Source organism: Fructobacillus sp. ChS1-6f1-1-27, from assembly GCF_059579415.1.
This window is the reverse complement of sequence record NZ_JCAOER010000003.1, coordinates 1-46,410: the sequence shown is the minus strand read 5'-3', so window position 1 is coordinate 46,410 and position 46,410 is coordinate 1. Positions and strand designations below refer to the sequence as shown.

Genomic DNA, 46,410 nt, shown 5'->3' with positions numbered 1-46,410 from the left:
GTAGCGACTTGGTTATCAACGTTTTGCTTTTGAGCATTCTTTTCAGCAGTCGTTAGCGAATTATCAGCGTCAATCTTGGCCTTAGTAGCGTTAGCTTCGTCATCGATTGACTTATTAGCGTTAGTTTGTTGGTCAGTAAACGAAGAAGTATTCGTCACGTACTGACCGTCAATGTTGGTCTTTCCAGCAGAAACAGCGTTATTCAAACTATCCGCATCGGTGGCTTTGCTAACAGCTGCCTTAGCTGTAGCGACTTGGTTATCAACGTTTTGCTTTTGCGCATTCTTTTCAGCAGTCGTTAACGAATTATCAGCATCAATTTTTGCCTTAACTGCGGTTGCTTCATCATCGATTGACTTATTCGCATTAGTTTGTTGGTCAGTAAACGAAGTTGTGTTTGTCACGTACTGACCGTCAATGTTGGTCTTTCCAGTCGAAACAGCAGCGTTCACACTGTCGGCATCGGTGGCTTTGTTAACAGCTGCCTTAGCCGTAGCGACTTGGTTATCAACGTTAGCCTTTTGAGCATTCTTTTCAGCAGTCGTTAACGAATTATCAGCGTCAATCTTGGCCTTAGTAGCGTTAGCTTCGTCATCGATTGACTTATTAGCGGCCGTCTTTTGATCAGCCAACGAGGTCACATTTGAGAAGTTAGTAGCATCTGCAATAGCAGTTGCTAACTGACTAGTATTACTCGTTTCGTTATTCACCGTAGTAGTATCAGTGGCGTTATCGACGACATCATGGGCCTTATTATAAGCGCTAGTCACTTCCTGAACCCGGGCAGCCTTTTCGGCAGCGGTCAAGTCATTGTCACCGTTAATGGTATTAATGGCGTCCTGAGCATTCTTAGCTAACGTCTGCAGAGCAGATGTTTTAGTTGATTGCAATTCTGAAATTGCATTCTCACCAGCCGTCTTAGCATTCTGGATGTCGTCAGCCGTAGTGGCCTTATCAACGTTAGCTTGAGCATTTTTAACCACTTGGTCGATGGCGGCCTTTTGGGCCGTCTTTTGAGCATCCGTTAAGTTACCGTCTTGGTCAATGGCATTTTCCGCTGCAGTTTTGGCATCATCCAAACTAGTCTTAGCTTTTGAACCAGCTTGTGACAATTCGTCGTTCGCATTGCTTTGTTGGTCAGATATCTTAGATCCCGGTACGTATTGACCGTCAACGTTCGTTTTACCAGATGAGACGGCACCATCAACTTGATCAGCGGTTGTTGCCGAAGAAATGGCATTCTTAGCGGCAGCTACTTGGTCATCAACGTTTTGCTTTTGGGCCGTCTTCTGGGCCGTTGTTAAAGTATTGTCGGCGTCGATTTTTGCCTTGGTAGCAGTAGCTTCATCATCAATGGCTTTATCAGCCGTCGCCTTTTGGTCATCAATTGAAGTTCCAGCTGTATATTGGCCGTCAACTGACGACTTACCAGTAGACAAGGCCGTGGCAACATCGTCAGCATCAGTAGCTGTTGAAATTGCGCTTTTGGCAGCAGCGGCAGCAGCCGTAACTTTGGCCTTTTGTGTAGCCTTTTGATTAGCAGATAGGTTTGTGTCGGCATCAATCTTGCCATCTGTTGCGGTTACCTCATCATCGATAGCCTTTTCAGCGGCAGTCTTTTGATCAGCCAGCGAGGTCACGCCGGAAAAGTTGGTGGCATCTGCAATAGCAGTTGCTAACTGACCAGTATTACTCGTTTCGTTATTCACCGTAGTAGTATCAGTGGCGTTATCGACGGCATCATGAGCCTTATTATAAGCGTTAGTCACTTCCTGAACCCGGGCAGCCTTTTCGGCAGCGGTCAAGTCATTATCGTTGTTAATAGTATTAATGGCGTCCTGAGCGTTCTTAGCTAACGTCTGAAGAGCAGATGTTTTAGTTGATTGCAATTCTGAAATTGCATTTTCACCAGCCGTCTTAGCATCTTCAATACCCTGAGCATCCTTCGCATTGTCAATGTTAGCCTCCGCCTGGGCAACCACCTTATCAATGGCAGCTTTTTGGGCAGTCTTTTGCTCAGTGGTCAGACTTCCGTCTTCATCAATGCTGTTTTCAGCAGCAGTTTTAGCATTATCCAAGTTGGTTTTAGCCGCTGCACCACTATTGGCAACCTCGCCTTTGGCATCAGATTGCTGGTCAGCAAGTGACTTCGAGTTAGTCACATAAGCGGCTTGAATAGCCGTGTTAGCAGTATTTTGAGCGCTTTGAATGCTATCAGCAGTCGTGGCACCGTTAACGTTTGATTCACCGTCTTGCAAGGCCTTATCAACAGCAGCTTTTTGCGTATTTTTTTGAGCGTCTGTCAAAGTTGAGTCTGCATCAATTTTAGACTTCGTGTCACTAGCGGTTTTCTCCAGGGCCGAAACCGCATTCTTTTGCTGGTCAGAAAGTGAAATTGGGTTTGTCACATACTGCTGATCAATGGCAGTCTTACCAGATGACAAAGCACTAGCAACACTATCAGCAGTTGTAGCAGAGCTAATAGCCTGCTTAGCAGCAGTCACTTGGCTGTCGACATTGGCTTCTTGACTCTTCTTTTCATCCGAAGTCAAGGTGTTATCGTTGTCAATCTTTGCCTTAGTAGCAGTAGCTTCATCGGCGATGGCTTTATTAGCTGCTGTTTGTTGGTCGGCAACAGCAGTTCCCGATTGGTGAGCATTGGCGATTGTTGAGTCCTGCGATGTATCGGCAATTGCAGCTGCAACATCATCAGAATCTTGGGCATTATTCAAGTTATTGGCAATTACTTGGACAGCGTCGTCAATAATCTTCTTCTGGGCAGCCTTTTGGTCAGCTGTCAAAGTTGGATCGGCATCAATAGCGGCCTCTTGGCCAGCAACATCGTGGGCCTGCTTATATTGAGCTAAGGCGTTAGCCCGTTGAGTAGCGATTGGGACAGAATTGGCACTATTTGCAGCTGCAACTTCCTTATCAATTTCTTGTAACTTATTAACAAAGTCATCATTGGTTGTTGTGCCATTAACTTCGTTTTGGAACTTGGTAACCTGCTTTGCACTCAATGAAGTTGAATTAGCAATGTTTGCCAATGAATTCTGTTTCATTTGGGCAAGCAAAGTGTCGTTGAACTGTTTTCCAAAGTCATTATACCCCAACGTCCGCACAACCGAATAAATTGGGTGAACACCAGTAGTCTTCGTATCAGAGGAATACATAACAGTAATCTGGTCACCTTGCTGAATCTTAACAGGATCAATTGCAATCTTCACAGTTGAAGTTCCACCGACTGTACTACCGGCGTTGAAGGAGTTACTATAAACACCATCAACAGCGTTCAATTCGGCAACAGAACCGTTAGCAGCAGTTAATTCTGGAGCACTGGTTTTTGAAGCCATCGAAGGCGAAAAAGCCATATCAAAGTATGATGAACGACCTGCACCGCTACTTTGGTAAACGCTCAAAGTCACGGTCATCGTATACTTTCCAGTGGAAGAATCATAAGTCAAGTCTTGGTATGTGGCCTTGGATTGCTTCAACTGAGCAATTTCATTACCGGCCTTAACACTCGGCCAAGTTTGTTGTGTTGATTCAGGAATGGTCGAAGTATCGGGTGTTTCATTATAGTGCTTATAGTATTCAGTACTCTGACCAAACCAATATGGTAGTGAACTATCATCAGCAACGGCCTTAAAAATGCCAGGCATAGATGGCATCACCAAGCCATGTTGGGCAACTTGTGAACCACCTGCTAGTACAAGACCAAGAACTCCGGCCATTACCCAAAGTTTTCCAGCCTTATACATTTTTGTACGGTAAACTACTTTGTTCCCCTTCTTCATAACTTTGCGCTCCTTACTTCCGTTTCAATTCAAGGTTAGTTTACAACTAAATATATTATATTGCAATACCGTTACTTATATTTCTTAAAATGTAACGAAAGTCCAAACAGAATTGAGCACAAAAAAAGCACCAACCGAACGGTTGGTGCTTTTGATATTCCAAAAGATAAAATTTGTAATTTTAGCGTTTTGAAAATTGTGAAGCCTTACGGGCCTTCTTCAAACCTGGCTTCTTACGTTCCTTCATACGTGAATCACGGGTCAAAAGACCAGCTTGCTTCAACGCAGAACGGAAGTCTGGGTCAACAGTGAGCAAGGCACGGGCAATACCGTGACGAGTGGCTCCGGCTTGACCAGAGAATCCACCACCATTAACGTTAACCATAACGTCATAGTTACCCAAAGTATCAGTAGCATTAAATGGTTGCAAAACCACTTCACGCAAGTTAGGGAAAGGAATGTAGTCTTCGATAGTCTTACCATTCATCATGATGGTACCGTTACCAGGGACCAAACGGACCCGAGCAACTGAGTTCTTACGACGACCAGTTCCGGCATATTGTACTGCTGCAGTCATATTATCGGCACTCCTTTCTTTAAACTAACTTGTTGATGTCAAGTACTTCAGGCTTCTGGGCAGCGTGATCATGATCAGCTCCAGCATAGACATGCAAGTTCAAGCCTTGCTTGCGTCCCAAAGATGTCTTAGGCAACATACCCTTGATTGACAATTCCAACAACTTTTCTGGATCATATTGACGGTAGTTACCGGCAGTACGTTCCTTCAAGCCACCTGGGTGGTTTGAGTGGTGGTAGTAAATCTTGTCAGTTGCTTTCTTACCAGTCAACTTAACTTCACCAGCGTTGATGATGATGACGTTGTCACCCATATCAACGTTAGGCGTGAAAGTTGGCTTGTTCTTACCGCGCAAAATTGAAGCAACTACAGTTGACAAACGTCCCAAAACGACGTCCTTGGCATCAATGATGTACCACTTCTTTTCGATTTCACTTGGCTTTGCTAAAAATGTTGTACGCATGGCGCGCTCCTTTGATTAGTTGTTTACATGTTAGGTCGTTCCTTACCTAACTTTTACAATAAGTTTCCGGGGCTTATCGTGAGGTAAACAATACCGAATTACATTATATAAGATTCAGGGGTCAGTGTCAACGACTTCCCTGGATGTTTTCGGCCTACTTTTTAGGGTTTATTTGCTCAAATCTAAACTAAAAATTAACAAGCAACTTCTATTTTAACCGCTAAATATTAATAAAATGTAACGATTATGACTTTTAACTGTGTCAATCTATTCTAATTAGAAATATATATGTTATAATCGTATCGGAGGTGTAACTATGACTATTAGTAAGAAGCAAACAGCAGCATTCATTTTCTGCCTACTTCTCATGCCCGTCCTTTTTTTCAGTTTCACTAAAAACAAGATGGCATCAGCCAGCACTGATAACCAATACGTTACCAGCGTTTCTTTAACTGATAAAACGAACCCCACGGCCACAAGCTACGGGCCACTGGATGACATGGAAGTAAAATACAATTTCAAAGTACCAGCTCAATCTCAGTTGACCAATGGTAAACAATTCACCATTAAGGTTCCAGAAGAATTTACAGTAAAAACATCGTTCTCGTTTGATATCACTGATAACGATGGTACCAAAATTGGAACTGCCAGTGTCGACTCTTCTACTAAATTAGTGACCGTCACATTAAACGATTCTGCTGTTGCAAAACTAGCCAGTCAAGATTTGTCTGGCACCATTACACTGGATTTGTCATGGGACTTTAACCACTTAACCACCGGTAAAGCAACAACAATCAACTGGAACTTGACGAATCCTGATGGAACGACCCCCAATTCTACAAGTGTAACAGTTAATCCTGCAGCTGGAATTGACCCAAATGAAAAGTTAGCTAAGTGGGGTTGGATTGACCCAGATGATTCAACGATTATGCACTGGGCTATCCGGGTTAACTTCCAAAGGGCCTCAATTTCAAATGCGGTCTTACAAGATACCGTTGGTGCTGGACAAACCTTAGTAAATACCATTGATGCCTACCCTGTTACTTATAATGATGATTTTAGTAACTTTACTAGGGGCTCTGATATTGATTCAAGTCTAATTGTGAAGGATTCCAACACGTCCTTCCACATTAATTTGGGTAATATCACTAGTACCTACTTGGTTTATTATGAGACCAAAGTTGATAGTACTGCTGGCGGATCAAAGTACGATAACACCGTCAACTTAACTGGGCAAAATATCACCGAACAAACGAAGACAGTCTGGTCACCAAGTTATTCGGGTAATGGAAATGGTGATTATTCAGGTGGTGGGTCATCAAGCTCAAGTTCTAGCAGCTCGTCTAGCTCAAGTTTTTCATCAAGCTCAAGTTCTAGCAGTTCATCTAGCTTAAGCTCGGCTAAGTCTAGTTCATCTAGTTCTTCGAGCCAGCCCAGTTCAAACAATTCAACTAGCTCGGCTAACGACAATTCTTCATCAATGGACGCCGCTACCAACAGTAGCTCCGTCGCAGCTGCTAAGCAAACTGACCAAGACAACCAAATCATCTTGCCTAAAACAGCTAAGATGGTTGGAGCCGTTTCATTAACTGGTTTAGGCTTCGCAACAGTTGCCGCGGTTGCCGCTTGGATTATTAGCAAGAAGCATTAAATCATAGCTGCTAAGCTAGAATTACAAAATGGTTACAAAATTAATTAAGGACCCAGCGGTCGAATAAAACCGTCTGAGGCCCTTTTTTAATGGACTTTTCTAAGAATCCCTGTTTTCGTTTTGACTCTAATTTGAAACATTTTCGTGTTTTATAGACATATTTATGTTATATTAGTCATATAGGAGGAACCGGAATGCACTGGCATGACTTTTTCAAAAACAAAATGTTCTGGATGCTAGTTGTACTTCTAGGAGCGTTAGTAATACTAACCAACTTCTGTTCTAGCTCCTTTCTAAATCACTTGTTTTAACATGTGGCTGGCAGGTCGATCGCTGCCCAGCTTGCTGGTTTTCTTGCATCCCCCCGTTTTGCAAGAAACAAACCAACAATGTCTGTCGGCCTGCCACCGCCCTTCTTCTCTTAAATATTAAACGCAATGACCAACTGGCAGCGTCATACATAAAAAGGAGTTAGCCCTAAATAGTCAGGACTAACTCCTTTTTTATTGGTCTAAATTTTAAAAGCTAACTTGGTCTTCACCAGCATAAGCAGCTAAGCGAGCTGATTGCAAGTGGAGTTCCAACAGGACTTCTTTTTCAGGATGAGGGTGGTTCTTAAAGAAGACCGGCGCCTTGAAGTTATCCTTGACCTCGTCCCACGACTTAATCGAGCGGACCATCGTCGCCTGGTTGGACTCAATCCGAGCCCCGTTTTCATTGAGTGGGGTCATGATTGAAACCTTTTCATTAGTCTCCAGGTCAGCTAGTTTAGCAGTGTCCGGCTGGGTTACCAGGTACCAAATATTGGGCTGGTTAGCATCAGCACCAAAGCCCATAATTCGTAGGCTGGGCTGGTTATCCTTAGCAGTGGCCACAAAGACCAAGCCCTTAGCAGCTTGAATATATTCTTCAAATAACGTCATCGTCTTACCTCCAACAATTTGAAAATTAATAACAGAATGAACTTTAAACCAAGCGTTCTAGTGAACTAGGGCAGCTTAGACTTCACAGTTCTGCTCCTTTTGCTATCATCCATTATACGCTGGATAATCAATTTCGTCCAAATACAAGCCAGCGGCTGGAGCCGTATACCGGGCCTGTTCTCGGTCTTTTGCAGCAATCAGCTTGGGAATGCAATCGACTTCGCGCCGACCGGTACCAATCTCAAGTAAGACGCCAACCATAATTCGAATCTGATTATACAAGAAGGCATTACCCTCAAAGATAAAGACTAATTCGTGTTCGTCTTCTTTAACGACCATGTCGGCCCGAGTAATCGTGCGAACGTTGGTCGTGGTCTGGTTACCGGAGGCTGCAAAAGTAGTAAAATCCTGCTCACCAATTAGGTCAGGCAGGGCTTTTTCAATCCGGTCTGGGTCAAGCTTCCAGTGAAAGTGACCGGTATACCGCCGTTTGAAGGGGTCGATATAGTCTTGGGTTGAGACCCGGTAATAATAGCGCTTGGAATGCGATGAAAACCGAGCATGAAAGTCTTCATCAACCTGGTCAACTCGCTTAATTAAGATATCGCGGGGCAGAATGGTATTAAGGCCCTTGCGGACCCCTTCACCGGCAATATCGAAGGGTAAGTCAAAGTGAACGACTTGGCCGTTGGCATGGACACCTGTGTCGGTGCGGGAGGCACCAACAACTTTGATCAGGTCAGCCGGATTTTTCCCCATCTGGTTAACAGCCTTAATTAGCTCACCCTGGACGGTCCGGTGGCGCTCCACCCCATTTTTACTTTGTACTTGAAAGCCCAAGAAGTCAGCACCATCATAAGCGACGACCGCGCGGTAACGTGGCATAGGCGACCACCTTTCTATTTATTTAATCAATAACAATCCAATGAACCCTGCCAAATACAAGACCAAGCCGATTGCAGCCAGGGCGTCGGCCCGGTGATAAGCCAGGACCCGGTACCGGGTCCGGTCATCGGCATTTTGAAAGCCACGGACTTCCATGGCGTTGGCTAGGTCCAAAGCCCGTTGCAAAGCGCCAATAAAGAGCGGAATCAAGAGTGGCAAAACGGCCTTTGACCGTTTCCAGACTGATCCGGTTGACAGTGACATCCCCCGCGACTTCTGGGCCTTCATCACCTTATCAGTTTCAGCCATCAACAAGGGCACAAACCGCAGGGCGATTGAAAGCATCAAGGCCAGCTCAGCGACTGGAACTTTAATCCATTTGAGCGGCTTTAGTAATGACTCAATTGCGCCGGCAATTGAAGTTGGCGCGGTTGTCAGTGTCAAAGTCGTTGACATCAAGACAATCAAAACAAAGCGGACAATTACATACAAGGCATTGACCACACCCGGTTGCGTCAGCTTAAAAAAGCCCCAGTGCAAGATCACCGGCGTTCCACCAGTAAAGAAGATTTGCAAGCAGACGGTAAAAACAATCAGCCATAAGATGGGCTTTAACCCTCGCCAGTATAAGGCCAGTCGTTGGCCGGTTAAGGCCAGGACTAGTGCTAAAAAGGCTGCCGACCAGGCATAGGTTTCCCAATTATTGGCAAAAATCAACACGAAAACGTAGACGACCGTTGCCAAGATTTTTGTCCGAGGGTCAACTTTGTAGAGCCAGGCCTTACCTGGGATAAATTGACCAATCACGAGGTTATTCATGACGGGCACCTCCTGACTGGGCTGACTCGGATTGACCGGTCGAAGTGATGTTTGAGGCCTGAGCTGCCTTTTCCCAATCAACCTGACCTTGAATTTGCCCAGCTAAATCATCAACTGACTTTGGCAAATGGTCAAAGTGGTAACCAGCCTTTTCCAAGGTCTTAGAAAATGCAACTGGGGCTGGTAAGTCGAGTGAGTTTTCCAAAAACCAGTCCTGGTTGCGTTGGAAGAGCTCGGTTGTTGATTTTGCTGCTACTACTTGGCCGTGGCGTAAGACAACCGTTTGGTCGGCCAGGGCTAGGACCTGGTCCATTTGGTGGGAAATTAAGACAATCGTCTTTCCTGCTTGCCGTAAGTCTGTTAATAGATTTAACAAGTCTGCTTGCCCCTGTGGGTCGAGCCCAGCGGCCGGTTCGTCAAAGACCATTGCTTCGGGGTCCATCGCTAAAACACCGGCGATGGCGACCCGGCGCATTTGCCCGCCCGATAGGTCAAAGGGTGATTTTTGCCAGAACTCTTCGGCTAAGCCAACCTGCTGGAGGGCAGCTTTAGCAGACTGCTCTGCCTCTTCTTTACTTTGACCAAAGTTGGTTGGACCGTACATAACGTCTTCTAAGACCGTGGCAGCAAAGAGCTGGTTTTCTGGGAACTGAAAAACCATCCCGACCTTGGCCCGGATTGGTGGTAGTTCTTTTTCCTTGGTCTTTTCGGTGATAACTTGGTCGCCCACCACCACTTGTCCCCCGGTTGGAAGCAAAAGGGCATTTAGGTGCTGGACCAAAGTTGATTTTCCTGACCCAGTTTGGCCAATAATCGCACTGATTTTGCCAGCGGGAATAGTCAAATTAATGTTATCTAAAATTGTGCTGGCGTCTTTCCCGACACCGTAGTGGAAGCTTAGGCCTTCAATGTTGATAACCATGAAGCTAACTCCTCTGTGTTTTGGTATTTATCAGGACTAACAGGCAGCTTAGCGGCCAATTCAGCTGCAAAGGGCTGGTTAAGACCGAGGTGTTCCAGTTGCTTTCCTTGAGTGAAAATCTCTTCAGGTTGCCCTGCTAAGGCCAGTTGACCGTCGTTGACAACAACCACCCGGTCAGCCATGGCTGCTTCTTCCATATCGTGGGTGATCATGATGAGGGTCAACTCGTGTTGGAAGCGGTCTTTTAATTCTTGAAGGGTTGCTAGGACTGCAGCCTTACCTGCGGGATCAAGCATCGCGGTTGCTTCATCAAGGATGATGACCTTTGGCTTTAAAGCAAGGATTGAAGCTAGGGCCACCCGCTGCTTTTGTCCCCCTGATAAGGTGTGAGGTTCACGGTCAGCATAGTCTTCCATGCCAACTTGGCTAAGTGCCGCCTGGATTTGTGCTGGCATTTCTTTGGGGTCAACCTTCCGATTTTCCAGGCCAAAGGCGACATCGTCGGCGACAGTTGCCCCGACAAATTGGTTATCAGGGTTTTGGAAGACCATGCCGACTTGACCACGGACCTCTGCCAAAGTTTCTAGGGTCAACTGGTCACCAAAAACAGTGATGTTCCCGGTGGTAGCTTCGAGCAATCCCAGGATTAATTTGGCCAGCGTCGACTTACCGGACCCATTGTGACCAACAATCGAGAGCCACTCCCCCTCTTGAATGTCCAGGTTAAAGTCCTGGAACAGGGGGGCTTGGTCGGGGTAGCCATAGGTTAAATTGTGAATTGAAATTGCATTAGTCATTAGGACTTATTTTACCATATTTTAGGGTTGGGAAACCGTAAGCAACCGCCTTACCAACAGTTTGACCTAGGATTTGGTATAATCAAAGTAATTATGAAAAGGAGCTTTTAAATGACAAAACAACGAATTGCCGTTATCGGTGCTGGTTTTGCCGGAGTCTACTTCAGTATCCGCTTGGCCAAGAAACTCAAGAAAACCGACCATGAAATTTTGGTTTTTAGCCCGCAAAAGGGCCTTGTCTTTCAGACTGTTTTGCCTGAAGTGGCTGCTGGCCGCTTGTCTGCTGATCAAGTTTCATACTCACTGGATGATTTGTTTGCAAAGCATCCAAACATCAAGGTCTCTGACCAAGCTGTGGAACAAATTGACCAAGACAAGCAAGAAGTGGTCACAGCCATTAGCTCTTACCACTACGACCAGTTAGTCATCACAACTGGCAATATTGGTTCTGATTTTGGCATTCCTGGCATCAAGGATAACACCACATTGCTCGATTCCTTGGCTAGTGCCGAGGCTATCCAAAAGAAGTTGGTAGCAGCAGTTGAAAGCCAGGAAAAGCAGTCCTTTGCTATTGTTGGTGGTGGACCAACCGGCGTTGAATTGACTGCTCAATTTGCCGCTACTCGAAGCCGACTAATTACAGAAGGTAAGCTTAAAGACGGTCAGTTGGACTTGACGATTGTTCAATCTGGTCCAAGCCTTTTGCCTGCCTTAGGTCTTGATGCCTTGAGCCAAGATGCCCAGGCTCATTTAGAAGAACAAGGTGTCAAGGTTTTGACCAATGCCCGCGTCTTGGGTGCCCATCATGGTCGTCTGACCTTATTAGATGGTCAAGACCTAGAAGCCAACGAAATCTTCTGGACAGCTGGCTTGCAGGGCCAACCAATTTTGAAGGACTGGGGTTTTGCCACTAACAAGGCTGGCCGGGTTTCTGTTAACAACCACTTCCAAGTTTTGACAGAAGACGGGGCTGCCTTTGATAATATCTTTGCTGCTGGTAACACGGTTGCTTATCAAAAGCCCGATGGCGAAGTCCTACCACAGTCTGCTGAAGGAGCCGAAAATGGGGCCGAAGCAATTATTGCTCAAGTGCTAGTAAACCTTGGTATGGCTGAATCTGCTAAAACTTACGACGAAACAGCCAAGTACCACGGTTCATACGTTGTCTTGGACCCTAAGTACGCAGTTTCGAACTCAAAGGCGCCAAAGCTTTCAGCTGGTAAGGGTGTGCGGACAATGAAGCACATCATCAACCTCGCCTTCTTTATGCAAATTGGTTCATGGTATGGTTACAAGCACTACCGGCAATCAATGAAGAAGCCTCAAGGACCATTGGTTTAAGGCTTAGTCACCAGCTTCGAGCTGGTTCTTAATCAATGCAATTAAAATCAATTTATGTAAATCCAGGTCCACGAATTTCATTTTGGTCGGGCTTTTATTTACCAAAAAATATGTACTAAAAAATCCCAAGCCGATTGACTTGGGATTTTAAGTTACATCGAAATTAGTCAACTAACTCCAAGATAACCATTTGTGCAGCATCACCACGACGCTGAACAGTCTTCAAGATGCGAGTGTAACCACCGTTACGTTCTGAGAAACGTGGTGCCACTTCTTCAAACAACTTTTGCAAAGCAGTTTGAACGCGGATGTTATCGCCATCTTCCTTGACGTCAGCAACTTCGTTGCGGACAAACTTAGCAGCCTTACGACGGGCAGCCAAGTCACCATGCTTACCGAGAGTGATCATTTGATCAGTCGTCTTACGAACTTCTTTGGCACGAGCTTCAGTAGTTTCGATGCGACCGTTGATCAACAAGTCAGTAGTCAAGTCACGCAACATAGCACGACGCTGTGAAGATGTACGGCCTAACTTACGGTATGACATCAGTCAATCCTCCTTTTTCTAGACTTTTTTGCTGAATTAATCTTCTTGACGGAATCCAAGTCCCATCTCAGTTAACTTTTCTTGAATTTCATCCAATGACTTCCGGCCCAAGTTACGAACCTTCATCATGTCGGCTTCAGAACGGTCGGTCAATTCTTCGATAGTATTGATACCGGCACGCTTCAAGCAGTTATATGAGCGAACAGACAAGTCCAAGTCTTCGATTGGGGCTGCGTCAGCTGCTGTAGTAGCAACGTTTTCAGTTTCAACCATGACCTTGGTGTCTTGTGCGACTGGGGAAATGTCCGTGAACAAGTTCAAGTGTTCTGTTAAAATCTTTGATCCAAGACTCAAAGCATCGCTTGGCTTGATTGAACCATTCGTCCAAACTTCCATGGTCAACTTATCATAATCATCGCGGGCACCAACACGCTTATTTTCAACGTGGTAGTTTACTCGTTCGATTGGAGTGTAAATTGAATCAACTGTTAAAACACCAATTGGCATTTCATCACGTAATTGCTTGTTTTCTTCAGCTGAAGAATAACCCCGACCCTTAACAGCAGTAACAGTCATGTGTAATGACTTTCCGGCTGCCAAAGTTGCAATATGCAAGTCTGGATTCAACACTTCGATGTCAGCTGAACCAGCCAAATCGGCTGCAGTGACATCCTTTGGTCCTTGAACATCAATTTCCAAAGCGTGCTCTTCTTCTGAGTCCGTAGCGAAAACAACTTTTTTCAGGTTCAAAATCAACTGTGTCACGTCTTCTGTTACACCGTCAACGGTTGAGAATTCGTGAACAACACCGTCGATTTGAACCGTGTTAACTGCTACGCCAGGAAGCGATGATAGCAAGACACGACGGAGGGAATTACCCAAAGTCGTACCATAGCCACGCTCCAGAGGTTCTACGATGAACTTACCGTAGTTGGCATCCTCTTCGATGTTATGAATATCTGGTTTTTCAAATTCAATCATCTGTTAACTCCTACCCCCTCTTTCAAAGCAAGCGCAATGAAAATCAATTAGACACGACGACGCTTTGGTGGGCGTGATCCGTTATGGGGAACTGGGGTAACATCCTTAATTGAAGTTACTTCAAGACCAGCTGCGGCCAATGCACGAATTGCTGATTCACGACCTGAACCAGGGCCCTTAACCGTTACAGCAACAGTACGCATGTTAACATCTAGTGCTGACTTTGCGGCTGCTTCCGCTGCTTGTTGAGCGGCGAACGGTGTTGACTTACGGGATCCCTTGAATCCAAGGGCACCAGCTGATGACCAGGCAACGGCGTTACCTTGGGCATCAGTAATCATGACAATGGTGTTGTTGAAAGTTGCGTGGATATGAGCCACACCAGTTTCAACGTTCTTCTTTGCGCGACGCTTGCGCGTAGTACGAACTGCCATAATTTGCCTCCTTTTTTTATTCTTATAATTTCTCGGGTTAACGGCAAGTTAACCAACATTACACAACTTTGGTTGTGATAATCATTTCCCACAAAAGTGAGGCTCTAAACTCAATCAGGCAGCTGCCTGATTATTCATAAAGAGATTGGTAAGAAAAGTCTTACTTCTTCTTACCTGCAATTGCCGTAGCTGGGCCTTTGCGAGTACGGGCGTTGTTCTTCGTGTGTTGTCCACGAACGGGCAATCCCTTACGGTGACGAATACCACGGTATGATGCGATTTCTTGTAATCCCTTGATATCAAGTGATACCTTACGACGCAAGTCACCTTCCAACTGTAAGTTCAAAGCTGCGATTGCTTCACGAATTTGATCTTCTTGATCAACCGTCAAGTCGCGAACTCGAACGTCTTCTGAAACCTTAGCAGTAGCCAAGATCTTTTCAGCAGTTGCACTACCGATTCCGTAGATGTATGTTAAGCCAATGACAATTCGCTTGTCACGTGGCAAATCGATACCTTCAATACGAGCCATAACAATTTACCTCCTTTTAATATTTTGAAAGAACTTCTAAGTTCATTTTCAAGCTGTTTTAATGTGGTAAGTTTTACTTACCTGCGCGTTGCTTGTGCTTAGGGTTAGCTGGGCAAATGATCATTGTCCGGCCGTTACGCTTAATCACACGGCATGATTCGCACATCTTCTTTACTGATGGACGTACCTTCATAATCTATTCCTCCTATTCGGTTAACTGATTATTGTAGACCGCTTCTTTTAACGGAAACGGTAAGTAATACGACCCTTAGTCAAGTCGTAGGGTGACATCTCAACTGTGACACGGTCCCCAGGCAAGATCCGAATATAATTCTTACGAATCTTACCGGAAACATGCGCCAAGATTACCGCCCCATTTTCAAGTTCGACTTGAAACATTGCGTTTGGCATCGTTTCTTTAACTTTGCCTTCAATTTCAATGACATCGTTGGCCACGCAGATTACCTCCTATGCAACCATGCTTCAACATAATCAGATAAGTGCTTAACCTGTCTAATTATACCAGAATTACCTTGCTATATCAAGGGCTAAACTTAGTCCAGAGCATCCAAAACCGACTTTACATCAGCGTATATTCGGTCCAAATCACCTTCACCATCAATCGTGTGCAAGACACCATGGTTTTGGTAATAGTCTACTAAGGGCAAGTTGGCAGCCTTGTTAACTTCTAAGCGGTGAGCGATGACTTCTTTTGTGTCATCAGCTCGGCCACGACCCAAGAGTCGTTCAACCAAGATTTGGTCAGCCACTTCAAAGTACAAGGTTGCCGAAACTTTATCTTCACGTTCGGCCAAGAATTGGTCCAAGAACTTGGCTTGGTCTTCGTTACGTGGATAACCATCCAACATAAAGCCATTTTCCACTACATCTGCCTGAGTCAACCGGTCGGCGACCATTGCATTTGTAATTTCATCTGGCACCAAATTACCAGCATCCATGAATGACTTTGCCTTTTGTCCCAAGGCAGTCTCTTCTTTCATGTTGGCCCGGAAGATATCACCAGTACTGATGTGAACCATCGGATAATCGGCGATAATCTTGTCGGCCTGGGTTCCTTTACCTGCACCAGGCAAGCCTAAGAGAATTAAGTTTTTAGTCATGTGTACTTCCTTTACCAGCTTATTGGATAAAGCCAACGTAGTTCTTCTTTTGCAACAAACCATCAATTTGCCGAAGCAAATCCAGGGTAACCCCAATGATGATCAGCAAAGAAGTTCCACCAAGGCCGATTTTTTCGTTTAGTCCCCACACATCGGAGGCAATCAATGGTACCAAGGCCACAAAGCCAAGGTACAAAGCACCAACAAATGAGAGGTGCAAAAGCATCTTTGTGATGAACTTTTGCGTTTCCGTACCTGGACGAACATCAACGATGTAAGCCCCTTGCTTTTGCAAGTTTTCAGCCAACTTTTCAGGGTTAACCTGAACAAAGGCATAGAAGTACGTAAACAAAATAATCATAACGGTGTAGAAGACAGCACCAGTCGTTGTTTGCATCGAGAAAATCTGTTGCAAAATCTTAAACCAGCCCTGACCACTATATTTGCTTTGGAAGGCAAACAAAATTGTTTGAGGTGTTGATATCAATGACGAAGCAAAGATAACAGGAATAACCCCAGACACGTTCAACTTCAATGGCAAGTAAGCTTCAGCACCGTAAGATGAGGCAGACCGAGTATATTGGATTTGAAGACGACGACTAGCTTCATAGAACCAAGTCGTAATCCCAACAACCAAAATAATCGCAGCAATCAAAACAGCCATAAAGATCCAACCAGTAGTCTGTTGGCTACCGCTTGTTTCCAAGACGTTTTGCTTGAAAATCTCCCACATTCCACTTGGCATTTGTGAAATGATACCAGAGAAGATGATCATGGAAACACCGTTTCCAAGACCCTTTTCGGTCACCATCTCACCAAGCCACATGGCAAAGAAAGTACCAATCGTCATGACCGACCCAATCAATAGGAAAGAGGCCAAGTTATTGGTCTGCTTAACCAAACCATAGGCGGCTAAGGAGTTAAAACCAGCCGTAATTCCGACTGATTGCAAAAAGGCAAAGATAATCGTTAAATATCTAGTAGCTTGATTAAGCTTCCGACGACCAACTTCACCTTGTTTACTCCATTCAACAAAACGTGGCACGATATCTAATTGCAGCAACTGCACAACAATTTGCGCAGTAACATATGGAGAAACACCCATCGCGAAAAGCGAGAAGTTCAATAATCCTCCACCCGAAAAAATATTCAAGATGTTTAACAAACCAGATCCTGAAACAGAATTCAAGGCAGTCGGATTGACACCTGGCACCGTGATATGAGTCCCGATGCGGTATACAAAGAGAATCAAAATGGTCCAAGCCATTTTCTTTCGAATATCTTTTTGTCGGATTGCATTAAATAGCGTGCGCCACATTTAAATCACCTCGGTTGTTCCACCGGCTTGTTCGATTGCCTTAACAGCTGCAGCAGAGAACTTGTGAGCCTTGATTGTCAACTTCTTGTCCAACTTACCGTTGCCCAAGACCTTGATACCAGACTTTTGGTTCTTAACTACACCGTTTTCAATCAACAAAGCAGGCGTTACTTCAGTGCCGTTATCGAAGTTGTTCAACTTGTCCAAGTTAACAACTGCGAATTCCTTACGTGAAATGTTAGTAAATCCACGCTTTGGAATACGACGGTACAAAGGCATTTGACCACCTTCGAAACCAAGACGTGTCTTACCACGGGCCTTTTGTCCCTTTTGGCCACGACCAGCCGTCTTACCGTTTCCAGATGAAGTTCCCCGACCAACACGGTTCCGGCTTTGCCGTGAACCAACAGCAGGTTGTAATTCGTTCAAATCCATCGTTTGGTCCCTCCTTTTCTAAAAATGTTTTACTTTACTTCTTCAACTGCAACCAAGTGAGCAATATGGAAAATTGCACCACGAGTAGCTGCGTTATCTGGCTTCACCACTGAGCTTGACACACGGTTAAGTCCAAGTGACTTAACAATGGCACGTTGCTTAGGCAAGCGATGAGCCGCACTCTTAATCAAAGTGATTTTCAAATCAGCCATGTTATCGCTCCTTATTCAGCCAAGTGTTCCAAAGAAACACCACGTAACTTAGCAACTGCATCAGCATCCTTCAAGTTGTTCAAGGCGTCAAAAGTAGCGCGAACAACGTTGACTGGAGTAGCTGAGCCAAGTGACTTAGCAGTCACATCGTTAATTCCAGCAAGTTCCATTACAGAACGGGTAGAACCACCAGCAGCAACCCCGGCACCTTCCTTAGCAGGCTTAACCAAGATCTTACCACCAGCCCATTCACCAAGAACTTCGTGAGGAATAGTAGTACCAACTGTTGGTACAGTGATCAAGTTGCGCTTTGCGTCTTCAACGGCCTTACGAATTGCTTCTGGCACTTCTTGTGCCTTACCAGTTCCAAAACCAACGTGTCCCTTCTTGTCACCAACGACAACTAAGGCACCGAAACGCAACCGACGTCCACCCTTAACAACCTTGGTAACACGGTTAATTGCGACAACGTTTTCTTCTAATTCACCTAATTCTTTAGGGTTTACGAATTCAACCATTTGTATTATTCCTCCTTTCCTTAGAACTTCAAGCCGTTTTCACGAGCTGAGTCGGCCAAGGCCTTTACACGGCCGTGGTATACATAACCACCACGATCAAAGACAACTTCTTCGATCTTAGCAGCCTTAGCATTCTTGGCGATCAATTCACCAACCTTAACGGCTTGTTCAACTTTAGTACCGGTAACATCGGCACTTTGACTTGAGGCACTTGCTAGCGTTACACCCGCTACGTCATCAATCAATTGAGCGTAGATGTTTACATTAGAACGGAAAACGTTCAAACGTGGGCGAGCAGCAGTACCAGAGATCTTTCCGCGAATCCGCTTGTGGCGGTGGACACGGAGCTTGTTCTTATCTGGTTTTGAAATCATAGCTGTGCTTTCCTTTTCTAGGTAGGTAAACCCACCTGTTCAAAATAATTCTTAAATAATATGTGACATGATAAATGAAGCCAAAGCTTACTTACCAGTCTTACCTTCCTTACGACGGACAACTTCGCCTTCGTAGCGAATTCCCTTACCCTTATAAGGTTCTGGTGGACGGATTGCGCGGATTTCCGCAGCAAAGTCACCAACGGCTTGCTTTGAGATTCCTGAGATCTTGATTGTCAAAGCATCAGGTACTTCAACTTCCAAACCATCGCGGTCTTCAAAGTCAACAGGGTGTGAGTAACCAACTGAAAGGTTCAAAGTTGAGCCCTTCTTAGCGGCACGATAACCAACACCGACCATCTTCAAAGTCTTTGAGAAACCATTCGTAACTCCTTCAACCAAGTTGGCGAAGTTAGCGGTTGTAGTACCGTGCAATGCGCGGTGCTTCTTGTCTTCTGCTGCACGAGTGAAAGATACTTCAGTACCTTCCATGTGCATCGTGATTTCTGGGTTGATTGTGTATGACAATTCACCCTTAGGTCCCTTAACAGTCACAAATTGACCGTCTTGCTTAACTTCAACGCCAGCAGGGATCGTAATGATTTTATTTCCAATACGGCTCATGGTAAGTCTCCTTTCTTAGATATATTACCAAACGTAAGCCAGCACTTCGCCACCGACTTGCTTAGCGCGTGCAACCTTATCAGTCACAACACCGTTTGATGTTGAAACGATTGCAATTCCAAGGCCATTCAAAACCTTAGGCATTTCTTCGGCCTTAGCATACTTACGCAAACCAGGCTTTGAAACACGCTTAATACCAGTGATGACACGCTCTTGATCTTCTCCGTACTTCAAGAATACGCGAATGATTCCTTGCTTGTTATCATCTTCGTATTCTACATCACGGATGAAACCTTCTTGCTTCAAGATCTCGGCAATGCTCTTCTTCATTTTTGATGCTGGGATTTCAACTGAAGTGTGGCGGGCCAAGTTGGCGTTACGCACACGAGTCAAAAAATCAGCAATTGGATCAGTCATAGACATCTATCGATATCCTCCTTTTATATTTTGAACGTCATCAATAATTTGACACGCTCTTAAGTGTTCAAGACCTGTGTCTTGAACACTTAAAAACGCGTCACTCTCTTGAGTGACCGCATTTTTAAATTACTTACTTGGCAAAAGGCATGCCCAAGCCAGCAAGCAATTCATGACCTTCTTCGTCAGATTGAGCAGTCGTTACAACAACGATGTCAAGCCCACGAACACGGTTAACCTTGTCAAAGTCGATTTCAGGGAAAATCAACTGTTCACGGATTCCCAAAGTGTAGTTTCCGCGACCATCAAAGGCCTTAGAAGAAACACCGTGGAAGTCACGAACACGTGGCAAGGAGATGTTAATCAACTTGTCCAAGAATTCGTACATACGTTCGCCACGCAAAGTAACCTTGGTTCCAATTGCCATACCTTCACGCAAACGGAAACCGGCGATTGACTTCTTTGCACGAGTGATAACTGGTTGTTGTCCAGCAATCAACTTCAATTCTTCAACCGCTTCATCGAGGTTCTTTGAGTTTGAAACTGCATCACCAACACCCATGTTCAAAACGATCTTTTCGATCTTAGGTGCTTGCATTGGTGAAGTAAAGTTAAACTTCTTGATCAAAGCAGGTTGAACTTCATTAACATATTTTTCTTTTAATTCATTTGCCATGATAATGATTTCTACCTTTCAAATAGATATATTAGCCTAGTGTCTTACCAGACTTCTTAGCAAAACGTACCTTCTTGCCATCTTCAAACTTGAAGCCAACCTTCGTTGGTTCGTTAGTTGATGGGTCAATCAATTGTACGTTTGATGCGTGGATAGGTGCTTCGATATCGATAACACCACCCTGTGGGTATTCGTTAGAAGGCTTTTGATGCTTCTTAACGAGGTTTACGCCTTCGACAACGACACGGTTCTTGGCAGCAACAGTCTTAGTGATTGTTCCTTCCTTACCCTTGTCCTTACCGGCAATGACGCGAACCTTATCACCTGTTTTTACAAACATGATTGGCTCCTCCTTGTCAGTTTTAGAGCACTTCTGGTGCCAATGAAACGATTCGCGTATAGTTGTTGTCACGCAATTCACGTGCAACAGGGCCAAAAATACGCGTACCAACTGGTGACTTGTCATCCTTTACGATAACAGCAGCGTTTTCATCGAAGTTAATGTATGAACCGTCAGTCCGACGTACGTCAGATACAGTCCGTACGATGACAGCCTTAACGACGTCACCCTTCTTAACGTTACCACCAGGGATAGCTTGCTTAACAGTTGCAACAATCATGTCACCAATGCCAGCTACCTTACGGCCAGAACCACCGAGCACTTTAATCGTCAAGATTTCACGTGCGCCAGAGTTATCAGCCACTTTCAAACGACTCTCTTGTTGAATCATGGTTCATCCTCCTTGTTAGCAATAATTTACGACGATTGGATTAAAGGGAAATTAGAGAACAACAGCCTCTTCAATAACCTTTACCAAACGGAAGTGCTTCGTTGCAGACAAAGGACGAGTTTCCATGATTTCAACGATATCGTTCATCTTAGCGACGTTGTTTTCATCATGGGCCTTGAACTTCTTAGTATAGCGAACTCGCTTACCGTAAACTGGGTGGTTGACATAAGTGTCAACAGCAACAGTAATGGTCTTTTCCATCTTGTCGGAAACGACGCGACCACGGTAAGTCTTACGAGCGTTACGTTCTTCACTCATTTTTCAGCTTCTTCCTTTCGTCTTATTTGTTGGCATCTGCCAATTGTTGTGCACGAATGACAGTCTTCACACGTGCGATGTCCTTACGAACTTTTGAAATACGGGCCGTGTTTTCTAATTGACCAGTAGCCAATTGGAAACGAAGGTTGAACAATTCTTCCTTGAATTCGGCTTCGCGCTTTTGCAAATCCGCAAGTGACAAAGCTTTTAATTCATTTGCTTTAGCCATTATTCAGCCTCCCGAGCAATAATCTTTGTACGTACAGGCAACTTGTGTTGGGCAAGACGCAAAGCTTCAAGTGCAACTGGCTTTTCAACGCCACCGACTTCAAACATTACCTTACCACGCTTAACTGGGGCAACCCATCCTTCGGGAGTACCCTTTCCGTTACCCATTCGAACACCAACACCCTTAGATGTATATGATTGGTGAGGGAAGATCTTGATCCAAACCTTACCACCACGCTTCATATAACGGGTCATTGCAATACGGGCAGCTTCAATTTGGCGGTTGGTAATCCAGCTTGAAGTCACTGCTTGCAAGCCATAATCACCAAAAGCCACCGTCTTTCCACCCTTTGCTTCACCACGCATGTGGCCACGGTGTACACGACGGAATTTAACACGCTTTGGTACTAACATGTCTGCTTCCCTCCTTACTTGTTCTTTTTCTTTGGCAACACATCACCACGGTAGATCCAAGTCTTGATACCCAAGTTTCCATAAGCAGTAACTGCTTCATCCCATGAGTAATCAATGTCTGCACGAAGTGTGTGTAGCGGAACAGTTCCTTCAGTATATTGTTCGATACGTGACATATCTGCCCCGTTCAAACGACCTGAAACAACAACCTTAATTCCCTTAGCACCGGCACGGCGGGCACGTTGGATAGCACCACGCATTGCACGACGGAAGGCAATTCGACGTTCCAAATCGCCAGCGATTTGCATCCCAACCAAGTGGGCTGACAAATCAGGCTTTTTGATTTCAACAATGTTGATAAAGACACGCTTGTGGCGGCCCTTGGCATCAACATTAGTCAACTTAGCTAATTGAGTCCGTAGCTTTTCAACTTCTGAACCACCCTTACCAATAACCATTCCTGGCTTGGCAGTGTGCAAAGTCAAATCGATACGTGACTTAGTTGAGCGTTCGATTTCAACACGGTCAACTGAAGCGTCCGTCAAGTTTTCTTCAATGTACTTACGAATCCGCAAGTCTTCAAGAAGTTGGTTTGAGAAGTCTGCCTTGTCAGCAAACCACTTTGCATCCCAATCGCGGATGACACCGACACGGAAGCCAGTTGGGTTAATCTTTTGACCCATTACTTTTCCTCCTTCTCAGCAACCACAATTGTGATGTGGCTTGTGCGCTTGTTAATTGGGGAAGCAGATCCCTTAGCACGGGGACGGAAACGCTTAAGCGTTGGTCCTTCGTTAGCAAATGCTTCTTTTACGATCAAATCTCCACGGTCAAGTGAAAAGTTGTTTTCAGCGTTAGCAACTGCTGAGTTCAAAACCTTATAAATATCTTCAGTAGAAGTATTAGGTAGGAACTTCAAAATTGCGAATGCTTCTTCGACATTCTTGCGACGGATAGTGTCAAGAACTAAGCGCGCCTTACGAGGGGCAACGCGAACGATCTTGGCGGTCGCCCGAGCTGATGTTACTTGTTCAGCCATTTTTCATTTCCTCCTTACTTAGTCTTCTTATCGTCAACTTTGTGTCCCTTAAACGTACGAGTTGGAACAAATTCACCTAACTTGTGACCAACCATATCGTCTTGAACATAAACTGGGACGTGCTTGCGTCCATCATAGACAGCAATTGTAAATCCAATAAAACTTGGGAAAATCGTTGAACGACGTGACCAAGTCTTGATCACTGACTTCTTTTCTTGGTCCGCTTGGGCCTCGATTTTCTTAAGCAAGTGTGGGTCCGCAAATGGTCCCTTTTTCAAACTACGAGCCATTAGTTATCTCCTTCCCTTACTTACTCTTACGACCACGAACGATGAACTTAGTTGAGTTCTTCTTCTTATCGCGAGTCTTCTTACCAACAGTCTTCTTACCCCATGGGGACAATGGACTTGGCAAACCAACAGGAGCCTTACCTTCACCACCACCGTGTGGGTGATCGTTAGGGTTCATTACAGAACCACGAACGTGTGGGCGCTTTCCACGCCAACGGTTACGTCCGGCCTTACCCCAGTTGATCAATGAGTGTTCAGCGTTACCAACTTCACCGATCGTTGCACGGCTGGTTTCAAGAACCAAACGAACTTCACCAGAAGTCAAACGAACGATTGTGTACTTACCATCACGTCCCAAGATTTGGGCTGAGGCACCAGCTGAACGAGCCAACTGTCCACCCTTACCAGGCTTCAATTCGATGTTGTGAACCAAAGTACCTTCAGGGATTGCGCTCAATGGCAAGGCATTACCGACCTTGATGTCGGCATCAGGACCAGATTGAACCTTATCGCCAACCTTAAGTCCCTTAGGCGCCAAGATGTAAGCCTTGATACCATCTTCATAGATGATCAAAGCAATGTTAGCAGTACGGTTTGGATCGTATTCGATGGCCTTAACAGTGGCAGACTTGTTGTCCTTCACCCGCTTAAAGTCGATAATACGATAGGCCTGCTTGTGCCCACCAGCCTTGTGGCGAACTGTCATACGACCTGATGCGTTACGGGCACCAGTCTTTGACTTTTTAGCCAACAAACTCTTTTCAGGCGTCGTCTTAGTGATTTCTGAGAAATCAGAAGCCGTCATGTTACGACGTCCATTTGAGGTTGGCTTAAATTTCTTGATAGCCAATGTCTTATCCTCCTATATAAAAATTAACCTTCGTTAAAGATTTGAATATCTTTTGAGTCAGCCTTCAAAGTAACAGTGGCCTTCTTCATCTTACGAGTGAAGCCAACATAGCGACCTTGACGCTTCTTCTTACCGCGAACATTTGCGGTGTTAAGACGAGCAACTTGTACATCGAAAACTTCTTCGATTGCTCGCTTGATTTCTGGCTTAGTAGCCCGAACATCGACTTCAAAGACGTAACGCTTCATTTCAGTTTGCGCCATTGAAGCTTCGGTAATGATTGGGCGGCGGATAATATCGCGTGCATCCATTAGGCGAGACCTCCTTGGATTTCTTCGATCGCTGCTTGAACAACCACCAACTTGTCGGCGTTAACAACGTCCAAGACGTTAATACCCTTTGTTGTCATCACTTGAACGTTTGCCAAGTTACGAGCTGACAACAATGCGTTTTGGTTATCTTCATCAACGATTACCAAAGCCTTTGAATCCACAGCCAAGTTAGCCAAGACTTGCTTGAAGTCCTTGGTCTTAGCTTCAGAAAAGGCCAAAGCATCAACAACGACCAACTTGTTATCAGCCAACTTTTGTGACAAGGCTGACTTCAAGGCTAATTGATAAGCCTTCTTGTTGATCCGGTATGAGTAAGAACGAGGGGTTGGACCGAACACGATTCCACCACCACGCCATTGTGGAGCGCGGATAGAACCTTGACGGGCACGACCAGTTCCCTTTTGCTTCCATGGCTTACGACCACCACCAGAAACAGCGGAACGGTTCTTAACCGCGTGCGTTCCTTGACGCATTGATGCGCGTTGCATCAAAACAGCGTCAGTAATCACAGCATTGTTTGGTTCAACAGCGAAAACTGCATCTTGTAGATCCAAGTCAGCTGACTTTGAACCATCTTGCTTTAATACAGCAACTTTTGTCATGATTGATTGTTCTCCTTTCTATAAATTTTTATGCTTCTTCATCAGCCTGAGCATCAGCAGCTGGCTTTGAGCCGGCCATCTTGATTTCAGGGTGCTTTGCGTTTGTCTTAACAGTTGACTTGATGGTCAAAAGTGACTTGTTGGCACCAGGGACGTTACCCTTCAACAACAACAAGTTGTTTTCAACATCAACGTGCACAACAGCAATGTTTTGCATTGTGCGCTTACGGTTACCCATCCGACCTGGCAACAACTTACCAGGGAAGACGCGGTTAATGATGGCACCCATTGAACCTGGGCGACGGTGGTAACGAGAACCGTGGCTCATAGGACCACGTGATTGTCCCAAGCGCTTGATTGCACCTTGGAAACCGTGTCCCTTAGTTACACCAGTAACATCAACATATTCACCGGCTTGGAAAGTGTCAACAGCAATTGCATCCCCAACGCTGTATTCGCCTTCCGCATCACGGACTTCACGAATGTAGCGCTTAGGGGCTGTGTTGGCTTTTGCAACGTGGCCTTGTTCAGGTTTGTTTGACAAAATCTCGCGCTTGTCTTGGTAACCCAACTGCAAAGCGTTGTATCCATCAGTTGCTTGCGTCTTAACTTGCAAAACAACGTTTGGAGTAGCTTCAACAGCAGTCACGGCGATCAATTCACCAGATTCAGTAAAAACCTGAGTCATACCGACTTTACGGCCTAAGATACCTTTAGTCATGACTAATCTCCTTCATTTCGTCGCTAAATTATTTTAGCGGGGTGGTACTTATTAGAGCTTGATTTCAATTGCAACACCTGCTGGCAATTCAAGCTTACGCAATGCGTCAACTGTCTTGTCAGTAGGGTTCACAATGTCGACCAAACGCTTGTGAGTTCGCATTTCGAACTGTTCACGAGCATCCTTGTACTTGTGGGGTGAACTAAGCACCGTGTACAATGTCCGTTCAGTAGGCAAAGGAATTGGGCCGGCAATTTCTGCGCCAGTCCGCTTTGCTGTTTCAACAATCTTGTCTGCTGATTGGTCCAAGATACGGTGTTCGTATGCCTTCAAGCGGATACGGATCTTCTTTTGTGCCATTTTGTGCCTCCTCGTTGATTTTGTAAATCAGCTAACTCCGATCAAAAACCGACAACACCTTGCAGTGTTTGCGCGCCCATGGCAACGCGGCCGCGCGTGTCGCAACCTTAATCATCATCGCTAAACGTTGATACACCAGTCTTTTTAGGGGGTTTGCATCGGCAACCCCAAAAGGCGTACTTGAATATAATAACAGAAAAACCCTTGCATAGCAAGGGTTTTTCCGGGTTTTTTAGGGGAATTTTGTGAGAACTTTTGTCCAGCAAAATTCAAGCAAAATGTTTTTTGTCTTCAAATATTTTACCAAATTTTAGTTTTTCTTACTATAGTAAGTTCATCCAGAAAAAAAGCAGGAACGAATATGTTTCGTTCCTGCTTTATGAATACTATTTGTTATTTTAACTATTCATCCGAAAAACTTCCAATACGGGTGGCTGAATATAAGAACGAACTTTCCGATTTTGTTTATCAGCCCACTTCACCACGAAACCCCAATTCCTAACAAATACTTCTGATTCAAAACGACTTAACACCAAATTATTGGATTGATCTTCAGCTTCGTTAAATACATGAAATTCCGCCATATCAACCCCGGTAAATTCAACCTTAGCATTCTGAAAGACCAATAACTTGGTTTTCTTCCAGGGCAGTACCGGCAAAATTTCAAAGAAGGTATATTGATTGGAATAATAGACACCAAAATGGTAGTACTTCAACCTCCCTAGCTGTCGTAAGTTATTTTTAAGAACCTGGTTATCAGTAACAACTTCCATCGTTTGATAATTATTTTTATAGTTGATTACTACCAAAATAGCCCGCCAGACAACAGCATAAAAGATAATCAAAACTGGAATAACATTGGCCTCTAGGACTAGCCATCGATTAGTTGTAGACGAGACTCCACCTGGGCGAATTAACCCTTTCAGTTCAATGGTAATGATGGCAAGCCACATTAAAATAAAGAAGGCTATCAACCCCATTGAATGAATGACAATAAACTTTTGTTTCTCTTTTCGTTCTTGAAAGTAAATATCAAACATTAAACCATTCCTTTTTAATTATTTAGTTTACAGACGAATTTAGATATTAGCAAATTATATTCTTCTAAGCCGTCTTTCCTGAAAATGAGGTTAATAATACTGACACAACTTCAGCAACTCCATCACCCACCGATAAACCTGCCAATGGTATAAATAGGACCGCTGTAGCAGCCACTGCGCCAATACCAACAGCTGCATATGGGCTAAAATGTTCAAGGTTTTGCATCACTTCATTATAATTAGCCTTTTGTGTTTCTGTTAATTTATTTCCTGATTGAAAATCACCCAATCCTCCGTTGTTGATATAAATATCAAAAACAATTGAAGTTTTTCCCTTTAATTGATCATTACTTTGATTTGGATTATCATCAGAAATTGCAATTGTAATGTGCGTTGAGCTTTCTAACCCTCGAAGCTTATAAGAATGCTCAACACCAAAAGTAACAAAACCACTTGTAAGACCGGCAGTGAACTTATCCATACTTTCAGATAATGATACATCTGAAACTGGTCCACCTGCTTGATTAATTGTTGTTGCAAGAGATGGTTCAATTTTACCGTTACTAATCGTGTATTGCTTAGAAACATTTGTTTCTGAACCAAATTAGAACAAAGATACATAGCTTTTATTGAAAAACTTACTCATAAATAAAATCTAACTTTCAGTAGTATCTTCTACCGCAACATCTTAAACTCCAAGAAGGCATCGTTATACCGCTCCGTCCATTTCTGGTTAAGGGTCTGATAAACCTGGAGCCGGTCAAGGATACTGGTGCTAGGGTAAAAGGCCTGGTTGGACTTTTCGGATGCCGGCAATAGGTCGTAGGCCTTTTGGTTGGCAGTCGCATAGCCAACGTACTCGGCGTTTTGCTTGGCATTTTCTGGTTCGTTCATGAAGTTGATAAAGGCGTAGGCTGCGGCCTTATGCTTGGCGTTCTTGGGAATCACCAAGTTATCAAACCATTCGTTGGACCCGTCTTTTGGTACTAAGTAGGCCAGGTTGGCATTTTGTGACATTGCCTGGGCCGCCTCACCGGAGTAGGTCACGCCGATGTTGGCTTCGCCCTGGGCCATGTAAATCTTTAGTTCGTCGGCAACAATCGCCTTCACGTTTGGCATCAGGGTACTTAATTTGCCCTTGGCTGCGGCCAAATCGGCCACGTTTTGGTCATTAACCGACTTGCCTTGGGAAATTAGTGTCATCCCCAGAATATCGCGGGCGGAATCAACTAGCATAATCTGGCCTTTGAACTGCGGCGACCAGAGCTTGGACCAGGTATCAATCTGGTCGGGTCTGACCTTGGTCTTGTTATACAAGATCCCGAGGGTCCCCCAGAAGTACGGCACCGAGTAGCGGTTACCCTTATCAAAGGTCTGGTTTAAGAACCGGGCGTTAATGTTCCCCATCCCCGTCAGTTTGCTCTTATCAAGCGGGGATAAGAGCCCTTCCTTGGCCATCTTTTCCACCATGTAATCGGATGGCACAGTCAGGTCGTAGTTGGTCCCACCCTGCTTAATCTTGGTGTACATCGCCTCGTTGGAATCAAAGGTCTGGTAGTTAACCTTGTAGCCGGTCTCTTTAGTGAACTTCGTCAGCAAGTCCGGGTCAATGTAATCGCCCCAGTTATAAAAGTTTAAAACCTTGTCACCGCTAACTTCATCTTTGCGACTATTGTCAAATGCAACCTTGCCAACCAGCAAGCCCCCCACCGCTAACAAAATCGCCAGGATACTAATCATAATCTTTTTCATTTGACCTTCTCCTTTGGCGCAAAGACTTTACCGGCCTGGTGATAATGACGGTATAGGTAGTAGCCAGATGCTCCGAGCAAGGACAGCAAGAAAATTAAAGCGGACAGGGCGTTAATTTCGAGCGAAACCCCCTGCCGAGCCCGGGAGTAGATTTCAACCGCTAAAGTTGAAAAGCCATTGCCCGTGACAAAGAAGGTCACGGCGAAGTCGTCTAACGAATAAGTCAAAGCCATAAAGAAGCCCGCCACAATTCCGGGCATAATCACCGGCAAAGTCACCTGGCCCAAGACCTGGGTTGGCTTAGCCCCTAAGTCCTGGGCGGCCAAAGCTAGGTCGGGGTTCATTTCCTGCAGCCGGGGCAAGACCATCAACACCACAATCGGAATCGAAAAGGCAACGTGAGCTAATAAGACCGTCGTAAAACCGAGGGCAAAGCCTAAGGTCGTAAAGAAAATCAAGAAGGAGGCCCCGATAATTACATCGGGTGAAACCAACAAAACATTATTTAATGACAATAGGACTGTCTTTAGTGCTTGCCGGTGAGTCCGGAAAATAGCCAGAGCACCGAGTGTCCCAACAATCGTGGCAATCAGTGATGACAGCAGGGCTAAAATCGCCGTTTCAAAGACAATGTCAATTAACCGAGTATCCTGCCAGAGTTCAACATAGTGCTTAAAGGAAAAGCCGGCAAAGCCCTGCATTGTTGTGCCGGCATTGAAGGAATAGGCCACCAGGTAAATAATTGGCAGGTACAGCAATAGAAAAATAAAGACCAAGTAAGTCGTTTTTAATTTTTTCATGACCGACCTCCCCGTTTTTTATCTTGGGTCAGCACCATCGTAACCACCATCGCGATAATCAAAATCACGCCAATCGTGGCCCCAAATCCCCAGTTTTGAGTGGCTAAGAAGTGCTCCTCAATCGCCGTTCCCAGGGTAATAACCCGGTTACCGCCGATTAAGCGGGTAATCATAAAGAGTGACAGGCTGGGGATAAAGACCGCTTGGATGCCGGCTTTTACCCCCGGCAAGGACAATGGCCAAATTACCTTTTTCAAGGTTTGCCAGCCACTAGCGCCTAGGTCCCGGCTGGCAGCTGCCAGCAATGGGTCGATTTCATTTAAGCCATTAAAGATTGGCAAAATCATAAAGGGAAGCTCAATGTAAGCTGCAACTAACAAGAAAGACCAATCCGTAAAAAGCAGTTGGACCGGGTGAAAACCAGCCTCGGACAACGTACTATTAATCAGGCCGCTATGACCAAACAGGCCAATAAAGGCGTAGGTTTTCAACAACAAGTTAATCCAGGTTGGTAAGATCACCATCAAAAGCCAAAACTGCTTATTTTTCAATGTCGTTAAAAAGTAGGCCGTTGGGTAAGCCAAGACCAGCGTGACCACCGTAATTAAAAAAGCGTACCAGACCGAATTAAAGGCCATTGCCAAATACGTTCCAGATGTAAAGAAAGTCTGGTAGTTTGCCAGGGTAAACCCATGACCCGGTGCCTGGACAGATTCGACTAAGAGTAAGACCAGCGGTGCCACCACGAATAATACTAACCAAATCCCATAGGTCGCCATATAAAAATTCGTAAAGTGCCGTTTTTGCTTGTTAAAGGAGGTCGTCATGCCTGGCCCCCTTCTGTCCCGTCATCCTCGTAGGCTTCCAGGCGGGCATCAAAGGCTGCTTCACTTTCGTGGTAGCGCATGATATGGATGTCTTCGGGGTCAAAGGTCAGGCCAACCCGGTCACCAACGACCGCAGGGTTAGTGGCCTGGACCTGCCACTCGTTTTGGTCATCGTCGACTGCAGTAATTTCATAGTAGTCACCACGGAAGAGTTGGTCTTTAATTGTCACCACTAACTTTCCTTCGACCGGCCTTACCAAATCCAAATCTTCAGGTCGTAAAACAACTTCGACCGGCTCATTGGCTTTCATTCCAGCATCAACGTTATCAAAGTCTCTACCGACAAAGTGAACCAGGTAGTCTTTTTTCATCACACCGGGAACAATATTAGTTTCCCCAATAAAGTCGGCAACAAAGTGGTTAATCGGTTCATCGTAAATATCTTCCGGCGTCCCGTTTTGCTGGATTTTGCCATCGTTCATGACAAAAATCCAGTCAGACATGGCAAGGGCCTCTTCCTGGTCGTGGGTAACGAAAACAAAGGTGATTCCTAACCGCTTTTGAATATTACGGAGTTCTTGCTGCATTTCCTTGCGGAGCTTGTAGTCTAAGGCGGACAAGGGTTCGTCTAAGAGCAAAAGTTCTGGGTCGTTTGCCAGGGCCCGGGCAATAGCGACTCGCTGTTGCTGACCACCGGATAATTCGGTAATTTCCCGGTTTTCAAAACCAGCCAACTTCACCAAAGCCAGCATCTCATGGACTTTTTCTTTAATAGCGGTCGGGGACAACTTCTTCAACCGGGGACCAAAGGCGACGTTGTCAAAAACGCTCATATTAGGAAACAGAGAATAGTTCTGAAAGACAGTGTTAACTCGTCGCTTTTCGGCTGGCAGGTCGTTAATCACCTGTCCTTCAAAGTAAATTTTGCCGGAGTCTGCTTGAAGTTGACCGGAAATCAGCTTTAAAATCGTCGACTTTCCAGACCCAGATGGGCCGAGTAAAGTATAAAACTGGCCTGATTCGAGTTCCAAGTCAATTCGCTTTAAAACCTCCGTTTCCCCAAAGGACAAGGCGACCTGGTCAAAGGCCAACAGTGCTTTTTGATCTTCCATAATACTTCTCCCCTTTATTTGGTAGTGAGACTCACTACCCCTATTATGTACCAAAAAAGCAGGCCAGAAAACTGACCTGCTTTTGGCTCAAACGAAAGTCGCAATTAAGCTTCCTTACCTTGGGCCTTAATGATTTCTTCTTGAACGTTCTTAGGAACAGCTTGATAGTGGTCGAATACCATCTGGAAAGTACCACGTCCTTGCGTTGATGAACGCAAAGTCGTTGCATAACCGAACATTTCTGACAAAGGCACTTGTGCCTTAACAGCTAAAACAGGTCCACGGTTTTCTTGTCCTTCAATCAAACCACGACGTGCAGAAACATGTCCCATCACATCACCAAGGTTTTCTTCAGGAACAACGATATCAACAGCCATGATTGGTTCCAAAATAACGGCACCGGCAGTCTTTGAAGCTTCCTTCAAAGCAAGTGAAGCGGCAATCTTAAAGGCAGCTTCAGAAGAATCGACATCGTGGTAAGAACCATCGTACAAACGTGCCTTCAAGTCAACCAATGGGAAACCGGCCAATGGACCAGCATTCATTGCTTCCTTCAAACCAGCTTCAACTGAAGGGATGTATTCACGAGGAACAACACCACCGACAATATCATCTTGGAATTCGAAGCCTTCACCTTCATCGTTAGGACCGAATTCAATCCAAACGTCACCATACTGTCCCTTACCACCAGACTGGCGCTTGAAGAATCCACGAGCTTCAACAGTCTTCGTAAATGCTTCACGGTAAGCAACTTGAGGTGCACCAACTTGGGCTTCAACGTTAAATTCACGGCGCATACGGTCAACCATGATATCCAACTGCAATTCACCCATTCCAGCGATCAAAGTATCACCAGTTTCAGGGTTGGTAGTAGCACGGAATGAAGGATCTTCTTCAGCCAACTTTTGCAAAGCAGTAGACAACTTGTCTTGGTCTGCCTTGGTCTTTGGTTCGATGGCCAATTCGATAACAGGTTCTGGGAATTCCATTGATTCAAGAATCAATGGGTGGTCAGTAGCAGTCAAAGAATCACCAGTAGTCGTGTTCTTCAAACCGATCGCAGCAGCGATATCACCTGAGAAGACTTCTTCGATTTCAGTCCGTGAAGTGGCGTGCATTTGAAGCAAACGACCAACACGTTCACGAGTATCTGAAGAAGTGTTTTGAACGTATGAACCTGATTGCAAAGTACCAGTATACACACGCATAAATGTCAAACGACCAACGAAAGGATCAGTCATGATTTTAAATGCCAAAGCCGCAAATGGCTTATCATCATCGGCAATCAAGTCAACTTCTTCATCCGTCTTAGGGTCAGTTGCGACATAAGGACGAACTTCTAGAGGACCTGGCAAGTAGTCAACAACGGCATCCAAAACCATTTGAACACCCTTATCCTTGTAGGCTGAACCTGCAAGAACTGGGTAGAATTCAAGTGCCAAAGTGGCACGACGGATAGCAGCCTTCAATTCATCAACAGAAATTTCTTGACCATCCAAGTACTTTTCCATCAATTCTTCATCGACGTCCGCAACCGCTTCAATCATGGTTTCGCGCTTAGTAGCAACGATTTCCTTGTAGTTGTCAGGAATTTCACGTGGTTCCCAGTTTGAGCCAAGGTCATCAGTTGGGTAGAAAGCTTGTTCAGTAACCAAGTCAATCACACCTTCAAAGCTGTCTTCGGCACCAATTGGCCATTGGATAGCTTCGGCGTTAACTTGCAAACGTTCGTGCATTGAGTTAACTGACATTTCAAAGTCAGCACCCAACTTATCCATCTTATTAACGAAAACAATCCGGGGAACGTTATAAGTAGTAGCTTGGTGCCAAACTGTTTCAGTTTGTGGTTCAACACCAGCGGCACCATCTAAGACGGCAACGGCACCATCCAACACACGAAGGGCACGTTCAACTTCGATCGTGAAGTCCACGTGACCTGGGGTATCAATGATGTTAACACGGTAAGGTGTGTTTTCGTATTGGTCAAAGAAGCCACGCCATACCGCAGTAGTAGCGGCTGACTGGATCGTGATTCCACGTTCCTTTTCTTGTTCCATGAAATCCATTTGTGAAGCACCATCGTGGGTTTCACCAATTTTGTGAATCTTACCAGTATAGTACAAGATTCGTTCTGTCGTAGTCGTCTTACCGGCATCGATGTGGGCCATGATACCGATGTTACGAGTACGGTCAAGCGGGTATTCACGCTTTGCCATTATGATCTCCTAATTTTTATCCTGTTTGCAACAAAAAGCGACCAAGAATTTTGTTCGCTTTTTGAAAAATTATGAGCCGGTTAGTAGGCTCGAATTGCTTGGTTTAAGCCAAGCAACTGCGATATCCTACCAACGGTAGTGAGCGAAGGCACGGTTGGCTTCTGCCATCTTGTGAGTGTCCTCGCGCTTCTTAACTGAAGCACCGTTTTCGTTGGCTGCGTCAATGATTTCCTTAGCCAAGCGTTCGTCCATTGTATGTTCGTTACGCAAACGAGCATAGTTAACCAACCAACGCAAGCCCAAAGTAGTCCGACGGTCAGGACGAACTTCGATTGGAACCTGGTAGTTAGATCCACCAACACGACGTGCCTTAACTTCCAAGACAGGCATGATGTTTTCCATTGCTTGTTGGAAAACTTCTAGTGGATCGTTTCCAGTAGTTTCCTTGATACGGTCAAAGGCATCGTACAAGATTGTTGATGCAGTACCGCGCTTTCCGTCGATCATCAACTTGTTGATCAAACGAGAAACTAACTTTGAATTGTAAATTGGGTCAGGCAAAACTTCCTGACGCTTCGTATAACCTTTACGTGGCATGAGTTTTCCTTTCCTTCTTACTTCTTAGGAGCTTTCGTTCCGTACTTAGAACGTGAAGTCATTCGACCTTCAACACCGGCAGTATCCAAAGCACCACGGATAACGTGGTAACGAACACCAGGCAAATCCTTAACACGACCACCACGGATCAAAACAACCGAGTGTTCTTGCAAGTTGTGCCCGATACCTGGGATATAAGCCGTAACTTCGTACAAGTTTGACAAACGTACACGAGCGTACTTACGCAAAGCTGAGTTAGGCTTCTTTGGTGTCAAAGTTCCGACACGAGTGGCAACGCCACGCTTTTGTGGGGCAACGTTGTTCGTTGCCTTCTTCTTCATTGAGTTGTAGCCGAAGTTCAAGGCTGGTGACTTTGACTTAGTCGCTTGAGACTTACGTGACTTACGAACCAATTGGTTAATTGTAGGCATCCTACTGTTCTCCTTAACTTTTGTTTTCACAGTTCCAGGTGTGTCATTTTTGTCAATAAACAAAAGTGCTCCCGGAAGTCCTGCTTAGACTTACCTTTACACTGCCTTTTTGACGGAGTTAACCGACAAAAGTGGCAAATGACTTAAAAGCACGTTGAATATAATAGCAGATTATGGGCCGAAGTCAAGGGCTTTTTCTAGGTTTTTTCCGTAAAAATTTGTTCTTTTTCTCGCTGGCAAATTCAACCTTAAAATGGCAGTTGAAAATTCTTTTTAATTGACTGAAATAATTTACCTTCTACTTCGAACTATATAGTATGGAAAACTTATTTATTTTACTCACCCAATTCATTGTCACTTCACTGATTCTCTGCCTAGCTGACCGGTCATCAACCGGAGTTAGCCTGTGGACCGACCGGTCTTATTGTTTTACCTGCAAGACACCACTTGCCTGGTTCGACCTCATCCCCCTTCTGTCGGCCTTATGGTCTCGGGGACGGTGCCGGTACTGCCAGAAAAGGTTTACTACCTGGTGGGAAACGATTGTTTTGGAACTCTTAGTGCCGGTGGCAGCCACCCTGGTCTTTATAGTCAGCGGACTTGGTTCTTTGGCGACCTTCTACCTGTTATTGTTCTTAGCGCGAGAGGACGCTCTAACCAAGACCTGCTCGGCTTATTTGGCCTGGCTAGCGTTCGTCGGTGTTCTGGTCTTTAACCAGCAGCAAGCATCTGACTGGCCAGTCTTTTTCTTTCTGTGGTCACTGCTTAGCTACCTCTCTTGGCAAGACCAATTAGGTAACGGGGACATTCCCGTGATCTTACTGCTCTTTGCCACGATGTCCTTGGCTGGTTTTGCTTTAGCACTGATGGTAGCAAGCATAACTGCCCTGGCAGTCTGTTGGCTCTGGCAAAACCAGTCGGTGCCACTGATTCCTTATTTATTTTGGGGCTGGTTGGTGAGTGAGTTAGCAAACTATTGGTTTCAAAAATAAAGAAAGCGTGCACGGAGGGCACGCTTTTACTTATAAATTAAATATCATAATTACCGCATCAAAAGCATAATGAACATAGATTGAGGCACGAATTGAACCGGTCTTATACCAAGCATAGGTAATAAAAGAATAACCCAATCCTATAATCAGCAACGCGCCCCATTTCCATTGGTAGGTATTGCCATGCAGCATGGCAATCATGAAGTCATTGAAGAGAAAAGTATAAAGCACCCCATACTTATACCGTTTAACTAATTGATGAAAGGCGGTAAAAATTGTCACTTCTGATAACTCTTCCAAAGTCACTTGGAATACCAACCAAATTAACATAAGAAAGAAAATAGGTTGTCCGTAATGACTACCAATCATTTGCTGAATAGGATTTTCTCCATCATTCACATTTTTAAAAAAATACCATTCAATCCAATCTATTATAAATTCAAAAGCCAAGAATCCAACTACTAAAACAGAACCTTGAATCAGGAACGGACGACTAATTGATTGAAATAACTTTTTAAGCCCGGCCTTGCCCCAAAAAACAAACGGAATAATTAAAACAGGCGGAAACCAGGCTACTTCCGAAAGTGGCTGGTTAATAGCTGACACGACAATAATTGAAAAAACCCATAAATAAACAATAATAAGTCTTTTGCGATTAAATTCAGTTGGCATCGTTACTTCCTTTCTGTGTAAATACCAACAGTCAATCTTTATTTTCTGATACTATTATTCAATCTTTTCTTTGTTCACCAAACTAAATTATACTAAAAAATTTTAATATATTAAATAAATAATTATTTAATGATATATTTTAAACTAAAAATAAAAAACGCATGATTTTCAGAATTAACCAACAAAAAAGACCAGCCTCACAGCCGGTCTTTTTGCTTACGCTTCTTTTGCCTGGTCATCGCCAGGGTGTTTTACTTTTAATTGAACTTCGCCATTTTTGGCACCAATGGTAACCACGTCTTCGGCGGAAATTTGACCATCCAGCAAAGCTTCAGACAACTTGTCTTCCACTTCAGTTTGGATCACCCGTCGGACTGGTCTGGCTCCGTATTCCCGGTCATAGCCCTTATTAGCAATCGCATCGATAGCGGCCTCGGTCATCTTAACCTTGACGCCTTGTTCAGCAACCCGCCGCAAGAGTGACTTGGTCATCAAGCGGACAATTTGCCGGACTTCTGGTTGACTCAAGGCATCGAAGACCAGAACTTCATCGATTCGGTTGATAAATTCAGGACGGAAAGTTTCCTTAACCGTTTCCCGGATTTTAGCTTCAACCGCTTGGTTATCATCGTGCAAATCAGTCGAACCAAAACCAAGCATCTTTTCATCACGCAACCGGGTTGCTCCCAAGTTGGAAGTCATGATAATCACAGTATTGCGGAAGTTAACCTTACGACCCTTGGCATCGGTCAAAAAGCCATCATCAAAGACCTGCAACATCAAATTGTAGATATCGGGGTGGGCCTTTTCAACTTCATCCAGTAAGACGATTGAGTAAGGGTGGTTGCGGACCTGTTCCGTCAACTGACCACCCTGGTCGTAGCCAACATAGCCGGGGGCCGAACCAATCAACCGGGAAGCCGAGTACTGTTCTTGGTACTCTGACATATCCACCCGGATCATGTTGTCTTCTGAGCCAAACATCAACTCCGACAGAGCCTTGGCCAATTCAGTCTTTCCAACCCCAGTTGGGCCAAGGAACAAGAAAGTTCCAATTGGCCGCTTCGGGTCAGCTAAGCCAGACCGTGAGCGCCGGATTGACCGGGCGACAGCGGAAACTGCCTTCTTTTGGCCAATCACCCGCTTGCCTAATTCCTTTTCCAAGTTAACCAACTGGTCAGACTCGGCCTTTTCAACCTGGGTCAAAGGAACGCCGGTCTGCTGAGAAATGACTTGAGCGATATTGGCCGGTGTAACCTTTAAGCCAAAGGACTGGTCCTTTTCCTGCTTCTTTTCCTTGCGAAGCAGTGACCGGTCGATTTTCTTACGTAGTTCCATTTCGGCTAAGCGCAATTCGGCCGCCTTTTCAAAGTCCATTGCTGCAATCGCGTCATCTTTTTCTTGCTGGATTCGAACCAATTCGGCCCGGGCCTTATGCAGTGGTGTTGACCGGTCGACATCGTCAATTCGAACTTTGGCAGCCGCCTCATCGACCAGGTCAATCGCTTTATCGGGTAAGAACCGACTAGTAATGTACCGGGCTGACAAATTCACCGCCGCCTCAATGGCAGCTGGTTCAATATCCACCTGGTGGAACGACTCGAACTTATCTTTAATCCCATTCAAGATGGTAATTGCTTCTTCGCTTGAGGGCTCGTTAATTGTCACTTGAGCAAACCGCCGTTCTAAGGCGGCGTCTTGTTCGATGTACTGCTGGTACTCATCAAAGGTTGTCGCACCAAGCATTTGCAACTCACCCCGGGCCAAGGCTGGTTTCAGGATATTAGCGGCGTCAATCGCCCCTTCTGCCCCTCCAGCACCAACCAGGGTATGGAGTTCATCAACGAACAAGACGACCTGGCCGTCGTCTTCGATTTCTTCAATCAGTTGCTTCAACCGACTTTCAAACTCACCACGGTACTTAGTGCCAGCAACCAAGGACCCCATATCAAGGGCCATCAAGCGCTTGCGCTTCAAGGAGTCGGGCACCTGTCCCTGAACAATTCGTTGAGCCAAGCCTTCGGCGATTGCTGTCTTTCCAACTCCTGGTTCACCAACCAAGACGGGGTTGTTCTTTGACCGACGAGAAAGGATTTGAACCACTCGGCGAACTTCAGTATCACGGCCAATCACAGGGTCCAACTTACCAGCCTTGGCGGACTGGGTCATATCCCGGGCCAGCTTATCAAGGGTTGGGGTGCCCTGCTTTTTTTCCTTGTCCTTTTGTTGTTTCATTTGCTTGCGGAGGTCCGTTACACCCAATCGGCGCAAAACGGCCTTATTCAACTCTTTCAAGTTGATATCCAAGCTCAGCAAGATCCGAGAAGACAGGATACTTTGGTCTTGGATTAAGGATAGGAGCAAGTGTTCTGTTCCAACTTCTTGCTGGTCCATCACCTCGGCCTGGTCAGCCGCCCACTTCAAAATCGAAGCCGCTTTAGGAGAATATGGTAGAACCGTCTTCTTATCCATTTCGCCTTCGATTCCAAAACCGGTATAAAACTGGACTTCTTCTTGGATTTCCTCGGCGGTCAAGTTAGACTCTGCCAAAACTTTGGCAGCGACACCATCCTTTTCTTCGGCTAAACCAAGGAGCAAGTGTTCCGTTCCAACCGCCCGGTGGCGGAAGTACTTGGCTTTTTCTTGTGCTAGTGACAAGACTTTTTGTGCTGATTTTGTATATTTACTTTCCATCTGCCCTCCTTAGTCATCAAGTGACGGGAACAAAAACCTCATATTGGTATATATTATAACGCAGGTTGGACTCTTCTTTAAAGACCATCAATGGTCAAAAGAAGACCAAGCACAGGCTTGGTCTTCTAATAAAAGTCTTAATCTGGATTTTTCAAACTCAGTTGCCACTGCAAGTAAGCGTTGATCAATGGGTCAAGGTCACCATCTAAGACCGCTTGTGGTTGGTTACTTTCGTAATTGGTCCGGTGGTCTTTTACCATTTGGTAGGGGTGCAAGACGTAAGAACGAATCTGGGAACCCCAGCCGTTTTCCATCTTCTCGCCGGACAGGGCTGCTCGTTCAGCTTCCTGCTTTTCTAATTCCAACTGGTACAATTTCCCCTTCAACAACCGCATCGCATAGTCACGGTTGCCATACTGGGTCCGCTCCACCGTTGAGGAAACAACAATCCCGGTTGGTTCGTGGGTCAAACGCACCCCGGTTGAAACCTTGTTGACGTTTTGTCCCCCGGCTCCACCAGAGCGGAAAACATCCATCTTGATGTCGTCATCACGCACTTCAACTTCGATGCTGTCATCCAATTCTGGCATCACATCAACCGAAACGAAAGACGTGTGCCGACGACCAGCAGAATCAAAGGGTGAAATTCGAACAAAGCGGTGAACACCCTTTTCAGACCGCAAGAACCCGTAGGCATTGTGGCCGGCGATTTTCAAAGTTGCCGAATCAATCCCGGCCTCGTCCCCAGCATGGTAGTCCAAGACTTCCACGTTAAAGTCGTGGCTATTAGCCCAGCGAGTATACATCCGGTAGAGGCTTTCACCCCAGTCGGTCGATTCAGTACCACCAGACCCCGGATGAATTTCTAAGATGGCGTTGTTTTCGTCGTATTCGCCCGTCAACAGTTGTTCCAAGTTGTAGGCTTCGACGTCTTTTTGCGTCTTTTCGACTAAGTCGGTCAATTCTTGCTGGCTATCCCCATCATCTGGGTCATCGCCAACCATCTCAATTAAGACTTCAATGTCTTCTGCTTGCGTTGACAAATTCAAAAAAGAATCGCGCCGCTTTTTTAAGACATTGGCTTTATCAATGACTTCTTGGGCTGACTTTTGGTCATTCCAAAAGTCAGGTTCGGTCATTTGGTATTCGTAATCGGCAATTTCTTCCGTCAAAGCATCCAGGTCCAAGGTCTTTTCAAACCGGGCAATATCTTCTTTGATTGTCGTTAATGCCTGCTTGGCTGCCACTAATTCCATGGCTAATCCTCCCATAAGAAAAGCGAACTTAACGTTCGCTTTCAAATTAAGCTGTTAAATTGTTGCGGATTTCGGCCTTCATAAAGGTTCGAGTAGCATCATACTCAATGTCAGCCACCATCTTCTTAAAGTTGGCAAAGGCTTCGTTTTGGTATTCAACCAATGGGTTCAACTGACCATAACCACGCAAACCAACTCCTTGGCGCAAGCGATCAAGGGCATCGATGTGGTCGGTCCAGTGTTGGTCAACCGTCCGCAAGATAACCACGCGTTCAAAGGCCAACATTTGATCTTCTTCGCTCAGGCTCTTCTTCTTGTCTTCCAAGTTTTCAAGGGCCAACTGGTACAAGCGGTCCTTAATGCCTTGGCGGTCTAAGTTTTGCAAGCGGACAGCCCCCTGCTTGCTGGTGGTCAATGAAGCTTCAACGTATTCAGTAATGGCGTCGATATCCCAACCGTCCAAGTTCTTACCCTCGGTGTGGGCATCAACCACGCGGTCGATTGTCCGCTTAATCATTGGCAACAAGACAGAGTCAAGGCTGTCTTTTTCATCCAAAACTTGGTCGCGTTCTTTATAAATCAATTCACGTTGTTCACGGACAACATCATCATACTGCAAAACATTCTTACGAGTATCGTAGTTGTTTCCTTCAACACGCTTTTGGGCTGATTCAACAGAACGAGTAATCCAACGGTGAGTAATGACAGTATCTTCATCATCCATGTTCATCCGTTGCAACATGGTCCGAACCTTTTCAGCTCCAAAACGAATCATCAAGTCATCTTGCAATGACAAGAAGAACTGTGAAGAACCATTGTCCCCTTGACGACCGGCACGTCCACGCAACTGGTTATCAATTCGACGTGATTCGTGTCGTTCTGTTGCAATCACGGCCAAGCCACCAAGCTCGTTGACACCAGGGCCTAATTTGATATCAGTACCACGACCGGCCATGTTGGTAGCAACCGTAACAGCACCACGCTGTCCGGCGTTGGCAATAATATCTGCTTCTTTTTCGTTGTTCTTAGCGTTCAAAACGTGGTGCGGAATCTTGTTAGCCGTCAACAACTTTGCCACCAATTCAGATGATTCAACTGAACCGGTTCCAAGCAAGATTGGTTGACCATTGGCGTGCAATTCTGCCACACGCTTGATGACCGCACTAAACTTGGTCTTCAATGACGGATAAAGCAAGTCGGGCAAATCTTGACGGGCAATTGGCCGGTTGGTTGGAATTTCAACGACTTCCATGTTGTAGATTTCGCGCAATTCTTCTTCTTCCGTCTTGGCAGTACCTGTCATACCAGACAACTTCTTGTACATCCGGAACAAGTTTTGGTACGTGATTTGCGCCATTGACTTGTTTTCTTCGCGAACCTCAACACCTTCCTTGGCTTCAATTGCCTGGTGCAAGCCATCAGACAAACGAGTTCCTTCAGAAATACGACCAGTTGATTGGTCAATCAACTTAACTTCACCTTCTTGAACAACATAGTCTTTGTCATCCAAGTAGTTAAAGTTGGCCCGCAAGGCCTGGTCGACGTGGTGAGTCAAGGCCGTGTTCTTGTCATCATACAAGTTATCCAAGTTGAAGAAGACTTCGGCGTTCTTGATTCCTTCACTAGTCAAAGAAGTGTTCTTACTTTCTTCATCGACCTTGTAGTCTTCATCGCGGGTCAACGTCTTAACAAAACGGTCAACTTGTTGGTACAAAGGTGAAATTCCTGAACCTGGACCAGAAATAATCAACGGTGTCCGGGCCGTATCAATCAAGATTGAATCAGCTTCATCAATCAAGGCGTAGTTCAAACCACGTTGCATCACGCGGTCTTCAGCCCGGTTCACCATGTTATCGCGAAGGTAGTCAAACCCAATGTTAAAGTTCGTTGAGTAAGTGATGTCGGCATCGTAAGCCTTACGCTTTTCGTCTGGTGAATCATCACCAACGTTGACCCCAACACTCAAACCAAGCCAGTTATACAACTGACCCATTTGTTCGGCATCTCGCTTTGACAAGTAATCGTTAACCGTAACAACGTGGACACCTTGTCCGGCTAAGGCGTTCAAATAAACTGCCATCGTGGCCGTCAAAGTCTTACCTTCACCAGTCTTCATTTCGGCCAAGTTACCACCGTGCAAAACGACGGCACCCATAATTTGCACCCGGTATGGGTACAAACCCAAAACTCGCTTAGCCCCTTCACGGGCAACGGCGAAGGCTTCTGGCAACATCCCTTCTAAGACCTTAGCAGTCTTTTTCAAGCGGGCAGTTTCATCTTTGATACCACCCAGTTCTTTTTGAATTTGGATTTGGAATTCTTGGGTCTTTTTTTGCAAGTCCTTGTCAGACATCTTGCTCATTGAATCCGCAAAAACTTCAACTTGGTCTGCAACCTTTTCAATCTTCTTTAATTGGTGCTTTGAGTTATCATATAATTTCTTGATTGGGTTTGCCATTGAAATTAGTGGTGTCGGTTAAACCGGCACCCTCCCTTCGTAAAAAAATCTCAATTAATTTTTGTAATTTTTCAGAATACTATGATTAAGTATACCAAAAAAAGCGCTTGAAAACTAGGTCAATCCTAGCTTCAACGCTTTTATTAATCTTAGTGGTGTGGGGTTGCTTGCAAAGTTTCTTGTCCACCCATGTAAGGACGCAAGGCTTCAGGAATTGTCACTGTTCCATCTTCGTTTTGGTAGTTTTCCAAAATAGCAGCAACCGTCCGACCAACAGCCAAACCAGAACCGTTCAAAGTGTGAACAAGTTCCAACTTACCAGCTTCGTTTCGGTAAGTAATGTGCATCCGACGGGCCTGGAAGTCACGGGTATTTGAAACTGATGAAATTTCGCGGTACATTCCCTGGGCTGGCAACCAAACTTCCAAATCATGCGTCTTGGCAGCTGAGAAGCCCATGTCCCCAGTTGAAAGGGTAATCACGTGGTATGGCAAACCTAACTTTTGCAAAATGTTTTCAGCATTTTGAGTCATCTTTTCCAATTCTTGGTCGGATTGGTCAGGTTTCGCAAACTTCACCATTTCTACCTTGTTGAATTGGTGCAAACGGATCAAGCCACGAGTGTCACGACCGGCTGCTCCAGCTTCCTTTCGGAATGATGGTGACAAAGCCGTGATTGAAATTGGCAAGTCTTCAGTTGGAATCGTTTCGCCAGAGTAGTAGTTCGTCAATGGTACTTCGGCTGTTGGAATATAAGTTTGGTCCAAACCGGCAACCCGGTAGGCATCATCTTGAAACTTAGGGTACTGACCCGTTCCAAACATTGATGAATCGTTGACCACGATTGGCGTAATCATTTCTGTATAGCCTTCTTCACGGTGTTGGTCCAACATAAAGTTGTACAACGCCCGTTCCAAACGAGCCCCATCACCAACATAGTACAAGAACCGGGCACCAGAAACCTTAGCACCACGTTCAAAGTCCAAGATTCCCAAGTCTTCACCGATTTCGAAGTGTGGTTTCAACCATTCAGGGGCTTGGTCGTGGGCTGCGGGACGACCTTCGTAATCACTTGGCGCCCACTGGCGTACTTCAACGTTTGCATCTTCATCAGGGCCAACCGGTACATCATCTTCGGCAATGTTTGGCAAATGGGCTGCTTGTTCTTGAACAGCGGCGTCCAATTCTTCCAACTCTTGGTCCAAGCCCTTGATTTCCTTAGCAACAGCCTGCATTTCTTGGATGGCAGCTGAAGCATCTTCCTTTTGGCGCTTAGCAAAGGCAATCTTGTCAGATGCTTCGTTTCGCTTGGCCTTCAAGTCTTCAACCTTAGCAATTAAGTCACGGCGCTTTTGGTCAGTATCCAACAACTTCTGCAAAACCCCTGCTTCAACCTTCCGGTCTTGCAACTTCTGTTCTGCTTCTTCTTGGTTCTTACGCAAATATTTTAAATCGAGCATCTTTAGCCCTCCCTTTTTGTATACAAAAAAGCGCTTTTCGTCTGACATTTTCATGTCAAGGGACGAAAAAGCGCAATCCGTGGTACCACCCTAGTTCTGCAGCATTCTGCAGCACTCATTAACCGGTAACGGCGGTAACCGAGCAACATTACTTGCTAGAGAACCCTATTGGAGTTTCGGTGGTGGACCTTTGCAGCAACCAGGACCTTTCTGTTGTCACCTACTGATGATAGGGCGTTTCTTTATTCTTAGTATAGCGATTTTAATAAAAAAAGGCAAGAAAAAAGAAGAGGAAGTCCTCTTCTTGTCATGGGCCATCCAGGACTCGAACCTGGGACCTCTGCGTTATCAACACAGCGCTCTAACCAACTGAGCTAATGGCCCATCTTTCGGCTGTCGCCTAAGCGAATGACGGGAATCGAACCCGCATAGCCAGCTTGGAAGGCTGGAATTCTACCATTGAACTACATTCGCATTATTTTTCTTCCTAGGGTCTCCCCTATGGCGCTGGACGGAATCGAACCGCCGACACATGCAGCTTCAATGCATTGCTCTACCAACTGAGCTACAGAGCCATCTCTTTTCCAACTTTATTGAAAAACGGTCACAACGGGGTTCGAACCCGTGATCTCCTGCGTGACAGGCAGGCGTCCTAACCAGCTAGACCATGCGACCAATTGCGGGAGTAGGATTTGAACCTACGACCTTCGGGTTATGGGCCCGACGAGCTACCGAACTGCTCCATCCCGCGATAATATTATTTCTTTTGGGAGTGCTCACACACTCAGAAGGAGAATGAGGGATTCGAACCCCCGCGCCGGTTTCCCGACCTGACGGTTTTCAAGACCGTTCCCTTCAGCCAGACTTGGGTAATTCTCCATTATCTTGATTGCTTATTACTAGACTTTCGCCTAAGGAGAATGAGGGATTCGAACCCTCGCGCCGATTTCTCGACCTGACGGTTTTCAAGACCGTTCCCTTCAGCCAGACTTGGGTAATTCTCCATTATTTGTCCTAATGGACCATGTTGGACTCGAACCAACGACCGGACGGTTATGAGCCGTCTGCTCTAACCAGCTGAGCTAATGGTCCGGCTCGAGTCTATCGCGGCGGGGGGAATCGAACCCTCGACCTCTCGGGTATGAACCGAACGCTCTAGCCAGCTGAGCTACACCGCGATACTTTGCTGTTATCCCAGCGATCGGGACGACAGGATTCGAACCTGCGACCCCCTGGTCCCAAACCAGGTGCTCTACCAAGCTGAGCTACGTCCCGTTTTCTTTTCGGACCATAAGCCCTGGGCCTTTCTCAAAACCCGATGCACCTAGCAGGAGTCGAACCTGCAACCTTCTGATTCGTAGTCAGACACTCTATCCAATTGCGCTATAGGTGCATATGCCGGCGACCGGGATCGAACCGGTACGATGTTTCCATCGCAGGATTTTAAGTCCTGTGCGTCTGCCTATTCCGCCACGCCGGCATTCCAAGCGAACAACGGGATTCGAACCCGCGACCCCCACCATGGCAAGGTGATGTTCTACCTCTGAACTATGTTCGCATAATATGCCGACTAAAGGATTCGAACCTTCGACCCCCGCTTTACAAGAGCGGTGCTCTACCAGCTGAGCTAAGTCGGCTGGATTGCCCGACGCGGCGTTTCTTGACTTTTCGCCAATGGACGATACAGGGATCGAACCTGTGACCCCCTGCTTGTAAGGCAGGTGCTCTCCCAGCTGAGCTAATCGTCCAATATAAAAAAAGAAGTTCCCTTCTTTTCTATGTACAGGCATCGCGTCGTCCTATCCTCGCAGCCAGCGTTCCGGCAACTACTTTCGGCGCTCTAGAGCTTAACTT

General features: G+C 45.4%; 53 protein-coding genes and 15 tRNA genes. 3 read left to right on the top strand and 65 right to left on the bottom strand.

The genetic code is table 11. The features are described 5' to 3' along the window. The 3 genes from AC5162_RS02435 to rplM all read right to left on the bottom strand — a co-directional run. A partial coding sequence (locus AC5162_RS02435) for a DUF1542 domain-containing protein (protein WP_496533657.1) occupies positions 1 to 3,797 on the bottom strand: 3,797 nt, incomplete at its 3' end. Positions 3,798 to 3,978: 181 nt separating this feature from the next. Further along, entirely contained in the window at positions 3,979 to 4,374 is a 396-nt protein-coding gene (gene rpsI / locus AC5162_RS02430; RefSeq protein ID WP_496533656.1) for a 30S ribosomal protein S9, read from the bottom strand. Between the two features lie 19 nt (positions 4,375 to 4,393). Beyond that, on the bottom strand, positions 4,394 to 4,837 hold the full coding sequence (gene rplM / locus AC5162_RS02425) for a 50S ribosomal protein L13 (RefSeq protein ID WP_496533655.1): 444 nt from the start codon (positions 4,835 to 4,837) through the stop codon (positions 4,394 to 4,396). Between the two features lie 403 nt (positions 4,838 to 5,240). On the opposite strand from rplM, the gene AC5162_RS02420 reads away from it, so the two are divergent. Then, on the top strand, positions 5,241 to 6,488 hold the full coding sequence (locus AC5162_RS02420; RefSeq protein WP_496533654.1) for a collagen binding domain-containing protein: 1,248 nt from the start codon (positions 5,241 to 5,243) through the stop codon (positions 6,486 to 6,488). 518 nt (positions 6,489 to 7,006) lie between these two features. Here AC5162_RS02420 and AC5162_RS02415 read toward each other — a convergent pair. The 5 genes from AC5162_RS02415 to AC5162_RS02395 all read right to left on the bottom strand — a co-directional run bounded on the left by AC5162_RS02415 (position 7,007) and on the right by AC5162_RS02395 (position 10,834). Further along, a complete protein-coding gene (locus tag AC5162_RS02415) occupies positions 7,007 to 7,411 on the bottom strand; it encodes a pyridoxamine 5'-phosphate oxidase family protein (protein ID WP_496533653.1) in 405 nt (134 codons plus the stop codon). A 105-nt stretch (positions 7,412 to 7,516) separates the two neighbouring features. Next, on the bottom strand, positions 7,517 to 8,296 hold the full coding sequence (gene truA / locus AC5162_RS02410; protein ID WP_496533652.1) for a tRNA pseudouridine(38-40) synthase TruA: 780 nt from the start codon (positions 8,294 to 8,296) through the stop codon (positions 7,517 to 7,519). 18 nt (positions 8,297 to 8,314) lie between these two features. Next, complete coding sequence (locus tag AC5162_RS02405) at positions 8,315 to 9,115, bottom strand: energy-coupling factor transporter transmembrane component T family protein (protein WP_496533651.1); 801 nt, start codon at positions 9,113 to 9,115, stop codon at positions 8,315 to 8,317. Next, a complete protein-coding gene (locus tag AC5162_RS02400; RefSeq protein WP_496533650.1) occupies positions 9,108 to 10,037 on the bottom strand; it encodes an energy-coupling factor transporter ATPase in 930 nt (309 codons plus the stop codon). Before AC5162_RS02400 ends, AC5162_RS02405 begins: the two co-directional genes overlap by 8 nt. Further along, positions 10,013 to 10,834, bottom strand: a complete 822-nt coding sequence (locus tag AC5162_RS02395) for an energy-coupling factor transporter ATPase (protein ID WP_496533649.1) — start codon at positions 10,832 to 10,834, stop codon at positions 10,013 to 10,015. Before AC5162_RS02395 ends, AC5162_RS02400 begins: the two co-directional genes overlap by 25 nt. Positions 10,835 to 10,945: 111 nt before the next feature. Between AC5162_RS02395 and AC5162_RS02390 the strand changes: the two genes are divergently transcribed. Further along, a complete protein-coding gene (locus AC5162_RS02390) occupies positions 10,946 to 12,175 on the top strand; it encodes an NAD(P)/FAD-dependent oxidoreductase (protein ID WP_496533648.1) in 1,230 nt (409 codons plus the stop codon). 163 nt (positions 12,176 to 12,338) lie between these two features. Here the strand turns inward: AC5162_RS02390 and rplQ are convergent, their stop codons facing one another. From rplQ to rpsL, 37 genes are all read right to left on the bottom strand, one after another. Then, positions 12,339 to 12,722 (bottom strand): 50S ribosomal protein L17, encoded by a 384-nt coding sequence (gene rplQ, locus AC5162_RS02385; protein ID WP_496533647.1) that lies wholly within the window; start codon positions 12,720 to 12,722, stop codon positions 12,339 to 12,341. Between the two features lie 36 nt (positions 12,723 to 12,758). Further along, on the bottom strand, positions 12,759 to 13,703 hold the full coding sequence (locus AC5162_RS02380) for a DNA-directed RNA polymerase subunit alpha (protein WP_496533646.1): 945 nt from the start codon (positions 13,701 to 13,703) through the stop codon (positions 12,759 to 12,761). Between the two features lie 47 nt (positions 13,704 to 13,750). Then, positions 13,751 to 14,137, bottom strand: a complete 387-nt coding sequence (gene rpsK, locus AC5162_RS02375; RefSeq protein ID WP_496533645.1) for a 30S ribosomal protein S11 — start codon at positions 14,135 to 14,137, stop codon at positions 13,751 to 13,753. 160 nt (positions 14,138 to 14,297) lie between these two features. Then, positions 14,298 to 14,669, bottom strand: coding sequence for a 30S ribosomal protein S13 (gene rpsM / locus AC5162_RS02370; RefSeq protein WP_496533644.1), 372 nt, complete (start codon positions 14,667 to 14,669; stop codon positions 14,298 to 14,300). A gap of 73 nt (positions 14,670 to 14,742) precedes the next feature. After that, complete coding sequence (gene rpmJ, locus AC5162_RS02365; protein WP_074717856.1) at positions 14,743 to 14,862, bottom strand: 50S ribosomal protein L36; 120 nt, start codon at positions 14,860 to 14,862, stop codon at positions 14,743 to 14,745. A 47-nt stretch (positions 14,863 to 14,909) separates the two neighbouring features. Continuing rightward, entirely contained in the window at positions 14,910 to 15,125 is a 216-nt protein-coding gene (gene infA / locus AC5162_RS02360; RefSeq protein WP_010691205.1) for a translation initiation factor IF-1, read from the bottom strand. Positions 15,126 to 15,223: 98 nt separating this feature from the next. Beyond that, positions 15,224 to 15,790: an adenylate kinase gene (locus AC5162_RS02355; RefSeq protein ID WP_496533643.1), complete on the bottom strand. Its 567-nt coding sequence runs from the start codon at positions 15,788 to 15,790 to the stop codon at positions 15,224 to 15,226. A 19-nt stretch (positions 15,791 to 15,809) separates the two neighbouring features. Then, positions 15,810 to 17,108, bottom strand: a complete 1,299-nt coding sequence (gene secY / locus AC5162_RS02350; protein ID WP_496533642.1) for a preprotein translocase subunit SecY — start codon at positions 17,106 to 17,108, stop codon at positions 15,810 to 15,812. After that, entirely contained in the window at positions 17,109 to 17,543 is a 435-nt protein-coding gene (gene rplO, locus AC5162_RS02345; protein ID WP_496533641.1) for a 50S ribosomal protein L15, read from the bottom strand. It abuts the gene before it with no gap. Between the two features lie 29 nt (positions 17,544 to 17,572). Continuing rightward, positions 17,573 to 17,755, bottom strand: coding sequence for a 50S ribosomal protein L30 (gene rpmD / locus AC5162_RS02340; RefSeq protein ID WP_047975010.1), 183 nt, complete (start codon positions 17,753 to 17,755; stop codon positions 17,573 to 17,575). A gap of 11 nt (positions 17,756 to 17,766) precedes the next feature. Then, positions 17,767 to 18,273, bottom strand: a complete 507-nt coding sequence (rpsE, locus tag AC5162_RS02335; protein WP_496533640.1) for a 30S ribosomal protein S5 — start codon at positions 18,271 to 18,273, stop codon at positions 17,767 to 17,769. Positions 18,274 to 18,293: 20 nt separating this feature from the next. Continuing rightward, positions 18,294 to 18,647 (bottom strand): 50S ribosomal protein L18, encoded by a 354-nt coding sequence (gene rplR / locus AC5162_RS02330; RefSeq protein ID WP_496533639.1) that lies wholly within the window; start codon positions 18,645 to 18,647, stop codon positions 18,294 to 18,296. 87 nt (positions 18,648 to 18,734) lie between these two features. Further along, positions 18,735 to 19,271, bottom strand: coding sequence for a 50S ribosomal protein L6 (gene rplF, locus AC5162_RS02325; RefSeq protein WP_496533638.1), 537 nt, complete (start codon positions 19,269 to 19,271; stop codon positions 18,735 to 18,737). Positions 19,272 to 19,295: 24 nt separating this feature from the next. After that, a complete protein-coding gene (gene rpsH / locus AC5162_RS02320; protein WP_496533637.1) occupies positions 19,296 to 19,694 on the bottom strand; it encodes a 30S ribosomal protein S8 in 399 nt (132 codons plus the stop codon). A 127-nt stretch (positions 19,695 to 19,821) separates the two neighbouring features. Then, positions 19,822 to 20,364, bottom strand: coding sequence for a 50S ribosomal protein L5 (gene rplE, locus AC5162_RS02315; RefSeq protein ID WP_496533636.1), 543 nt, complete (start codon positions 20,362 to 20,364; stop codon positions 19,822 to 19,824). Positions 20,365 to 20,395: 31 nt separating this feature from the next. After that, positions 20,396 to 20,704: a 50S ribosomal protein L24 gene (gene rplX / locus AC5162_RS02310; RefSeq protein ID WP_496533635.1), complete on the bottom strand. Its 309-nt coding sequence runs from the start codon at positions 20,702 to 20,704 to the stop codon at positions 20,396 to 20,398. A gap of 22 nt (positions 20,705 to 20,726) precedes the next feature. Then, positions 20,727 to 21,095, bottom strand: coding sequence for a 50S ribosomal protein L14 (gene rplN, locus AC5162_RS02305; RefSeq protein ID WP_496533634.1), 369 nt, complete (start codon positions 21,093 to 21,095; stop codon positions 20,727 to 20,729). 51 nt (positions 21,096 to 21,146) lie between these two features. Next, on the bottom strand, positions 21,147 to 21,413 hold the full coding sequence (gene rpsQ, locus AC5162_RS02300) for a 30S ribosomal protein S17 (RefSeq protein WP_496533633.1): 267 nt from the start codon (positions 21,411 to 21,413) through the stop codon (positions 21,147 to 21,149). A gap of 22 nt (positions 21,414 to 21,435) precedes the next feature. Continuing rightward, positions 21,436 to 21,642: a 50S ribosomal protein L29 gene (rpmC, locus tag AC5162_RS02295; protein WP_496533632.1), complete on the bottom strand. Its 207-nt coding sequence runs from the start codon at positions 21,640 to 21,642 to the stop codon at positions 21,436 to 21,438. After that, positions 21,642 to 22,055 (bottom strand): 50S ribosomal protein L16, encoded by a 414-nt coding sequence (gene rplP / locus AC5162_RS02290; RefSeq protein ID WP_496533631.1) that lies wholly within the window; start codon positions 22,053 to 22,055, stop codon positions 21,642 to 21,644. Before rplP ends, rpmC begins: the two co-directional genes overlap by 1 nt. 14 nt (positions 22,056 to 22,069) lie before the next feature. Then, positions 22,070 to 22,738 carry a 30S ribosomal protein S3 gene (gene rpsC / locus AC5162_RS02285; RefSeq protein ID WP_496533630.1) on the bottom strand — a complete coding sequence of 223 codons (669 nt, stop codon included), beginning with the start codon at positions 22,736 to 22,738 and terminating at the stop codon, positions 22,070 to 22,072. Beyond that, on the bottom strand, positions 22,738 to 23,094 hold the full coding sequence (rplV, locus tag AC5162_RS02280) for a 50S ribosomal protein L22 (RefSeq protein WP_496533629.1): 357 nt from the start codon (positions 23,092 to 23,094) through the stop codon (positions 22,738 to 22,740). The genes rpsC and rplV overlap by 1 nt, the downstream gene beginning before the upstream one ends. Positions 23,095 to 23,108: 14 nt before the next feature. Further along, positions 23,109 to 23,384 (bottom strand): 30S ribosomal protein S19, encoded by a 276-nt coding sequence (gene rpsS, locus AC5162_RS02275; RefSeq protein WP_496533628.1) that lies wholly within the window; start codon positions 23,382 to 23,384, stop codon positions 23,109 to 23,111. Positions 23,385 to 23,400: 16 nt separating this feature from the next. Continuing rightward, the gene (gene rplB / locus AC5162_RS02270) at positions 23,401 to 24,234 is read right to left on the bottom strand and encodes a 50S ribosomal protein L2 (RefSeq protein WP_496533627.1); all 834 of its coding nucleotides are present in this window, start codon (positions 24,232 to 24,234) and stop codon (positions 23,401 to 23,403) included. A gap of 23 nt (positions 24,235 to 24,257) precedes the next feature. Next, complete coding sequence (gene rplW / locus AC5162_RS02265) at positions 24,258 to 24,545, bottom strand: 50S ribosomal protein L23 (RefSeq protein ID WP_496533626.1); 288 nt, start codon at positions 24,543 to 24,545, stop codon at positions 24,258 to 24,260. Continuing rightward, on the bottom strand, positions 24,545 to 25,168 hold the full coding sequence (gene rplD, locus AC5162_RS02260; RefSeq protein ID WP_496533625.1) for a 50S ribosomal protein L4: 624 nt from the start codon (positions 25,166 to 25,168) through the stop codon (positions 24,545 to 24,547). The genes rplW and rplD overlap by 1 nt, the downstream gene beginning before the upstream one ends. A 28-nt stretch (positions 25,169 to 25,196) precedes the next feature. Next, the gene (gene rplC, locus AC5162_RS02255; RefSeq protein WP_496533624.1) at positions 25,197 to 25,889 is read right to left on the bottom strand and encodes a 50S ribosomal protein L3; all 693 of its coding nucleotides are present in this window, start codon (positions 25,887 to 25,889) and stop codon (positions 25,197 to 25,199) included. A 51-nt stretch (positions 25,890 to 25,940) separates the two neighbouring features. Next, positions 25,941 to 26,249, bottom strand: coding sequence for a 30S ribosomal protein S10 (rpsJ, locus tag AC5162_RS02250; protein WP_047975027.1), 309 nt, complete (start codon positions 26,247 to 26,249; stop codon positions 25,941 to 25,943). 398 nt (positions 26,250 to 26,647) lie between these two features. Beyond that, entirely contained in the window at positions 26,648 to 27,289 is a 642-nt protein-coding gene (locus tag AC5162_RS02245) for a hypothetical protein (RefSeq protein WP_496533623.1), read from the bottom strand. Positions 27,290 to 27,353: 64 nt separating this feature from the next. Further along, a complete protein-coding gene (locus AC5162_RS02240) occupies positions 27,354 to 27,770 on the bottom strand; it encodes a hypothetical protein (protein WP_496533622.1) in 417 nt (138 codons plus the stop codon). Positions 27,771 to 27,964: 194 nt separating this feature from the next. Beyond that, positions 27,965 to 29,041 (bottom strand): ABC transporter substrate-binding protein, encoded by a 1,077-nt coding sequence (locus AC5162_RS02235; protein WP_496533621.1) that lies wholly within the window; start codon positions 29,039 to 29,041, stop codon positions 27,965 to 27,967. Next, positions 29,038 to 29,841, bottom strand: coding sequence for an ABC transporter permease (locus tag AC5162_RS02230; RefSeq protein WP_496533620.1), 804 nt, complete (start codon positions 29,839 to 29,841; stop codon positions 29,038 to 29,040). The genes AC5162_RS02235 and AC5162_RS02230 overlap by 4 nt, the downstream gene beginning before the upstream one ends. After that, the gene (locus AC5162_RS02225) at positions 29,838 to 30,668 is read right to left on the bottom strand and encodes an ABC transporter permease (RefSeq protein WP_496533619.1); all 831 of its coding nucleotides are present in this window, start codon (positions 30,666 to 30,668) and stop codon (positions 29,838 to 29,840) included. The genes AC5162_RS02230 and AC5162_RS02225 overlap by 4 nt, the downstream gene beginning before the upstream one ends. Further along, entirely contained in the window at positions 30,665 to 31,780 is a 1,116-nt protein-coding gene (locus AC5162_RS02220; RefSeq protein WP_496533618.1) for an ABC transporter ATP-binding protein, read from the bottom strand. Before AC5162_RS02220 ends, AC5162_RS02225 begins: the two co-directional genes overlap by 4 nt. Before the next feature lie 104 nt (positions 31,781 to 31,884). Further along, complete coding sequence (gene fusA / locus AC5162_RS02215; RefSeq protein WP_496533617.1) at positions 31,885 to 33,996, bottom strand: elongation factor G; 2,112 nt, start codon at positions 33,994 to 33,996, stop codon at positions 31,885 to 31,887. 126 nt (positions 33,997 to 34,122) lie between these two features. Continuing rightward, positions 34,123 to 34,593 (bottom strand): 30S ribosomal protein S7, encoded by a 471-nt coding sequence (gene rpsG / locus AC5162_RS02210; protein ID WP_496533616.1) that lies wholly within the window; start codon positions 34,591 to 34,593, stop codon positions 34,123 to 34,125. A 17-nt stretch (positions 34,594 to 34,610) separates the two neighbouring features. Further along, positions 34,611 to 35,024, bottom strand: a complete 414-nt coding sequence (gene rpsL / locus AC5162_RS02205) for a 30S ribosomal protein S12 (RefSeq protein WP_496533615.1) — start codon at positions 35,022 to 35,024, stop codon at positions 34,611 to 34,613. Positions 35,025 to 35,341: 317 nt separating this feature from the next. Here rpsL and AC5162_RS02200 point away from each other — a divergent pair, with 317 nt between their 5' ends. Next, complete coding sequence (locus AC5162_RS02200) at positions 35,342 to 36,016, top strand: prepilin peptidase (RefSeq protein WP_496533614.1); 675 nt, start codon at positions 35,342 to 35,344, stop codon at positions 36,014 to 36,016. A 30-nt stretch (positions 36,017 to 36,046) separates the two neighbouring features. Here AC5162_RS02200 and AC5162_RS02195 read toward each other — a convergent pair whose 3' ends face one another. The 20 genes from AC5162_RS02195 to AC5162_RS02100 form a co-directional block, all read right to left on the bottom strand. Further along, entirely contained in the window at positions 36,047 to 36,688 is a 642-nt protein-coding gene (locus tag AC5162_RS02195; protein ID WP_496533613.1) for a CPBP family glutamic-type intramembrane protease, read from the bottom strand. 216 nt (positions 36,689 to 36,904) lie between these two features. Then, positions 36,905 to 39,382, bottom strand: a complete 2,478-nt coding sequence (locus AC5162_RS02190) for an ATP-dependent Clp protease ATP-binding subunit (protein WP_496533612.1) — start codon at positions 39,380 to 39,382, stop codon at positions 36,905 to 36,907. A 137-nt stretch (positions 39,383 to 39,519) separates the two neighbouring features. Further along, on the bottom strand, positions 39,520 to 40,638 hold the full coding sequence (prfB, locus tag AC5162_RS02185; protein ID WP_496533611.1) for a peptide chain release factor 2: 1,119 nt from the start codon (positions 40,636 to 40,638) through the stop codon (positions 39,520 to 39,522). A gap of 46 nt (positions 40,639 to 40,684) precedes the next feature. Next, positions 40,685 to 43,096 carry a preprotein translocase subunit SecA gene (gene secA / locus AC5162_RS02180; RefSeq protein ID WP_496533610.1) on the bottom strand — a complete coding sequence of 804 codons (2,412 nt, stop codon included), beginning with the start codon at positions 43,094 to 43,096 and terminating at the stop codon, positions 40,685 to 40,687. Positions 43,097 to 43,245: 149 nt separating this feature from the next. Continuing rightward, positions 43,246 to 44,556, bottom strand: a complete 1,311-nt coding sequence (gene serS / locus AC5162_RS02175; RefSeq protein ID WP_496533609.1) for a serine--tRNA ligase — start codon at positions 44,554 to 44,556, stop codon at positions 43,246 to 43,248. Positions 44,557 to 44,866: 310 nt separating this feature from the next. After that, a tRNA-Ile gene (locus AC5162_RS02170) sits at positions 44,867 to 44,940 on the bottom strand. Positions 44,941 to 44,959: 19 nt separating this feature from the next. Beyond that, a tRNA-Gly gene (locus AC5162_RS02165) sits at positions 44,960 to 45,030 on the bottom strand. A gap of 28 nt (positions 45,031 to 45,058) precedes the next feature. After that, positions 45,059 to 45,131 (bottom strand) — tRNA-Phe (locus AC5162_RS02160). Positions 45,132 to 45,157: 26 nt separating this feature from the next. Next, a tRNA-Asp gene (locus tag AC5162_RS02155) sits at positions 45,158 to 45,231 on the bottom strand. A 2-nt stretch (positions 45,232 to 45,233) separates the two neighbouring features. Then, positions 45,234 to 45,307: transfer RNA gene (locus AC5162_RS02150), tRNA-Met, on the bottom strand. Positions 45,308 to 45,345: 38 nt separating this feature from the next. Further along, positions 45,346 to 45,435, bottom strand: a tRNA-Ser gene (locus AC5162_RS02145). A gap of 35 nt (positions 45,436 to 45,470) precedes the next feature. Next, a tRNA-Ser gene (locus AC5162_RS02140) sits at positions 45,471 to 45,560 on the bottom strand. 14 nt (positions 45,561 to 45,574) lie between these two features. Continuing rightward, a tRNA-Ile gene (locus AC5162_RS02135) sits at positions 45,575 to 45,648 on the bottom strand. A 12-nt stretch (positions 45,649 to 45,660) separates the two neighbouring features. After that, positions 45,661 to 45,734 (bottom strand) — tRNA-Met (locus AC5162_RS02130). 23 nt (positions 45,735 to 45,757) lie between these two features. Next, positions 45,758 to 45,831, bottom strand: a tRNA-Pro gene (locus AC5162_RS02125). Between the two features lie 44 nt (positions 45,832 to 45,875). Then, positions 45,876 to 45,949: transfer RNA gene (locus AC5162_RS02120), tRNA-Arg, on the bottom strand. A gap of 3 nt (positions 45,950 to 45,952) precedes the next feature. Further along, a tRNA-Leu gene (locus AC5162_RS02115) sits at positions 45,953 to 46,036 on the bottom strand. Positions 46,037 to 46,042: 6 nt separating this feature from the next. After that, positions 46,043 to 46,114: transfer RNA gene (locus AC5162_RS02110), tRNA-Gly, on the bottom strand. A 6-nt stretch (positions 46,115 to 46,120) separates the two neighbouring features. Further along, a tRNA-Thr gene (locus AC5162_RS02105) sits at positions 46,121 to 46,193 on the bottom strand. Between the two features lie 38 nt (positions 46,194 to 46,231). Beyond that, positions 46,232 to 46,304, bottom strand: a tRNA-Val gene (locus tag AC5162_RS02100). Positions 46,305 to 46,410: the final 106 nt, after the last annotated feature.

Excerpts from the sequence above, each read along its gene's own strand:
- rpsE (WP_496533640.1), bottom strand. The coding sequence starts at position 18,273 with ATGGTTGAATTCGTAAACCCTAAAGAATTAGGTGAATTAGAAGAAAAC.
- AC5162_RS02400 (WP_496533650.1), bottom strand. The coding sequence starts at position 10,037 with ATGGTTATCAACATTGAAGGCCTAAGCTTCCACTACGGTGTCGGGAAA.
- AC5162_RS02420 (WP_496533654.1), top strand. The coding sequence starts at position 5,241 with ATGGCATCAGCCAGCACTGATAACCAATACGTTACCAGCGTTTCTTTA.
- rpsG (WP_496533616.1), bottom strand. The coding sequence starts at position 34,593 with ATGCCACGTAAAGGTTATACGAAGCGTCAGGAAGTTTTGCCTGACCCA.
- truA (WP_496533652.1), bottom strand. The coding sequence starts at position 8,296 with ATGCCACGTTACCGCGCGGTCGTCGCTTATGATGGTGCTGACTTCTTG.
- rplQ (WP_496533647.1), bottom strand. The coding sequence starts at position 12,722 with ATGTCATACCGTAAGTTAGGCCGTACATCTTCACAGCGTCGTGCTATG.
- AC5162_RS02240 (WP_496533622.1), bottom strand. The coding sequence starts at position 27,770 with ATGGATAAGTTCACTGCCGGTCTTACAAGTGGTTTTGTTACTTTTGGT.
- rpsL (WP_496533615.1), bottom strand. The coding sequence starts at position 35,024 with ATGCCTACAATTAACCAATTGGTTCGTAAGTCACGTAAGTCTCAAGCG.
- AC5162_RS02380 (WP_496533646.1), bottom strand. The coding sequence starts at position 13,703 with ATGATTGAATTTGAAAAACCAGATATTCATAACATCGAAGAGGATGCC.
- rplM (WP_496533655.1), bottom strand. The coding sequence starts at position 4,837 with ATGCGTACAACATTTTTAGCAAAGCCAAGTGAAATCGAAAAGAAGTGG.
- rpsK (WP_496533645.1), bottom strand. The coding sequence starts at position 14,137 with ATGGCAGTTCGTACTACGCGCAAGCGTCGCGCAAAGAAGAACGTTGAA.
- AC5162_RS02230 (WP_496533620.1), bottom strand. The coding sequence starts at position 29,841 with ATGAAAAAATTAAAAACGACTTACTTGGTCTTTATTTTTCTATTGCTG.
- AC5162_RS02200 (WP_496533614.1), top strand. The coding sequence starts at position 35,342 with ATGGAAAACTTATTTATTTTACTCACCCAATTCATTGTCACTTCACTG.
- fusA (WP_496533617.1), bottom strand. The coding sequence starts at position 33,996 with ATGGCAAAGCGTGAATACCCGCTTGACCGTACTCGTAACATCGGTATC.
- rpmJ (WP_074717856.1), bottom strand. The coding sequence starts at position 14,862 with ATGAAGGTACGTCCATCAGTAAAGAAGATGTGCGAATCATGCCGTGTG.
- AC5162_RS02355 (WP_496533643.1), bottom strand. The coding sequence starts at position 15,790 with ATGACTAAAAACTTAATTCTCTTAGGCTTGCCTGGTGCAGGTAAAGGA.
- AC5162_RS02390 (WP_496533648.1), top strand. The coding sequence starts at position 10,946 with ATGACAAAACAACGAATTGCCGTTATCGGTGCTGGTTTTGCCGGAGTC.
- rpsM (WP_496533644.1), bottom strand. The coding sequence starts at position 14,669 with ATGGCTCGTATTGAAGGTATCGATTTGCCACGTGACAAGCGAATTGTC.
- rpsH (WP_496533637.1), bottom strand. The coding sequence starts at position 19,694 with ATGTCTATGACTGATCCAATTGCTGATTTTTTGACTCGTGTGCGTAAC.
- rplX (WP_496533635.1), bottom strand. The coding sequence starts at position 20,704 with ATGTTTGTAAAAACAGGTGATAAGGTTCGCGTCATTGCCGGTAAGGAC.
- rpsQ (WP_496533633.1), bottom strand. The coding sequence starts at position 21,413 with ATGAGTGAAGAACGTAACGCTCGTAAGACTTACCGTGGTCGCGTCGTT.
- rplV (WP_496533629.1), bottom strand. The coding sequence starts at position 23,094 with ATGGCTGAACAAGTAACATCAGCTCGGGCGACCGCCAAGATCGTTCGC.
- rplW (WP_496533626.1), bottom strand. The coding sequence starts at position 24,545 with ATGGATGCACGCGATATTATCCGCCGCCCAATCATTACCGAAGCTTCA.
- rpmC (WP_496533632.1), bottom strand. The coding sequence starts at position 21,642 with ATGGCTAAAGCAAATGAATTAAAAGCTTTGTCACTTGCGGATTTGCAA.
- AC5162_RS02225 (WP_496533619.1), bottom strand. The coding sequence starts at position 30,668 with ATGACGACCTCCTTTAACAAGCAAAAACGGCACTTTACGAATTTTTAT.
- rplN (WP_496533634.1), bottom strand. The coding sequence starts at position 21,095 with ATGATTCAACAAGAGAGTCGTTTGAAAGTGGCTGATAACTCTGGCGCA.
- rplO (WP_496533641.1), bottom strand. The coding sequence starts at position 17,543 with ATGGATTTGAACGAATTACAACCTGCTGTTGGTTCACGGCAAAGCCGG.
- AC5162_RS02235 (WP_496533621.1), bottom strand. The coding sequence starts at position 29,041 with ATGAAAAAGATTATGATTAGTATCCTGGCGATTTTGTTAGCGGTGGGG.
- AC5162_RS02405 (WP_496533651.1), bottom strand. The coding sequence starts at position 9,115 with ATGAATAACCTCGTGATTGGTCAATTTATCCCAGGTAAGGCCTGGCTC.
- rplF (WP_496533638.1), bottom strand. The coding sequence starts at position 19,271 with ATGAGCCGTATTGGAAATAAAATCATTACGATCCCTGCTGGCGTTGAA.
- AC5162_RS02395 (WP_496533649.1), bottom strand. The coding sequence starts at position 10,834 with ATGACTAATGCAATTTCAATTCACAATTTAACCTATGGCTACCCCGAC.
- secA (WP_496533610.1), bottom strand. The coding sequence starts at position 43,096 with ATGGCAAACCCAATCAAGAAATTATATGATAACTCAAAGCACCAATTA.
- rplP (WP_496533631.1), bottom strand. The coding sequence starts at position 22,055 with ATGTTAGTACCAAAGCGTGTTAAATTCCGTCGTGTACACCGTGGCCAC.
- serS (WP_496533609.1), bottom strand. The coding sequence starts at position 44,556 with ATGCTCGATTTAAAATATTTGCGTAAGAACCAAGAAGAAGCAGAACAG.
- rplD (WP_496533625.1), bottom strand. The coding sequence starts at position 25,168 with ATGACAAAAGTTGCTGTATTAAAGCAAGATGGTTCAAAGTCAGCTGAC.
- rpsS (WP_496533628.1), bottom strand. The coding sequence starts at position 23,384 with ATGGCTCGTAGTTTGAAAAAGGGACCATTTGCGGACCCACACTTGCTT.
- rplE (WP_496533636.1), bottom strand. The coding sequence starts at position 20,364 with ATGGCAAATGAATTAAAAGAAAAATATGTTAATGAAGTTCAACCTGCT.
- rplR (WP_496533639.1), bottom strand. The coding sequence starts at position 18,647 with ATGATTTCAAAACCAGATAAGAACAAGCTCCGTGTCCACCGCCACAAG.
- AC5162_RS02415 (WP_496533653.1), bottom strand. The coding sequence starts at position 7,411 with ATGACGTTATTTGAAGAATATATTCAAGCTGCTAAGGGCTTGGTCTTT.
- rpsC (WP_496533630.1), bottom strand. The coding sequence starts at position 22,738 with ATGGGTCAAAAGATTAACCCAACTGGCTTCCGTGTCGGTGTCATCCGC.
- AC5162_RS02220 (WP_496533618.1), bottom strand. The coding sequence starts at position 31,780 with ATGGAAGATCAAAAAGCACTGTTGGCCTTTGACCAGGTCGCCTTGTCC.
- rplC (WP_496533624.1), bottom strand. The coding sequence starts at position 25,889 with ATGACTAAAGGTATCTTAGGCCGTAAAGTCGGTATGACTCAGGTTTTT.
- rpsJ (WP_047975027.1), bottom strand. The coding sequence starts at position 26,249 with ATGGCACAAAAGAAGATCCGTATCCGCTTGAAGGCATACGAACACCGT.
- secY (WP_496533642.1), bottom strand. The coding sequence starts at position 17,108 with ATGTGGCGCACGCTATTTAATGCAATCCGACAAAAAGATATTCGAAAG.
- rpsI (WP_496533656.1), bottom strand. The coding sequence starts at position 4,374 with ATGACTGCAGCAGTACAATATGCCGGAACTGGTCGTCGTAAGAACTCA.
- AC5162_RS02195 (WP_496533613.1), bottom strand. The coding sequence starts at position 36,688 with ATGCCAACTGAATTTAATCGCAAAAGACTTATTATTGTTTATTTATGG.
- AC5162_RS02245 (WP_496533623.1), bottom strand. The coding sequence starts at position 27,289 with ATGTTTGATATTTACTTTCAAGAACGAAAAGAGAAACAAAAGTTTATT.
- rpmD (WP_047975010.1), bottom strand. The coding sequence starts at position 17,755 with ATGGCTGATTTGAAAATCACTTTGATTAAGAGTGCGGCTCATCGCTTG.
- prfB (WP_496533611.1), bottom strand. The coding sequence starts at position 40,638 with ATGGAATTAGTGGCAGCCAAGCAGGCATTAACGACAATCAAAGAAGAT.
- AC5162_RS02190 (WP_496533612.1), bottom strand. The coding sequence starts at position 39,382 with ATGGAAAGTAAATATACAAAATCAGCACAAAAAGTCTTGTCACTAGCA.